Origin of the sequence: Streptomyces sp. NPDC047022, from assembly GCF_040644155.1 — a bacterium.
GTDB lineage: Bacteria > Actinomycetota > Actinomycetes > Streptomycetales > Streptomycetaceae > Streptomyces.
On the sequence record NZ_JBEYVV010000028.1, the window covers coordinates 1 to 57453 of the forward strand.

The window sequence follows — 57453 nt, forward strand, 5'->3', positions numbered from 1 at the left end:
GGCACCCCTGCCCGGTCGAACGGAAACGACAAAGGGAGCTTGCCCGACCCCAACTCCACCAACCAGAACAATCCTTAGCCGCGACGATCTACTAGACGATGACCACCGACGCGTACGTAGTGCCGGCCCGGTGAAAGTCGGTCCATGAACACTGTCCTGGATCGCGCGGAGATCGTTTTGTGGGTACGGCATACGGACGGCCGGTGGTCGGCCAGGACGGTCTGGGTGGTGCCGCTCGACGGGGAGGCGTATGTCCGCTCGGCTTTCGGACCGCGCAGTGCCTGGTACCGCCGGGTCCTGCGGCATGCGGACACGGCGGTGGTGGTGGACGGGGTCCGGCTGTCCGTCTCCCTCCAGCCGGTGGACGACCCCGGACTCGTCCAGCGCGTCTCCGGCGTCTACCGGGCCAAGTACGGGCTGAACTGTCCCGGTCCCGTGGAGTCGATGAACGGGCACGAGGCCGCGGCCACCACCATGCGGCTAACGGATGTCGGGCAGGTCCCGCAGTTGCCTGCGTGAGGTGAGCCCGAGCTTGCGGAAGATGTTGCGCAGGTGCGCGTCGACCGTCCGAGGGCTGAGGAACAGCTTCGCCGCCACCTCCTTGGAGGTGGCGCCGTCGGCGACCAGGCGCGCGATGTGCACCTCCTGCATGGTCAGCTGGTCCGATGCCTTGGACGTGCGGCTGCGGGCGTGCTCGCCCGTCGCACGCAACTCACCGGCGGCGCGCTCGGCGAACGCCTCCGCACCGAGGTCGGACAGCGCCTCGTGCGCCGGCCGCAGCGCGGACCGGGCGTCACGCCGTCGCCCTTGGCGGCGCAGCCACTCCCCGTACAGGAGCTGGGCGCGGGCGCGGTGGACGACCAGTGCGGGGCCCTCGAGCAGGCCGATCGCCTCCTGATAGGCGGACTCGTCCTCGGTCACCAGGGCCCGTGCACAGGCCTCGACGCCACGACCCCACGCCTGCCGGCCCGCCCGGGTGCGCTCCTGGAGGGATGCCAGGGCCGCGGCGGCGACCGCCGTCTCGCCGCACCGCACGGCTGCCTCGACCAGCTCGGGCAGGGCAAGGCCCGCCGTGCCGACGGCGCCGTACTCGACTGCCTGCTTCGCCGCCTTCAGCGCTGCCGGGTAGTCGGCCAGGCCGTTGCCGAGCACGGCCGTCGCCCACGGCACGCTGAGGCTCATCCTGTGATCCACCGACGCGAACAGTTCCACGGCGTCCTCGCGCCGCCCGCGCATCGCGGCCAGGTGAAGTCGCGGGTAGACCAGCGGTGCCGCGCCCGTGGCGTCGGCGATCGCCTCCTCCTCGGATATCAGCTCCATCGCGCCACCGAAGTCACCCGCGTGCACTGCCGCGGTGGCCTGCATCGCCAGCCCGATGGGCAGCGCGTGGAAGGAGCCCGATTCGCGGCCGGCCGCGACGGCACGGGTGGCGATCCCGCACATGGCGTCGAGGTTCCACAACTCGGTGGCCAGCATGAAGCCCAGAGACGGCCGCCGGGCCCACACCTCGTCGTCCGCGTCGCCGACGATCGGCCCGAGGATCTCGCCCGCCGCCCGATGCCCGTCGCCGACCAGGCTGATCAGGCCCGTCAGGACCGCGGCCGTGCCGGATACCGGCTCGCCCGGCGGCGGGGCGTTCCTGGCGGCTTCCACGACGTCGTCGAGGCCGCCGAGCAGAAGACCCATCTCGACGGCGTCCAGGTAGCACTCCCGAGACCGGGCGGGGTCGGTGGCGGCCAGCCGGGCGGCGGCGCGCAGGAGGTATGCGGTGGGGCGTTCGTCTCCCCGGCGCCGGACGAACGACAGCCTGCCGCGGAGCAGGTCGGCCATGGCGTCTTGGCCCGGATCGGCGGTCCGGACGGTGGTGAGCAGGTCGGCCGCCGTGTCGAAGTCGCCCACCGAGAGCTTGGCCTGGACCGCGGCGAGGACCCGCTCGGCGCGCTGGTCCGGGCTGATCGTGAGCGCGGCCGAGCGTTCGAGGAAGGCCGCCGCCGCCGCGACACCGCCGCGTTCCTGGGCGCGGTTGGCGGAGGCTTCGAGTTCGGCGGCGACCTGCTCGTCCGGGCCCGCACTGGCCTGGGCGCGATGCCAGGCCCGCCGGTCGGGGTCGGCGACCGGGTCGGTCACGGCGGCCAGCGCCTCGTGCGCCCTGCGCCGCTCCTCCGGCGCCGCCGCGCGGTAGGCGGCCGACCGGGCGAGGGGGTGGCTGAACCGGATCCGGGTGCCGAACTCGACCAGCGGGACGGACTGCGCCGCGGCAGCCGCGTCGATGCCCAGGAGTTCGGCCGCACGCCACAGCAGACCGGGGTCTCCGGTCGGGTCGGCCGCGGCGACGGTCACCAGCAGCCTGGCCGCCGGCGGCAGAGGCTCCAGCCGTGACCGGAAGCTCTGCTCGATCACGCCGGGCACGGAGTCGGGCTGGGCGAAGCCGCCGGCCATCCCGGCGAGTCCGGCGGTCCTGGGGAGCTCCAGCAGCGCGAGGGGGTTGCCGCGTGCCTCCGCCAGGATGCGGTCGCGCACCCGCTGGTCCAATGGGGCGCGGATCGCCGAGGACAGCAGTGCTCGGGCATCCGATTCGCCGAGACCCTGAAGCGAATGGCCGGGCAGCTCGTCCAGTTCGGGCAGGCGGCCCGGCGCGCGCGCCGCGAACACGAGGGCGATCGATTCCGCCGAGACCCGGCGGGCCAGGAAGGCCAGTGCCTTCGCCGACGCCTGGTCCAGCCACTGTGCGTCGTCGACGACGCACAGGAGCGGGCGTTCCCGCACGGTCTCCGCCAACAGGCCCAGCGACGCGACGCCGACCAGGAACGGATCGGGTGTGCCGGTGTCGAGACCGAAAGCGATCTCCAGCGCCTGGCGGTGCGGCGCGGGCAACGACTTCAGCCGGCCGGTGACGGGCGCGAGCAACTGGTGCAACGCGGCGAACGGCAACTCCATCTCGAACTCCGCGCCCGATGCCCGTACGACGAGGAAGCCGGCCGCGGCCTCGTCCAGGTGCCGAAGCAGCGCGCTCTTGCCGATGCCCGGCTCACCGCGCAGGACCAGTGCGCCGCCCCGGCCCTCCCGCGCGGCTCGGAGCAGCGCATCGAGCCGGCGTATCGCGTCCTCACGGCCGACCAGCGCGTTCACGTGTGTCTCGGGCATGTCCAAAACCTACGCGGTCGTACGCCGCTGGGGAATTCAGGGAAGCGCTGCTCATGCGTCCCTCCCACCGAGGAGCTCTACGGTGCGGAGCATCGCCGAGTGGTCGAGGTGGCCGTCGCCGCGTGCCACGGCGGAGGCGATGAGCTGCGCGGCGGCCGTGCCGAGAGGGATGGCGGAGCCCGTCTCGCGTGCGGCCCGGGTCGATCGTCGCGGTCACCATGCAGGCGTGCGCCGAGGCCGTGGTCTTCCTGGAGAAGTCCGGCGTCGACCTGGAGACCGCCCTCGAGGTGCTGAGCGGCGGCACGGCCGGCTCGACCGTGCCGACCTGTGTCCTCGGCGAACACGGCGTCCCGGGTGCCCTGCCGTCCGGTCGTGCCGAAGACGGCGACATTGATGCCCAGCAGCTTGAGCGTGGCGGAAGCGCCGATGTCCCCGAGCGGTTCCGCTTCCCTGCCGAGGAGTTGCCGGGCGACGCTGCAGGCCGTGCGGTGTCCGGGCGCGATCAGTCCGTAGCAGCGGCCGTCCAAGGCCGCGCACTCCGCGACGGCCCACAAGCGCGGCGTGCCGGTGCGGCACGGCCGGTCGCGGCAAGGCGACCCGGGCGAACCCCAGGGACCCCACGCACGGCTCCGGTCAGCCCCCCGTGCCGCGTCGCGTCCGCACGCTCCAGCGTCCGTCGCCGCGCTCCAGACGGACGGGATGCGCGAAGCAGTCACTGACGAGCTCGCCGGTCAGGACCGCGTCGGCCGGCCCTGCGGCGACGCAGCGTCCTGCCCGCAGGAGCGACGCGTGCGTGACGGTGGGCGGCAGCTCCTCCAGATGGTGGGTCACCAGCACGGTCGCCAGATCGGGGTACGAGTCCGGCAATGCCTCCAGGTGTTCGATCAGCTGCTCCCGGCCGGTCAGGTCCAGGCCGGTGGCGGGCTCGTCGAGCAGCAGCACGCGCGGCCGCGGCAGCAAGGCGCGGGCGATCAGAGCCCGGCCGCGCTCGCCCTGCGACAAGGTGGGCCAGCGCGCCGTGGCGCGATGCCCGAGCCCCAGCAGCTTGATCAGCTGCTCGGCCTCGTGTTCCTGCTCCGGGTCCGGGGCCCAGCGGGGCGGTGGTTCGACGCTCCCGGTGATCCCGGTGAGGACGACCTGCCGCACGGTGAGCGGCGATCGGAGGGGGTGGCGGGGGTTGACGTGGCCGACGAAGCGGTGCAGTTCGCGCAGGTCCACGCGGCCCAGGACGTGGCCGAGGACGTGCACCGTACCGTGGGTGGGATGCTGCCGCGCCCCGAGCAGCGACAACAGCGTGGACTTCCCCGCCCCGTTGGGGCCGAGCAGCGCCCAGTGCTGCCCGGCCTCGACGGTCAGCGAGACGTCGCTGAGGATCGGATCGCCGTCCCTGACGACGTGCACGTCCTCGGCGCGCAGGACGACGGTGTCAGTCACGGGCCGCACCCTGGGCGCGGTTGACGGCCGCCATCACCGCCTGCAGGATGGAGGTGTCCCAGCCGGCGCCCCACACCTCCCGGTCGCCCACGCGGCAGTGGGCGTAGGCGGCGGCGGGCGCGTCGGGTCCGGCCGCGGCGGCGTGCTCGCTGTAGGCGAGGATGTCCACGGCGACGCCGGCCTGTCCCAGCGCCGCGGTGAGTGCGGCGAGCGGGCCGTTGCCGGTACCGCGCACCCGCATGTCGCCGTCCGGTGTGGCGACGGTCGCGGTGAACTCGTGCCCGGCGTCGGCGCCGTTGGAGCGGGTGTCCCAGTCGTGCAGCAGGTACGGCCCGTCGTGGGCGGGGTCGATGTACGTGGCGTGGTACAGCTTCCACAGGTCCTCGGCCGGGAGTTCACGTCCGCTGTCGTCGGCGACCCGCTGCACCGTGCCGTAGAAGTCGGGGCGCATGGCGGACGGCAGGTCCAGCCCGTACCCGGTGTGCAGCAGGTGCGCGATGCCGCCCTTGCCGGACTGGGAGTTGACGCGGATGACCTCTTCATAGGTGCGGCCGATGTCGGCCGGGTCGATCGGCAGGTAGGGCACGCGCCACGGCGCCTCGGACGCGGGGACGCCCAAGCCGGCGGCCTGCTGCTCGTGGTGGGCGAGGCCCTTGGCGATGGCGTCCTGGTGGGTGCCGGAGAACGCGGTGTGCACCAGCGCCCCGGCGTAGGGGTGGCGGACGTGGACGGGCATCCGGATGCACTCCTCCACGACGGCCTTGACGGCGTCGATGTCGGACAGGTCGACCATCGGATCGACGCCCTGGGTGTAGAGGTTCAGGACCAGGGTCACCAGGTCCACGTTGCCGGTGCGCTCACCGTTGCCGAACAGACAGCCCTCCACGCGCTGTGCTCCCGCCAGCACGGCGAGCTCCGCGCAGGCCACGCCGGTACCGCGGTCGTTGTGCGGGTGGACGGAGAGGATGACCGAGTCGCGGCGCTCCAGGTTGCGGTGGGCGTACTCGATCTGGTCCGCGTACACGTTGGGCGTGGAGATCTCCACCGTCGCGGGGAGGTTGATCACCACCGGACGGCCGGGGGAGGCGTCCCACAGTGCCGTGACGCTGTTGCACACGTCCAGGGCGAAGTCGGGCTCGGTGAGGTTGAACACCTCCGGGGAGAACTCGAACCTGACGTCCGCCCCCGCCAGCTTCTCCTCGGCCCGGCGCATCAGATGCGCCGCACCGTCCGTCACCATCCGCTTCAGTTCCGTACGGTCGCGGCCCAGCACCACGTTCCGCCAGGTCGGAGCACAGGGGGTGTACATGTGGATCAGGACGCGGGGCAGCCCGGCCACGGCGTCGACCGTGCGGTCGATCAGCTCGGCGCGGGCCGGTGTGAACACCGAGACGGTCACGTCGTCCGGAACGGCGCCGCTGGTGGCCAGATGCCGTACGAAGTCGAAGTCCGTCTGGCTCGCCGAGGGATAGGCGACCTCGATCTCCTTGAACCCCATCGCGGTGAGCAGATCGAACATCCGCCGCTTGCGGGAGGTCTCCATCGGCTCGGGCAGCGCCTGGTTGCCGTCCCGCAGATCCACGGGCACCCACAGCGGCGCCTCGGTGATCCGCCGGCCCGGCCACTGGCGTTCGGCGTCGGTCAGGGGAACGCGGACCCGCTCGTGGGCCGGCTCATAGCGGTGGTGAGGCATGGCACTGGGCCGCTGGGGGTTCCACGCGGGAGCGCCGGCGGGAACGGGCCCGGACGGAGTGCGCACGGCAGGAAAGGCGGAGTGAGACAAGGGGATTCCCATTCTTCTCGCGGTCAGCACGGAGTCGACCGGCGCGCAGCACGGCACCCGCTGCGGGGTGCCGGTCGCATCAGGCCCCGCAGCGGCAGCCGAGAAGAAGGAAGCCACGCAGTGTCACGGCGAGTACACTACAGACATCTCTGCTTCTCAGACAACCTGATAGGTGAGCGGACTCCCATGACACTCGACCCTCTGCGCCCCAATTCGCTGGCCGACCAGGCCGCCCAGCGCCTCCGCGCGGAGATCGCCGACGGAACCTGGGCGGTAGGGGACAAGCTCCCGGGTGAGACCACCCTGGCGAAGACGCTCGGAGTGGGCCGCTCCACGGTGCGCGAAGCCGTCCGTGCGCTCGCCGCGGCGGGACTGGTACGGGCCCGGCAGGGCGCGGGCGTGTTCGTCACGGCCACCATGCCGCACGAGGACTGGCCCACCCGGCTGCGGCAGTCCGCCATCACCGAGATCTACGAGGTGCGCGCCATGCTGGAGGTCGAGGCCGCCCAACTGGCCGCGCAGCGCCGCACACCGGAGGACATCGCCGCCCTCGACGCGGCGCTGGAACTCAGACGCCGAGCCGCCGACGGCACCGACGCGGAATTCGTGGACGCCGACATCAGCCTGCACGTGGCGATAGTCGTCGCCGCGCACAACAGCCTGCTGACGGGACTGTTCGAGGAGTTCCTCCCGGCCCTGCGCCGCGGCCTGACCGACCTGCTCGAACTCACCGCTCTGCGCTCGGGCGACGCCAGTCACGGCGACGAGAGCCACGCGGCACTGGTCGACGCGGTGCGCCGTGGTGACGCGCGTTCGGCGGGCGCGGTTCTGCGGGCCGAGCTGGCGGAGACGCTGGCCAGATTGCAGGCCGTCTGAGGGCCCCCGCCGGGGTAGCGGATGATGCGTCGGGAAGTCTGGGCACACCTGATCGTGCACCACTGCCTGAACCGCATCATCGTGGAAGGTGCAGGACGGTGATGGTCAGTCCGCACTCGTCGCCGAGGCCGGCCAGGTCCTTCTCGAACAGGTGGGAATCGGAGAAGTTCGCTCCTCCGGAGGCGGCGGTGATCAGTATCCGGGGTGCGTCGGGGCGGTCCCCCCGACCCTGCCGGCCCACCAGCGGCGGATGGACCCCACAGTGAGGGCCGCTGTGTCGCGGCCGGTGCCCACGATCACCCAGCCGGTGTCCTGTCCCAGGTCGTAGACGCCGTAAGGGATCGCGACCAGGGTGCCGGGGTCCACGAGTCGTGGTCCTGGGCCCTGATCGGAGCCCCCTGGGGTCCGCCGCCTGGGTGGCGGACCCCGTCTTGAGGCCGAGGTTGTCCGCGCGCAGGCGGAGCGGCTCCTGCCGGGGGCCGACGGGAGTGAGCCCGAACGTGTGCCGTTCCGGGACGGGCAGACCGGCGACGTCGAAATCGTGGGAACCCGTGCCACGCGGCCCTGTGGTGTGCCAGGTGTCGAGCACTCGCGTGCGCGGCATCGAAGACGGCGATCCTGGAGACGCCTTCCCCAACTCCCTCGCATGACCCGCGAGAACGCTGACCACCCGGCCTTGGGGGGACCTCCCGACGGGCGACGAGTAAGCGGTCACCGAGTGGCCTACCCATTCGGGTACCCCCGTCGAGCAGCCGCACAGCCGCACGAACGACATGCACGAACACGCCTGTTCCAGGCCTTTCGCGACCAGAAGACTCCAGTCGTCAGATCGACAGCTGACTGCCGCGTTCGGCTCGGCAGGAAGGAGAGGGCGGCATGGTGACTGCGGGCGAGGCATGGTGGTCAAACGCGGGCGGCTATGTGCCCGGCGTACTGGAGACGCTGGCGAAGCACCCTGGCAAGGTGGTGCTGCGCTACCCGGGTACGGAGCTGACAGCGGCCGACTACCTGCGTGCCGTCACCGGCACCTATCGCGCCTTGCGCGCAAACGGCGTCAGGCGCGGCACCGTGGTCGCCGTACTCACCACACCCAACAGCCCGGACATGATCACCGTGCGGCATGCCGCTCACCTGGCCGGCGCCGCCGTCTGTTTTCTGCGCTCTACCAACCCCGGTACCAGCACGGCCATGTTGCCGCTCACCGACCAACTCGGCATCCTGCGTGACACGGGCGCGGCCGTCCTCTATGCCGACCGGACCAGCGCGGCGCGTGCCGCCGAACTGGCCGAGCATTCCGAGGCAGTCCTTGTCGGTCCCGGACAGGCCGGCTCCGCCGGGATCGTGCCCACCGGCGACCCCGGGGCGATCGCCCCGGAGCGCGGGGAGCCCGACGACCTGGCAGTGATCATGTTCACCAGCGGCAGCACCGGGCGCCCCAAGGGGATCCGCAAGTCACTGCGGGCCTGGGAGGGCACGGTGCGTATCGCGATCGAGTCACCCGCGGAGGCCCCCGAGATCACGGCCCTGTTCAGCACCCCCCTGAGCCACAGCGCCGGGCTTCTGGTCGACGGTGTCCTGGCGGTGGGCGGCAGCGTCGTGCTACTGCCGGAGTTCGATGCGGACCAGGTGGCGCGCACCATCACCGAGCACCGTGTCACCCGCACCTTCATGGCCACTACCCAGCTGTATCGGCTGCTCGACCATCTCGACGATCTGGGGCACCGTGACGCCGAGGCGGCCGGCCTGGCCGGCCTGCGGAGCCTGATCTACAGCGGGACTCCGGCGGCGCCCAGCCGTATCACCGCCGCGCTCGAGGTGTTCGGCCCGATCCTGCTGCAGCTCTACGGCACCACGGAGAGCGGCCGCATCACATTCCTCGACCCGGCTGGGCACGCTGACCCGGGCCTGGCCGCGACGGTCGGCCGGGTATTCCCTGAAGTCGAGGTGGAGGTGCGTGACCTGGGCACCGGGGCGCTGTTGACCGACGGGCAGGTCGGTGAGATCCGGATGCGTTCCCCGCAGCTCATGGATGGTTACCTCGACCCGGCCCTGGACGCCGATGTGCTGCGCGATGGCTGGTACCGCACCGGCGACATCGGCTACCGCGACGACCGCGGCCACATCCACCTGCTCGACCGTGTCTCCGACGTCGTCAAGGTCGACGGAGTCAAGGTCTACCCGACCGTGGTCGAGCGCGAGCTGCTGACTGTCCCCGGCGTCGCTCTCGCGGCCGTCTACGGAGTACGCGACACCGATGGCACCGAGCACCTCCACGCCGCCCTGACCTGCCGCCCCGGCACGCTCGTCGAATCCGACGCGGTACGCAAGCACATCAGCTCCTCCCTCTCTCCGGCACAGGCCCCCGAGCGGGTCCTGGTGCTCGACGAACTTCCCATGAACGCGGCGGGCAAGCCCGACAAGGCGAGGCTGCGTGAGCACAGTGCCGCTACAGCCTGAGACCCCGCGTCGACTCAACTCCCCGTCCACCTCAGCCACCTTCACCTCCTGCTGAACGAGAGGAATCTCATGTCCCGGCACCTCGACTACTTCACCGACCAGCTCACCGAAGAGCAGCGCCGCACCCGCACCTTCCTGGAGATCGGGCGCCGAGCCGGCAACTTCCCCAGCGCGATCGCCCGCACGGCCGACGAGGACAGCGAGGTCAGCGTCTGGTGCAGCAACGACTACCTCGGGATGGGACAGCACCCTGCCGTCCTGGCCGCTGTCCACGACGCCGTCGCCCGGTTCGGCGCCGGGTCCGGTGGCTCCCGCAACATCGGCGGCACCAACCACCGCCACGTGGAGCTGGAGCGCGAGCTCGCGGACTGGCACGGCAAGGACGCCGCGCTGCTCTTCACTTCCGGCTACACCGCCAACGACGGCGCACTCGCGGTGATCGCAGGTAACCCCGAGGGCACCGTGGTCTTCTCCGACGAGCTGAACCACGCGTCGATCATCGACGGTCTGCGGCGCAGTGGCGCCCAGAAGCGCATCTTCCGCCACAACGACGTCAAGCACCTGGCCGAATTCCTCGCGCAGGCCGACCCGGAAGCACCCAAGCTGATCGTGCTGGAGTCGGTGTACTCCATGTCCGGTGACGTGGCGCCGCTCGCCGAGATCGCCGAACTCGCACGGCAGTACGGCGCGACCACCTTCCTCGACGAGGTACACGCCATCGGAATGTACGGCCCCGAAGGCGCAGGCATAGCGGCGCGGGAGGGTATCGCCGAGCGATTCGACGTCATCATGGGCACCCTCGCCAAGGGCCTTGGCACCGCCGGCGGTTACATCGCCGGACCGCAGGACCTGATCGACGCTGTACGCACACTGTCGCGGGCATTCGTCTTCACCACGTCGCTGCCGCCCGCCACCGCCGCCGGCGCCCTGGCCGCCGTACGCCACCTGCGCACCTCCGATGCCGAGCGGCAGAGCCTGGCCAGGAACGCCCGGTTGCTGCACCGGCTGCTCGACCAGGCGGACGTGCCGTTCCTGTCATCCGACTCCCACATCGTCTCGGCGCTTGTCGGCGACGACGCCCTGTGCAAGCAGGCCTCAGCGCTTCTTCTGGACCGGCACAAGATCTATGTGCAGGCCATCAACGCCCCCAGCGTCCGTGCGGGCGAGGAACTTCTGCGCATCGCCCCTTCGGCGACGCACACGGAGGCCGACGTACAGAAGTTCGCCGAGGCCCTGGCGGGCATCTGGCAGGAGCTGGGAATCGCCACGGCGTCCGACCGCGCGGCCGGACGTACCGCCGCGGTGAAGGAGCTTGTGTGACCCGCTCTCTGGCCGCCGTGCTTGCCGATACGGCAGCACGGCGGCCGGACCATCCGGCTCTGGTCCGGGACGACGCCGTCGTCACCTACAAGCGGCTGTGGGACCGGGCCCGCCATTACGCCGGAGTTCTGCGCCGCCACGGCGTCGCTCCCGGCGATCGCGTGGTTCTGCTCGTGCCCAACTCACCCCGCTTCCCGGCCGTCTACTACGGGGTCCTCGCCCTGGGGGCGGTCGTGGTGCCGATGAACGCGCAGTCCCGAGCCGCCGAAGTGGAGTTCGTGCTCAGGGACTGCGATGCGCGTGCCCTCATCTGCGAGGGCAGGGCCCTTGAGCAAGGTGCTCCCGCAGCCTCGGCCGCCGGAGTCGAGTTGTTCACCGTGGCGGACGTCCACTCCAGCGGAATCGATCTCGACGCTCCCCACGCCGGGTGGCCCATCGCGGACTACGCGGAGGTCGCCCCGGACGACCTGGCAGCGATCCTCTACACCTCGGGCACCACGGGCCGCCCCAAGGGCGCCATGCTGACCCATGGCAACATCGTCACGAACATCGAGGTGACCGCCGTCTCCCCCTTCGGGATCCAGGACGACGACGTGCTCTACGGTTGCCTGCCGCTGTCGCACACCTTCGGGCAGGTCTGCGTCATGGGCACCTGCTTCCTGGCGGGTGCCACGCTGGTCCTCGCGCCCCGGTTCGCCGCCGAGCAGGCCCTCCAGGCGATGGAACGTCATGGCTGCACCGTCTTCATGGGCGTGCCGACCATGTATCACGCACTGCTCCAAGCCGTGGCCGCGGGCGCGCCCGCGGCCCGGCTGAGGCGCGCCTACAGCGGCGGATCCGCGCTGGCAGTACCGGTCCTGGCGCAGGTGCGGCGCGCCTTCGGCTGCGAGGTGTACGAGGGGTACGGGCTGACCGAGACCTCTCCCTGTGTCGCGTACAACCATCCAGGGACAGCACCACGTCCTGGCACCGTGGGACTGCCGGTCGAAGGCGTGGAGGTGGCCATCGCCCGTGCCGACCTGGAAGGCAGCGTGGAGTTGCTTCCCGTGGGCGAGGTGGGCGAGGTCGTCGTCCGAGGCCACAACGTGATGGCCGGGTACCTCGGTCTCCCGGAGGCCACCGCCGAGGTGCTCGTGGACGGGTGGTTCCGCTCCGGAGATCTCGGGCACTTGGGACCGGACGGCTACCTCACACTCGTGGACCGGAAGAAGGACGTGATCATCCAAGGCGGCTACAACGTCTACCCGCGTGAGGTCGAGGATGTGCTGCTGCGCCATCCGGCCGTCGAGCAGATCGCTGTGGTAGGCGTTCCGGATCCGGCACGCGGCGAGGAGGTCTGCGCGGTCGTGGTGCGCAGGGACAGCGCCGGCACGGATGCTGAACTCGCGGACGAGATCGCCGAGTTGGCGCGCCAGGAGTTGACCGGTTACAAGCGGCCGCGCCGCGTGGAGTTCGTCGAGCGACTGCCACTCGGCCCCAGCGGCAAGGTCCTCAAGCGTGAGTTGGCCAGACTGCTGCTCACTTCGCGAGCAGCCCGATCTCCAGCGCTCTGACCACCGCAAGGGTGCGGTTGGGGCTGTTGAGTTTGGCGAGGATGTTCCCCATCAGCCGCTTGACGCCGTTCTCGGAAATGCCCAGTGAGCGGGCGGCCTGCTTGTTGCTGAGGCCGCCCGCGACCAGTTCCAGGACCTGTGTTTCACGTGCCGTCAGTGCGACGGCAGGACTGGGGCCGGCCGGCACGAGCAAGCGCCGTGCCAGGCTCGCCGATACGTGGAAGCGCCCGGCGCACACGTCGGAGACCGCTTCACGCAGCAGGCTGAGGTGGAGGGCCGACCGGTCCACGAAGCCGTGCACGTGCGAGGCCCAGGCCGGAGCCATCCGCTCATCGGGGCCGATAAGGACCATCAGGCGCACATCGTGTTCACGCAGTTGCCGGGCCGACACCGGGTCCGTGGCCTCCGCCAGCTCGGCGGCAGATGTGAGCAGCAGGTCCGGTGACACCTCCGGGGCAGCTTCCGCGGCGTCGGCGATGGTCGGGTAGCTGAAGATGCTCGCGATCGACTCCAGGGAGCGCAGCATCCCTTCAAGTCCGTAACGGTGGATGTCCTTGCGGACCGCCAGGGCAACGGTGAGGCCCCGCGCCGACTGAGATGTCGGAAGGGACATGCTCTCCTTCTCTCTGTACGTGGGTGGGGCCCCGGGTTGTGCGAGGGCGGCCGCCCCGTTCGGGGTCGGCCACCTTGCTGTGTGTCCGGGGCTGTCGGTCAGGACCGGGAGACCGTCGGCTGAGGGGCAGCTGTCCGGACGGTCCCCGGGGCGTCGGCCGCAAGGGCCCGCTGCCGCACCAGCCACAGGGCAGTGAAGACTGCGCTGGCCAGAGTGACCACCCCGGCAGTGAGGAACGCGGTGTTCAGGCCGCTGCCGAAGGAAGCACCGTGCTCCTGACGCGTGCGCACGATGGCACCGAGCACCGCGACCCCGAAGACCGACCCGATCTGCCGAGTGGTGCTGCTGATCCCCGAGGCGAGGCCGCCTTCGCGGGGACCGACCGAGGAGATGGCCGCTCCGGTCAGCGGGGACATGGTGAGGCCGAAGCCGACACCGGTGATCGCCAGGCGCCACCACACGTTCAGGTACGGCGTGTTCGCATGCACGGAAGCCATCGTCACCAGGCCGGCCCCGGCAAGGACCAGGCCCACAGTGACAACGCTGCGGAAGCCGAACCTGGCGGCGATACGTGCGGCGTAAGGACTGCACACCACCATCGCGATGGAGCAGGGCAGCGTCTCCATCGCGGCGCGCATCACCGAATGGCCCTGGACGGTGACGAAGAATTGGGAGAAGAAGAAACCCGAACCCATCAGGCCGAAGCCGACGACGGTCATGGCCGCGTTCGAAACGGTGAACAGACGGTGCCTGAACAGACGCAGCGGCAGCATCGGAGCGGCCACGCGGGCCTCGATGGTGAGGAACAGCGCGAGCAGGACGATCGTCGCGCCGAAGCAGGAAAGGATCAGCGGCGACGTCCAGCCGAGATCGCCCGCTTCGGTGACTCCAAAGGTCAGCGTGCCCACAAGAAGGAGTGCCAGCACCTGACCGGGCAGGTCGAGCGGGGGCGCATCAGGGTTGCGACGGTCCGGCAGGATGCGCGTACCCACGACGAGCGTCACCAGGCCGATGGGGACGTTGATCAGGAAAATCGCACGCCAATCGAATGCCTCGACCAGGATGCCGCCGGCCGCCGGCCCGACCGCGAGGCCGATGCCGCTGAAGGTGGCCCACTGACCGATCGCCTTGACCCGTTCCTGAGGTACGGGGTAGGCGGAGGCGAGAAGCGCGAGGCTGGCCGGGCTGAGCGCGGCGGCCCCGATGCCCTGAAGGATGCGAGCGGCCAGAAGCCAGCCGACGGTGGCGGACAAGCTGCACAGGAGCGAGGCGAGCGTGAACACGGCCATGCCGCCCAGAAAGATGCGCTTGCCGCCGAAGCGATCCGCGAAGACGCCGCCGGCGAGCAGCAGCATCGCCACGGCGAGCACGTAGGCGTCCACGATCCACTGCAGCCCGGTCAACGTCGTGTCCAGACGCTGTTGCATGTCGGGCAGTGCCGCACTGGTGATGGTGTTGTTGAGGAGAACCATGAACTGGCCGATGCAGGTCAGGGTGAGTAAGGCGACCCTGTTGTGAGAACTGATGGGTGCTGTTCGGCGATGTCGGCCGGTTCGGCGACGGTGGGACACAGGGGTACCTCCCTTCGAGAGTCGGGGTATCAGGAGTCGGCGTACATCGACTCGATGGTGTCCGCGTGCAACTCGGCGATCGCCGTGCGGCGCAGGCTGAGCTTCGGGGTCAGCTCGCCGGTCTCCGGCGTCCACGGGCCGGGCAGCAGGCGGTACTTCTTGATCTGTTCGACGCGGGCGAGGACGGCGTTGGCATCGGCGACGGCCTGCGCCACGGCGTCCAGGACGGCCGGGTGGCGGGCCAGATCGTCCGGACCCGCCACATCGATCCCGTTGGCCCGTGCCCACGCGGGCACCGCCTCCTCGTCCAGTACGAGCAGCGCGGTGACGTAGCGTCGGCGGTCGCCGATGGCGGCGGCCTGGCCGATCAACGGGTGGGCGCGCAGCAGGGATTCCAGCCTGGTCGGGGCGATGTTCTTGCCACCGGCGGTGATGATCAACTCCTTCTTGCGGTCGGTGACGGCGACCAGGCCGCGGTCGTCCACGGCGCCGACGTCGCCCGTGGGCAGCCAGCCATCGGCGTCGGTGGCGGGTTCGATCTCCAGCCCGCCGCCGTCCGCGCGCAGGTAGCCGGCGCACACCACGGGGCCACGTACGAACAGCTCGCCGTCGGCGCCGGCCCGGACCTCGATACCGGGCCCCGGCCGGCCGACCGCGCCGAGCGCGAAGTCCTCCGGCGTGCTGACGGTCGCGGCGCCGGTGGTCTCGCTGAGCCCCCACACCTCGTACACGCACAGCCCGAGACCGGCCAGGAACTCGAGCACGGCGGTGGGGATCGGCGCCGCGCCGCTGAGGGCGCGGTGGCAGTCGTCGAGCCCGATGGCGGCCCGGATCGGCTGCAGCACGGCACCGTCCAGCTTCTCGCAGCGGGAGGCGAGTTCGGCGGGCACGGCCTTGCCGGCCGACCGCAGCCGGTACACCTCGAGGGCCGTCTCCTGCGCCTGCCTGACGACCGCGGCCTGCTCGGGCGGCAACGCCGCGAGCCGCGCGTGCGCCCCGGCCGCCAGCTTCTCCCACACTCGCGGCACGCCGAAGAACGCGTGCGGGCGCACCGCCTGAAGCGTCGGCAGCAGCTGCGCCGGGTCGTCGCAGATGGTGACGTGGCCGACGTTGGTGACCGGCATGTAGATGCCCAGCACCCGCTCGGCGATGTGCGCCAGCGGCAGGTAGGCGACGGTGCGTGGATGCCCGGGTACGGCGACCAAACGGTCCTGCATCATCGACTCGTAGATGACGTTGCGGTGCGAGAGCACCACACCCTTGGGATCGCCGGTGGTGCCCGAGGTGTAGACGATGGTCAGCGGCGTCTCGGGCGTCGAGGCGTCGGTGAGCGTTTCGAAGTCGCCCTCGTCGGGCAGCTCGCGGGTCAGCTCGGCGTAGGTGACATAGCGCCGGTCACCCGCCGGGACCGCGTCCGGGTCCACGACCACGACCGTGCGCAACCGGTCCATTTCCGCCAGCACCGGCCGCCAGCGGCGCAGTTGCTCCGCGCCCTCCAGGACGACGACCGTGGCCGCGCTGTGCCGGGCCACGAAGCGCAGCTGTTCGGTGCTCAGCGTGTCGTACGTAGTGCAGGCCAGTGCGCCGAGGTGGATCGCGGCCAGATCGGCGGCCCAGTGCTCGGGCCGTTTGGACATCGCCACCAGCATGCGCTCGCCGCGGGACAGACCGCGCCCGGCCAGGCCGTGGGCGAGCGCGGCAGTCTCGGCGCGCAGCCGCGACCAGGTCCAGGTGGTGGCGTCCGGACCGACGCCGCTGGTGAGCGCGGGGTGGTCGGCGAAGTCACGGGCGTTGCGGCGCAGCAGCCCGGTGATCGTCACATCCTCGGTGGCGACGGACAGGTGGAGCGGTGTTGCTGAGGCCACGGCGGGCTCCCTTCATCGCAAGGGTCGTTCCGGCTTTGCCTGGCGCCACTTCAGCCTCGCGGCGTCACCAGCAGGGGGAGGCTGCGCAGATGAGGCAGGGAGCTTGGTGCCACTCGGATACGGACGCCTGGCGCAAGGCGCAGCTGCCGGCGCCCGCCTGGCCGGGCTGGGTCGCCCGCACGTCGAGGAGTACGCAGTAGGGCGGGTGCCGGGTGTCGACGTCGATGAGAGGCCTCCTCTACAGGGCCGACACGAAGGTGTCGACGGCCAGGCCCGCCTGCACCGGATTGAGCCGGGGGTCGCAGAGGCTGGTGTAACGCGACGCCAGGGCCGCCTCGTCCGGCACATCTGCGCCCACGCACTCGGTGACGTCCTCGGCGGCGGTCTCCAGATGCAGGCCGCCAGGGCGGACCCCGACGCCGCGCAGGGCGGAGACAAAACCCCGGATCTCGTCGGAGACATCCGCAAGGCGCCGGGTCTTGAGTCCGTTCGCGGCTTTGTACGTGTTGCCGTGCATCGGGTCGCACAGCCAGACGACGGGGTGACCCGCGTTCTTCACGGCGTGCGCGAGAGCCGGCAGCAGCGTGCGCACGTCGTCCTTCCCGAACCGCGCGATCAGCGTCAGGCGTCCGGGCTCACGGCCGGGGTCGAGACGCTCGACCACGTCGAGCAGGTCCCGCTCCGCCGCCTTGCCGCTCACCTTGCAGGCAACCGGATTCATCACGTCCGCCAGCAACCTGACGTGCGCGCCTTCGCTGTGCCGCGTGCGCTCTCCTATCCACGGGAGGTGGGTGGAGCCCAGAAACCAGCCGCCCGTGGACTCGTCGAACCGCACCAGGGCTGTCTCGTAGTCCATCACCAGCGCTTCATGGCTGATCCAGGTGCGTTGTCCGGCCGCCGGATTCCGGCCGTTTCGCCCGTCGAGGGCATCGGCCACCGTCTTGGCAGCCCGGTAGGCGCGCAGCATGCGGTCAGGGTCGTGCCTGCGGGATGCCGGGTCCGGGACCTCGGAGTTGACGATGTGGCCGCGGAAGGCGGGCAGCAGGCGTCCGTCCACGTCCTCCGATGGAGCGGACCGTGGTTTGGCGAACTGGCCCGCCAGCCTGCCGATCCGGACGACCGGAAGTCCGGTCGGGGCCCCGAGGGCGCCGGCGAGACGCGCGATGGCGCTCTCCTTGCGGGCTGCGTGCTCGGGCGTGCACTCCGCGAAGCTCTCCGCGCAATCGCCGGCCTGCAGCACATGGCCGTCGCCGGCCGCGACGCCGCCGAGTTCTCGGCGCAACTGGAGCAGTTCGGGCAACCGGGTAAGGACGGGACGGCCGGAGAGGTCGGCGCAGACCTCGTCACGCCGGGCCGGATCCGCCCAGGAGGGCTGCTGGCCCGCTCGGTAGAAGCGCCAGCCGGTCTGGTCTCCGGCGTGGGAGTGCGGTATGCGGGCCGCTTCTCCGGCGGCCGCAAGGGCCTGGGACATGAGAGTTCCTTCGCTGAGTCGAACGGCGATCAGGCGGGTGGTGACTGGGGCCTGGTGCGGCACTAGTCACCCGCGAGCTGGACCATGTGCGGATTGAACTGCTCGTGCACATAGGCCCGTCCGCCGACGGCGTAGTGGATGACGTACTCCTTGAAGGCGGAGTCCACCCACCGCTCGGTGAGGCTGTCCCGCCAGCGCATGAGCCCGGTGGACAGCTGCTCACGGTGCTGGTGCACTTGCTTGTCACGGAGCTGGAGGCCGATGGGGGTAAGGGAGTCGGGCACCCCCATCCGGCTGCGGGCAACCTCGTCGAACACCACCCGGTTGATGCTGATCACCTCTTGCTCGGGGGTCACCAGGCAGGAGCGGCGCTCCAGAACGACGGCGGTGTCCGCGAGCCCGAGCGCGGAACGTATGCGGGGCGGGAGCCGGTCTGCCGGGGTATCGCCCTGGGCGTCGACCCGGATCGACAGATCGTGGCCGGTGAGGGCCTGTAGGAGCAGGGTGGTGGAGCCGTCACAGGCCAGCAGCATGCGGGTGCTGGCACTCAGTTCGAGCGTCGGCTGGAGCGTGGTCATCATTGGTCTCCTGGGCTGCCCGTAGTGTGCTGGAGAGGGAACATCCGGCGATCGCGCCCGTGCGGGGGGAGGGGTGGCCACGCCCGGGGGACGTGGCGCGGCCACCCCGGCCGAGATGGCGCGCGCGTCAGTGCGTCCGCACCGCTTCGGCCGGCTTGTTGTCGGACTCGGTGCTGCCGGTGTCGCCCGCGGAGTCGCGCGGCAGCGGCGGGCGGGTGCGCCCGTAGCGGTTCATCAGCGGCCGCTCCACGCCGGTGTAGAGCAGCCAGGAGAAGAAGACGCTGATGCCTGCCTCCAGGGCGAGCAGTCCGACCGCGGCCGGGGCGCTGTGCACCGGGCTGAGGCCGAAGCGGTCGACGAAGACGTGCACGGTGATGTCATGGACCAGGTAGAAGGCGAACGAGACTTCGCCCAGCCACACGAAGACCCGGTGCCGCAGGACCGAGCGCCGGCCCGCGATATCGGTCGTGGCCATCGCGGCGATCAGAAGCGCGACCGGGATCAGCGTCACGGCGCTCATCCCGAACAGCCACGGCACCCACAGCAGCTCGACCACGTAGGCGACGGCGACCAGGAGCAGCGCCGGGGTGACCCGGAAGTTGATCCAGCGGCCGGTCATGACGATGCGGGCCATCAGGATGCCCACGGCGAACTCGATCATCCGGAACGGCGGCAGCTGCCAGACGAACCAGTACTGCCACACGGAGGCCCGGAATCCCAGCGGCATGACGGGCGAGCCGGGCAGGGCCGCGTACGCGATGGCCGGGATGACGAACACGGCGGCGCCCAGGATGCCCACCCACAGCCACAGCCGCTCCGGCCGGATGCGCTGGATCGCCCGGTGCAGCCAGGGGAAGCACAGGTAGAAGATGACCTCGACGGAGAGCGACCAGCTGGGCGGGTTGACGCTCTGGAACGTCTTCGCGTCCGGGATCCACGTGTGCAGCAGCAGGAGGTTGGGCAGTTCCTGCTTCCAGGTGTTCTTGACCCAGGCGAACAGCAGCAGCGCGGCGACGAAGGTCACCACGTGGTTGGGGTAGATCTTGACGAGCCGGCGCCGCCAGAACTGCCGGGGTCTGTCGCCCGGGCGTGCCGACCAGGTCAGCACAAAGCCGCTGAGCACGAAGAAGAACCCGACACCCAGCCAGCCCGCCTTGCTGACTGCGTGCGTGACGGATTCGGCGCTGCCGCCGCTGAACGGCGTGTACGGCGGCAGCGTGGAGTGGAAGAGGAAGACCATGAACGCGGCGAAGAACCGCATGCCGGTCAGCGAGGGCAGCCGTGCAAAGCGCGCGGACGCCGGCACGGTCGTCCTGGTCGGGCTGGACATGGTGAGACTCCCGATGGTGTGGTGAGCGGTCGGCGGCCGAGTCATCCGGCCGGTGTGACGACGCCCTTGGCGTCCAGGAGGAACTCGGTGTAGTTGCCGTCGTGCGGCATGCCCGGTACCAGATCCCAGGGCAGGACGGCACCATCGGTGATCTTCCGGACGGTCGGGTCGAGCAGGGCCTGTCCGGTGATCGCGGCGTTGTCGGTCAGCAAGTTGAGCACCAGCGACGGCCGCAGCGGCGCGATGCCGTCGGCCGGGCTCCAGGGGGCGACCACGACGAACGGGAAGGCCAGCTCCGTGCCGACGGCCGGATGGTCCGCGCGGTCGGCGGCGAGGACCATGGGGCGCGGCAGGAAGGAGCCGTCGCCCAGGTCGACGAGGAAGTCGTCGCCGTACAGCGGGGTGCTGTGGTCCGTGAGTTCGGTGGCCAGCTTCGCCATCTGCCGGCGCAGCGCGTCGGCGCGCTCGCGCCCGACGACGAGGAGCTCGCTCTCCGGGTCCATGGCGGGCAGCACCGGGACGCGCGCCAGTCGTCCGGCGAGCCTGGCCGCGGTGTCGCGGACGTCGTTGCTGGTCAGGACGGCTGAGAGGTTGGTGCAACGAGTGCCGCCGTCGAAGGCGGCGCTCATGGTCAGGTGCTCCAGGAGCGCATCGGTCAGGGGCACGTCGAGCAGGGCACGGGAGCGCCCCGGGCCGCGGGTGGCCACTCGAGCGTGATCGGTCCAGGTGCTCACTGCCTGCTCGTTGCCGTAGATGATGCCGCGGTCGGCGGCGTTCAGCAGGAACGAACCGACGGCGTGCGGGCTCGGCAGGAAGGCCAGCTTGTCCGGTGGCAGCCCGGCGGACAGCAGGGCGGCGGCCAGCCGGCGAGGGGTGAACGGATCGCGGCTGCCGGGCCGGACGACGACGCTGTAGCCGTGGTAGAGCGGCTGCACCCACGTGGCGTGCGGCTGCGGGTGGTTGCTGGCCATCACGGCCGTGAAGACACGGCCCGACGGTGCACGGTGGACGCGGTGGGTCGGACGCAACTGCGCGGCGGGCAGGTCCGCCTCGGTGGTGGCGGGCAGTTCCTTGATCTCGGTGGCCATGTCCGCCAGGGCACGCCGGACGGTGGTGGACGCGAGACCGGTAGCGCGCACTGTGCGGCGCACATAGTCCTCGGCGCTCTCGCCGTTCAGCTCGGCCGTCGCGAACAGCTGCGCGGCCGTGCGGAACACCTCCGGCTCGGGTGGCCGGCCATCGGCGGAACGGCGCAGCCGGTCGACGGTGGCCTGGGCGGCCAGCCTGGGTGCGAGGCCGACGTCCGCGAGCGGTTCGCCGTGCACATCGGTCAGAACGCCGCGGTCGGCGCTCGGCCGGCTCTCACCGGCGACGAAGGGATCGATGACGAGCACTCAGTACACCCCCTCCACGACGTCGGCGTCCTCGTAGGTCGCCACGCTCGCCACCTCCGCGAGGCCATCGGGGCCACCGTCCGAGGCCGGCCGGACTCGCACGGCGCTGTCCCGTTCCAGCACGTTGGGCAGGAACATCTCCTCGCTGACCAGGTTCAGCCTGACCCGGCCGCGCTCGCCGTAGCCGACCCTTCTGCCGTCCTCGTCCACCAGGTCCAGGCGGGTGGTCTCGGAGAACGGCTCGAAGACGCAGGCATGGTCGTCCTCCGGCGTCCGTACGCGCTGCGGGGCCACACCCATGAGGCTGTTCCCGTAGATCCCGACCAGGCGGGCGGCGGGGAAGAAGTCCTCCTGGACCAGGCGCAGGCTCTCCGGGCTGAAGGAGGTGCCGGCCCAGATGATGGCCTCGATGCGGGACAAGACGAGTTCGTACAGGTCCGGCCGGGCGCAGATGGCCTCGATCAGCGGGGGTGTGGTGCTCAGGATGCGCACCGGCTGGCTCAGCAGGACCTCGCGAGCCTGGTCGAGGAGGTGGTCGATGTAGTCGTCGGCCTCCTGCTGCCGTCCGGAGCCGAGCAGGCGTTTGACCCAGCGCGGGTCGAGGTCGACGGTGTAGCACAGGCCGCCGGAGGGCTCGGCGTACCGAGAGGTGTCGAAGGCCACCACGTGCGGGCCGGTGGGCCCCAGGTGCAGCCAGTCGCCGGTCTCGGGTACACCGTGCTCGGTCAGCCGCTGCCGGGTCCAGGCGCCCATCCGGGAGCGGTAGGCACCGTCCACGATCCGCTTGGGGGCGCCGGTGGTGCCGCCGGACTCGTAGACGCGGAAGACCTGTCCCGGTGCGGCACCCCTGGGTATGAGGTCGGCCGCCGGGGTGGTGCGCAGTTCGCGGCTGACATCGGGAAAGCGGAGCAGGTCGGCCGCGCCGGTGACGTCGGTGCGCGGATCAAAGCCCAGGTGCGCGCGGCGGGCCAGCCAGAACGGTGAGCCCGTGCGGTCGTCGAAGTGCCAGGCCATCATGGCGCGAACATGGGCGTCGAAGTCGGCCTCCCCGGAAGGTGGCCGGTGCGGGTCGGGCAGGTGGGCAGGGGTGCTGATCACGCGTTCGTCCCTTCGGAGCGGTGCTGCGTCAGAACGGCTGGTTGAGCGCGTCGTCCACCTGGTGGGCCACCGCTTCCAGGCCGTTCTCGAGGAAGTCGGTCTGCCGGTCGAGGGATGCCTGGTCAGCGGTGTTCATCTCGGCCAGGAGGATGTTGCGGGAGGCGTCCTGGGCGATCTTGGCGCGGGCGAAGCGGCGTTCCTGGAACTCGGCCAGCAGGCCACGAAGCCCGCCGTCCCGGCCGAGCGTCTCGCCGAGTACGGCGGCGTCCTCGATGGCCATGGCGGCGCCCTGGGTACGGTGCGGCGCCATGGCGTGGGCGGCGTCTCCGAGCAGCAGCAGCCCTTCGTGGTACCAGGGCAGCGGGAGGAGCACCTCCTCGATCGGTGCGTACACGATGTCTTCGTCGGGCTTGATGCTGTCGCGCAGTTCGCCGATCAGACCTGTGTAGCCGGCCAGGCGCTCGGTGAGATGGCCGTAGAACTGCTCCCTCGGGTGGCGCGGATTGCCCGGCTCCGGCGTCACGTGCAGCAGATACATGAAGTCCTTATTGAGCGGGAAGAGGCCCGCCTTGGTGCCCATGCCCTGGAAGTACATGTTCCGGGTGACGTCGGCGTGCCGCTCGAGGGCCACCCGCCACACCGAGTAGCCGGTGAACCGGGGCTCGACGCCGAGGGCCGCCTTACGGAAGGAGGATCGGATTCCGTCGAACGCGACCACAAGGTCATAGCGTTCGGTGCTGCCGTCGGTGAGGGTGGCCGAGACCCCGCCGCTCACGGCGGTCTGCATCTCGTCCACGGAGGTGCTGTAGCGGATCTCGGTTCCTACGTCGACACAGGCCTTCTCCAGGATCCGGGCCAGATCCCTGCGCTGGATGGCGCAGTTGGCAGGTACTCCGCCGACCCCCAGCTTCGACCGCAGCGCGAGCAGCAGCCGGGAGGCGGAGTCGTGGAAATCGACACGGTCGAAGGTGTAGCCGTGGCCGAGAACGTCGTCGAGCAGGCCGAGCCGCTTCAGGGCCCGTAAGGCGTTGCCCGGGATGTTGATACCGACGCCGGCGACGAGGTTCTCCGGCTGGATCTCGACGACGGTGGTCTCGATGCCTTGCTGCCCGAGCGCGGCGCCGGCGGCGAGGCCGCCGATGCCCCCTCCGATGATCAGGATGCGGCGTTTCACTGTGACTCCTCACGTATGAAGTGGACGATTCCGGGTCACTGGTGCTGGTGCTGGTGCTGGGGCAGGCCCGCCACCCAGCGCGCGTGGTCGCGGACGAGCTGCCGGTCGGGTTCGACGAGGAGCAGCACGCGGTCCGAGGTGATGAACTCGTCGGCGAAGGGGCCACCCAGGTATTTGCGGGACAGCTCGTCGATGTGGTCGCGGGCCTCGGCGCCGAGGATCTCCTTGACCACCCGGCCGCGTACCTCGGCGAAGTTCAGGGGGTCGTCGTGCTGCCAGATGGTGATGGTGGCCCGCGGGTCGCGGCGCAGATTGCGCACCTTCTGCCGGGCCACCTCGCTGTTGAGGGCGAGGTAGTCACCCATGGTGGAGACCCACACGATCTGGGTCTGCGGGGTTCCGTCGCGCATCAGGGTGGTCAGAGCGGCGAAGTTCGGCCCGTCCGCGAGGGCGCGGACCTCCGGGGCGAGGCGGGGCCCCACCGCGACCTCCATCTCCTGGTGAGCGGGCATGCTGCGTCCTTCCTTCGGGATGGGATTCCTTCGTTGGCACCGGCCGCCGGCATTGCGGCGCGGGGATGGGGCCGGGGCGCGGTTCACCCCCGCAGCGCGGGACGGGACTCCTCGGCCTCCGTGGGCGCCGCCGCCGGCAGTGGGCGCTTGCGGCCGCGTCCGCGGAGTGCGCCCACGCTGACGACGAGGGCGAGGCCGGCGAGCGCCTCGAAGCCGGCGCCGGCCAGTGGGTTCCAGCGGAGCATGTCCCCGTTTGCCAGCAGCCCGCCGACCGCGGCGGCGGCCATCTGGCCCACGTAGACAGCGCTGTTGTTCAGCGCGAGGAGCATGTCGCCGCGGTCACCGCCGATGCCCAGGGCCCGGTGCAGCAGCAGCGGGAAGCTGGGCCAGTGCACCAGGCCCCACACTCCGACGGCGACCGCCGCGGCCAGCGGCCAGCGGATGGCCGGGGTGAGCACGACCAGCCAGATGCCCAGCGCGCTGATGGTGAGCGTGAGGCCGACGACCGAGCCGAACCGGTCGGCCAACCGGCCACCGACGAAGACGCCACCGAAGCTGCCGACGCCGAAGAGCAGGAGAACCCATGACTGCTGACCGGCGGACAGTCCCGTGATCTGCTCCAGGATGGAGCCGAGATAGGTGTAGACGGTGAACGTACCGGCGGTCCACAGGGCCGTCACCAGCAGGTGCGTGGGAGCCTGCGGGATCCGGATCGCGGCCATCCGCTCCCGTACCGTGGCACCGGGTCCGGTGGGCACGTCCGGCAGGAAGAACTGGATGCCGGCGACCGTCAAGGCCGCGAGGAAGGTGACCAGGCCGAACGCCCATCGCCAGGAGGAGAGTTCGCCGATCCAGTTGCCGATCGGCACACCGAAGGCGATGGCGCTGGTCATGCCCGCGTAGACGATGGCCAGTGCCCGGCCACGCACCTCGGGCGGGCTGATGCGGGCGGCGACCGCGGAGGCGTTGGCCGAGTACAGAGCGGCGCCTGCGCCGGTGATCACACGGCTGATCAGCAGCACGGTGAAGTTGGCCGAGACGGCCGAGAGGGCGTTGCCGAGGCCGAAGACCAGCATGACCGCGATGAGCAGCGGCTTGCGTCGGAACCTGGCGGTGAGTCCGGCCAGGATCGGCGCTCCCACCGCGTACGTTGCGGCGAACGCGGTGGAGGTCTGGCCCGCAAGCGCCGTCGAGAGATGCAGGTCCCGTCCCACTGCCGGCAGCAGTCCGGAGACGATGAACAGGTCGGTGCCGGTTGCGAATGTTCCCAGCGCGAGCAGCCAGACCCGCGGGTCCACCCGCCCGGCCGAACTCACCGAGCGCATCGGAGTCCTCCTTTCCGGAGACGGTTGATCAGATGGCGGTGTCCAGCGCGACCTCCCGCCAGGCGTCGAGCTCCTTGGCGACGACCTCGAGCTTGCTCTCGATGCGGGCGACGCAGTCCGCGCCGAGCGGCAGGCGCAGTGGGGGCGCGTCCGCCTCGGCCACGGCGGCGATCGCCCGGGCGGCCTTGACCGGGTCGCCGGGCTGCTGGTGGTTCGTCTCCACCGCCCACTCGCGGGTCTTGCCGACGGTCCCCGCGTAGTCGTCGATCGGAGTGGTGCGGCGCAGCGAGGAGTCGTCCAGGAAGTCGGTACGGAAGACTCCGGGTTCGACGATGGTGACGTGGATGCCGAGCGGGGCGAGATCGGCGCGCAGGGCCTCGCTGAGGCCTTCGACGGCGAACTTGGTGCTGTTGTAGACGCCCCAGCCCGAGCCGGCGGTGAATCCGCCGACAGAGCTGATGTTGAGGATCCGGCCGGCGCGCTGCCGGCGCAGGTGCGGCAGCACCGCCCGGGTGACGGCGAGCAGACCGAAGACATTGACGTCGAAGACCGCGCGCGCCTCGGCCTCTGAGGCCTCCTCCACGGCGCCGAGCAGCCCCCGGCCGGCGTTGTTCACCAGGACATCGATCCGGCCGAAGCGCTCGGCCGCCGCCTGCGCCACCTCCTGTGCCTGCCGCTCGTCGGTCACGTCGAGCGGCAGGGCCAGCACATCACCGCGGTCCTCGCCGAGCGCGGCGCGAACGGCCTCCGCGTTGCGCGCCGTCGCGACGACCTGATTCCCGCGGGCCAGCGCCTCTCGGGCGATGTGCAGGCCAAAGCCACGGGAGCTGCCGGTGATCAGCCAAACGGACATGAACTTCCTCCAACTTTCGGTGTGTTGCGTGGGCCGGGCGTCGGGATCTGCGGAGGCCGCTCTCAGGCGCCGGTGTGTTGGGTGAGGAACGAGACGAGCACCGCGGCGAACCCCTGAGGGTCTTCCGCCAGCGCGTTGTGGCCTGTGTCGATCTCGGCGTAGGACGCGCCGGGGATCCCTTCGCGCAGCAGCCGCTGCTGCGTCACTCCGCAGACGCGGTCGTGAGCGCTGGCGAAAACCAGCGCCGGCGCTGCGATGCGGCCGAGCAGCGGGCGCAGGTCGACGGTGAGGCCGACCTCGAACTGGCGTGCGGTGCCGGGTTGGGCGTTCTGCGCAATCTGCTGGACGAGCTTCTCGTGCGCCGCCTCGTCCGTCGCCGCCCAGTACCGGGGGCCGAGGGTGGCCAGGGGAAACATCTGCGGGACGAGCGAGGTACCCGACTCCGCGTCGGTGCGCAGCAGATCGAGCGAGTAGCGGAAGTCGGCCGTCATCCGCTCGTCGGTGTACGCCCAGCCGGCGTGCGAGACGACCGAGCGCACGCGCTCGGGATGCTCGGCCGCAAGGCGGAGCGCCACCACCGCGCCGAGGGAGTGGCCGGCGAGGTGGAAGGTGTCGAGGCCGGCGTGGTCGGCCACCGCCAGCACCTCGGCCACCAGGTCGCCCAGGGTCAGCGGCCCGCCATGGTCGACCGTGCCGCCCGAACCGGACAGGTCCGGGGTGACGACGGTGAACTTCCCCTTCAGCTCCTCGACTTGCTGGACCCAGGCCTCACCGCGAGTCCCGGTGCCGTGCACCAGCATCAGAGCAGGTCCGTTGCCGTTGATGGCGTACTCGACGTCGGCATGACCGCCGCTGATCAGTATCCCCGCACTCGGCATGTGGGTGCCTCCTTGAGATTGGTCAACTGCAGGACAAGATGGGACCACGAGTTGTGCTTAGACGCAAGTATCACTTTTAACTGAAAGCCAAGTAAGTGGGCGGCCTGGGTCTCACCCGGAGGTGCCGCTCGCGCGCCGCATGGCCGTGCCGCGCAGGTGAGGGCGTATTCGATGACCGACGATGCAAGTAGACGGCAAGAGTTCAAACTTGACCTTGCGTCAATCATTGGACGACTATCACTCCTGCAGCACCGATGCTTCGCTCGCACATGAAGGCAGGTACGCCACATGGATCAGCCCGCATTAGCGTCCGATCACTCGATCGCCGTCATCGGCCTGGGGTGCAGGTTCCCTGGTGCCTCGAACGTCGACGAGTTCTGGGAGCACCTGATCGGCAATGCCGACAGCGTCACGGCGATTCCGGGCGACCGGTACGACGCGGCCGCGTACCACGCTCCCGACCCGGCCACCCCGAGCAAGTCGGTATCGGCAAAAGGCGGGTTCATCGGCGATCCCTTCGCCTTCGACCCCGGCTTCTTCGGCATCTCGCCCGCTGAAGCCCGCGCCATCGACCCACAGCACCGCGTCCTGCTCCAGGTCGTGTGGGAGGCGCTGGAGGACGCAGGCATCCGCCCCTCCGCCCTGGCCGGCAGCCGGACCGGTGTCTTCGTCGGCCAGGCAACCGCCGAATACGGCGACGAGCACCGGCCGCTGACCGAGCAGGACATCCGGCGCACCATCGGCAGCCAGTTGCGGGCGATGGCCTCGGGACGCATCTCGTACGCGCTGGACCTGCGCGGCCCCAGCATCGTGCTGGACACCGCCTGCTCCTCGTCCCTGGTGGCGGTGCACATGGCCCGGCAGAGCCTGCTCACCGGGGAAAGCGACCTCGCCGTCGTCGGCGGCGTCAACGTGGTCCTCTCACCCCGGGACTCCATCGCCTACTCGCAGGCCGACATGCTCTCGCCGGAGGGGCGCTGCGCGTTCGCCGACGCCGATGCCGGCGGGTTCGTGCGCAGTGACGGGGTCGGGGTCGTGCTGCTCAAGCGCCTCGCGGACGCAAGGCGCGACGGCGACCCGGTACTGGCAGTGCTCGCCGGCAGCGCGGTGAACAACGACGGACGCAGCAGCGGGCTGCTGGTCAGGCCCTCCGTCTCGGGCCAGGCCGAGATGCTCCGCGAGGCCTGCCGCAACTCCGGGATATCCCCGGCCGACCTCAGCTACGTGGAGGCGCACGGCACCGGCACCTCCGTCGGGGACACGGTGGAACTGTCCGCGCTGGCAGCAGCGATGGGCTCGGAGCGCGACCCGGACCGGCCGCTTCGGACCGGGTCGGTGAAGAGCAACATCGGCCATGCCGAGGCGGCCGCCGGCATCGCAGGACTGATCAAGACCGTCCTGATCGCCCGCAACGGCGTGATCCCCGCCTCGCTCCATCTGAACAGTCCGCACCCGCTGCTCGACGACCCGGACTCCCCCATCCACGTGGTCACCGAGAACGAACCTCTCGAAGACTGCGACGAGACGTACCTCGGGGTCAGTTCCTTCGGCCTGTCGGGAACCAACGCCCATGTCGTCGTAGGCCGGGTCCCTTCCGGCCTCACTGCCGAGGCCGCACCCGCCGCCGCGGACGAGCGCCCCGAGCTGCTTGTGATCAGCGCTCGTTCGCAGCGATCCCTGGAGCGGCTTGCGGCAGCCTACGCCCGCCATCTGCGGCCCGGTGGCGCGGGCCATCAGGAGCCCCTGCGCGACATCTGCGCCGCGGCCGCACTGCGCCGCGACCACCACCCGTACCGGATGTGGGTGATCGGCGGCAGCCACGAGGAGGTCGCCGGCCGGCTGGAGGCGCTCGCAGCCGGCGAGGAGATCGCCGACGGCGGACGCGGCGAGGCCGGCTTCGGCGCGGAGCCGGCGACGGTGTTCGTCTTCCCGGGGCAGGGGGCGCAGTGGGCGGGCATGGGGCGGGGGCTGCTCGAGGCCTTCCCCGCCTTCCGTGACCGTATGGCCGAGTGCGACGCCGCGATCCAGGCGGAACTGGGCTGGTCCGTCATCGAATTACTGAAACGCGAGCAAGAGGACTTTCCCACCGAGATCGACGTGGTCCAGCCGGCTCTGTGGGCGATGGAGGTGTCGCTGGCCTGCCTCTGGCAGGATCTCGGTGTCAGCCCTTCCGCATGCATCGGGCACAGCATGGGCGAGACGGCCGCCGCCGTGATCGCCGGCGCTCTGCCGGTGCGCGACGCGGCCGCGGTCATCTGCCGCCGCAGCCGACTCATGAGCCGGCTCGGCGGCCGGGGGCGGATGCTGGCCACCGACCTGTCCCCGGACGAGGCCGAGCTGGTCGCCGCCCGGTATCCCGGCGCACTGTGCGTCGCCGCGGAGAATTCACCGCACTCCACCGTCCTCGCCGGAGATCCGGAAAGCCTTGGCAAGCTCGCCGAGGACATGGTGGAGCGCGGTCGGCTGGCCCGGTTCGTCAACGTCGGCGTGGCCTCCCACTCCCCTGACATGGACGCGCTGCGGTCCGAGCTGCTCGGCACCCTGACGGACCTCGAGCCGCGCGAGACGTCGCTGCCGTTCTACTCCACCGTGCGTGCCGAGTCCGTCCCCGGGACGGCCCTCGACGCCGCGTACTGGATGGACAACCTGCGGCGCCCCGTGCGGTTCGCCGGTGCCGTTTCGCAGCTGGCGAATCAGGAGGAGAGCGTCTTCCTGGAGATCAGTCCGCACCCGCTGCTGACCTCGGCCGTGGAGGAGACCCTGGACGCGATCGGTACCCCGTACCTCACCGTCGCTTCACTGCGCCGGAAGGAGAACGAAGGCGTTGAGCTCGCCCGCGCGGCCGGACGCCTCCATGCCGCGGGCGCCGCCATCGACTTCTCCCGGTGGTTCCGGGGCGCGGCCCGCCCCGTGCCACTGCCCCGATACCCCTGGGACAACGAGCACCTGCGGGAACCGGCGCCCCTCCCGGCGGCCACCGGGTTCACCTACGAACGGCCACTGGACATCGAGGCGTTGGGGGTGTCGTTCCGCGGCACTGCCGTTGTGCCACCGATGCTGTACGTCGACGCCGTGCTGAGCGCGGCGCGTTCCGAACTCGGCGGGCAACACCGCCTTGAGGACATCACACTGACCGGAGAACTGGTCGACCGGGGACAGGCACACGGGGCCTCCCTCCGGGTCAAGCTGCGTCCCGAGGGTGCCGACAGCCTCGCAACGGTCCAGGTCGTCTCCCCGGGGGCAACCGGCGAACCGGCCCGGACCTGCCTGACCGCCCGCGTCACTTCAGCCCCGCTCAAGGGCGGCGGCACGACCGAAAGCCTCGACGCGTTGCTCGCGCACTGCACCGAGTACCTGTCAGGACCGGACTTCTACGACGAGGCCCGGGGGTACGGATACGAGGTCCCCGGCGACCTCGCGGGCGTCTGCCGGCTCTGGCGAAAGGCGGGCCGTGCGGTGGCCCGGATGAGCCTGCCGGCACCCGGACACCCCGCGGCATGGGAGATCCCGCTGCAGCCGCTGCTCGCCGTGCTGCCCCGCAGCGGACCGGACGGCATGAGCTACACCTATCTGCCCGTCGGCATCGACTCCGTGACGGTGCACGGTGACTTGACCGACCTGACGAGGCCGGTGTGGAGCTCGGCCGTGCTCCGACCGGTGGCGGAGGACGGCACGGCTTCCTGGGACTCCGTTGTCCGCGCGGACGTCGTGATCCACGCGGACGACGGGGAACACTTACTGGCAGAGCTGCACGGCGTCCAGCTCTTGCAGTTGGCCGGCCCAACGGGCGCGGCGGACGCCCGGGACACCTCGCCACGGCGAGAGGCCGGGGCGGCCGAGCCGGCACCTGCGGTGGCGAAGGCCGTGAACGAATCTGCGCCCAAGCCGGCTGCCGACGGCGAGGCGGCCGTTCTGACGCACGCCGCGGCGCTCCTCGGAATGACGCCCGAACGCATCGACCGCCGACGCCCGTTGCGCGAGCTCGGCCTCGACTCCATCACGGCCGTCAGACTGCGGCAGCGCATACGGACCGCCATGGGCATCGATCTGCCCGTGGGGCGACTGCTCGGCCGGGAGAGCATCGGCCAGCTGGTGGCGGCAACCGGGGTTCAAACGAGCACTATGCATCAAAGTTAAATTCTGGTATAAATTTACACAGGGGGACTAGGCCCAGCCTTGCGGGCCGCGCAACACATGGTTACAAGGTCCACTCCCTCGTCGCTGGAGAACGTATGTTTGCTGAACCCACTGTTGCACCCGTTGCTACGGGCCGCCGCGAACGCAACAAACAGCGGATGAAGGCACGCATCTTCTCTGCTGCCCTGAGTCTGTTCGCCGAAAAGGGCTTCGAGCAAACGAAGGTCGACGACATCACGGAGCGCGCCGACGTCGCGCGCGGCACGTTCTTCAACCACTTCCAGCACAAGGAAGAGCTCGTCACCACCTGGAGCAGCCAACGCCAATTGCGATTCGAGGAAAAGTTGCGGCAGGGGACGCCTACGAACGACGACCTGCGCGTCGCCCTCGGGCGATGCATGGCGGCACTCGTCGAGATCAACGAGGAGGAGGAGCCGGGGCTCAACCGGGTCATGCTCACCTCGTGGGTGCGGGCAGGCCTGCCGATCACCGAACCGCCACGCACGGCCGAGGTCTTCGCCGACGTGATCCGGGCCGGGGTGGCGGAGGGCAGGATCAGGTCCGGTGTGGATCCTGTACAGGTAGGGCACTTGCTGCGGGACGCCTACTTGGGGGTGCTGTTCCGATGGTGTCGCGGCGATCTGAAGGGCGAAGGCCTTGCCACGGAACTGCAGCGCATCGTGGACTTCCTTCTGCCCAGCATCGTCAGCGACGGCTCCATCGCCGACGACACGAAGTAGCCGTCGCGGGGAGTGCCCGATCAACGGCCCTGTCGCGCTTCGGTGGTGACGGCGCGTTCCGTCAGCCGTCGAGCACCTCGTCGAAGAGATCAAGAAGCTCGCACCGGCTCCGATCCGGAGGATATGGGCCGGGTGCAGCGCACACCGTTCGCTTGTCGGGCCGCGACTTCGAAGCCGGTCTTTCGATGCTGGTGAGGAGGCCACGCTGAATGCCTGCGGCGCAGGCGTGGCGATGCTGCCGGGGTGGAGCCGGGCGGCTCGCTCGTCGACCGGAGGGGCCGGAGAGTGGTGAACGGGGGAGGCGTCGTCCTGGCCGTGCTCTGCCTCCGCGGCCTCAAGCCGACGCGCCCACCCCGTTCGGGGCCACGTCCCGGATGAGGCACGTCAGGCGGGAGGTGCAGACTCGGCGGTCCTGGTCGTCGGTGATGACGACCTCGTAGGTCGCCATGGTGCGGCCGAGGTGGACCGGGACTGCTGTGCCCGTGACCGTTCCCGAGCGCAGCCCCCTGTGGTGGGTGCAGTTCAGTTCCACACCGACCGCCACCTTCGTGGGGCCGGCGTACAGCGTTGCGCCGATCGAGCCCAGGTGTTCCGCCAGGACCGCTGAGGCGCCGCCGTGCAGGAGGCCGTAGGGCTGGGTGTTGCCCTCGACCGGCAGCGTGCCCACGACGCGGTCGGGGGTGGCTTCGACGAGCTCTACGCCCATGCGGTTGCCGAGGTGTCCGGCGGAGAACATCGACTCGAGGTCGACGCCGGCGACGGCGAAACGGCTGAGGACCTCAGGCGGGATCTTTAACCCTGTGCGCGGCGTGGTCTGCGTCTGGGTCTGGTCACCCATGGGTGCGGCTCCGATCGGCGGTGGGGTCGAGAAAGGATCGCTCGTGGGATTGTAGTTTGCACCAACTGTCCAGCGTGGCACTGTGATCGACATCTCTCCGTCGGGGAGTGCCGGCTGCGTCCGGCCGCAATGTCCCCGCGCTGGAGGTGGCGGTCGCCTTCGCGGAGGCGTGCGGCGGCGAACCGCGCCACGCGGAATACCCATGGAGATGGGCACGAGTCGACAGGTTTGAGTCGGGTGGCAGGCGCCGGCGCTCGCGTCGATTGAACGTCAACGTGATTCGTGACGTTGCCGGGCTTCACGCAGGCATGGTCGAGCTGTACCAGCTCGATGGATCGTGCTCGTATCGCGAACTGGCGAGCCGCGCCTTTGTAGTTGGCGTCTACCCGTGCGGCTGTCCCTGGCCGCGATTTCGTCCTCGCGCCCAACCGCCAACAGTGACGTTCCTCGTCGGGGACATCCCGGGGACTTCCCGCCGGGTGGGCAGGGAAGGCCCTGACGGCGCCGAAGAAGCGAACGCACAGGTCAGGGCCTGTCCCCTCAGCACTCGATGATGTTCACCGCGAGCCCGCCCCGAGCGGTCTCCTTGTACTTCACGCTCATGTCCGCCCCGGTCTCCTTCATCGTCTTGATGACCTTGTCGAGGGAGACCTTGTGGGTGCCGTCGCCGCGCATCGCCATGCGGGCCGCCGTGACGGCCTTGACCGCCGCCATGCCGTTGCGCTCGATGCACGGGATCTGGACCAGACCGCCGACGGGGTCGCAGGTCAGGCCGAGGTTGTGCTCCATGCCGATCTCGGCCGCGTTCTCGACCTGCTCCGGTGTCCCGCCCAGCACCTCCGCCAGGGCGCCCGCCGCCATCGAGCAGGCCGAGCCGACCTCGCCCTGGCAGCCGACCTCCGCGCCGGAGATGGACGCGTTCTCCTTGAACAGCATGCCGATGGCGCCAGCCGCGAGCAGGAAGCGCACGACTCCCTCCTCGTCGGCGCCCGGCACGAAGTCGATGTAGTAGTGCAGGACCGCCGGGATGATGCCCGCGGCGCCGTTCGTCGGGGCGGTGACGACGCGGCCACCCGCCGCGTTCTCCTCGTTCACGGCCATCGCGTAGAGCGTGATCCACTCCATGGCGTGGGCGAGCGGATCGCCCTCGGCGCGCAGCTGGCGGGCGGTGACGGCGGCGCGCCGACGCACCTTCAGACCGCCCGGCAGGATGCCCTCCCGCGACATGCCACGCGCGACACAGGCCCGCATGACTTCCCAGATTTCCAGGAGACCCTCGCGGATCTCCTCCTCGGTGCGCCAGGCCCGCTCGTTCTCCAGCATCAGCGAGGAGATCGAAAGACCCGTCTCCTTCGTCAGGCGCAGCAGCTCGTCGCCCGTGCGGAAGGGGTACTTCAGCACCGTGTCGTCCAGCTTGATGCGGTCCGCGCCCACCGCCTCCTCGTCGACGACGAAACCGCCGCCCACCGAGTAGTACGTCTTCGACAGCAGCTCGGCCCCGGAGGCGTCGTACGCCCACAGCGTCATGCCGTTCGCGTGGTAGGGGAGCGTCTCGCGGCGGTGCAGGACGAGGTCGTCGTCGAACGAGAACGGGATCTCGTGCTCGCCGAGCAGCCGGATCCTGCCGGAGGCCTTGATGTCCTCCACGCGCTGGTCGGCCGTCTCGACGTCGACCGTGCGCGGTGAGGCGCCCTCCAGGCCCAGCAGCACCGCCTTCGGGGTGCCGTGGCCGTGGCCGGTGGCGCCGAGCGAGCCGTACAGCTCGGCGCGTACGGAGGCGACCGGCTCCAGGAGGTCCTCGTTGCGCAGCCGGCGGGCGAACATGCGCGCCGCACGCATCGGACCGACCGTATGGGAGCTGGACGGGCCTATGCCGATCGAGAACAGGTCGAAGACCGAGATGGCCACGGTGACTCCTCAATGACAGGGTGGTGCGGGGTGGGCACCGCGCCCGGCTGGTGTGTGTCCTTCCAGTGTGCGCGGTGCCCGAGGGTGCTGCGGAAGTCCTCCGGAGACGTTCCGGAACTGCTCCGGAAACGTTTCGGAAGTGCTTACTTTCCGAGACCTGGATAGAGCGGGTGCTTGTCGGCCAGGGCCTTCACCCGGCCGCGCAGCGATTCGGCGTCGTACGACGGCTTCAGGGCCTCGGCGATCACGTCCGCGACCTCGGCGAAGTCCTCGGCCGTGAAGCCGCGGGTCGCCAGGGCGGGCGTGCCGATGCGCAGGCCCGAGGTGACCATCGGCGGACGCGGGTCGTTCGGGACGGCGTTGCGGTTGACCGTGATACCGACCTCGTGGAGCCGGTCCTCGGCCTGCTGCCCGTCAAGCTCGGAGTTGCGCAGGTCGACCAGGACCAGGTGCACGTCGGTGCCACCGGTCAGGACGTCCACGCCCACGGCCTTGGCATCGTCCTTCACCAGGCGCTCGGCGAGGATCCGCGCGCCCTCCAGCGTCCGCTGCTGCCGCTCGCGGAACTCCTCGGAGGCCGCGACCTTGAACGCCACGGCCTTGGCGGCGATCACATGCTCGAGCGGGCCGCCCTGCTGACCGGGGAAGACCGCGGAGTTGATCTTCTTGGCCAGCTCGGCGGTCGAAAGGATCACACCGCCGCGCGGGCCGCCCAGCGTCTTGTGGGTGGTGGTCGTGACCACATGGGCGTGCGGCACCGGGTTCGGGTGCAGGCCCGCGGCCACGAGGCCGGCGAAGTGCGCCATGTCGACCATCAGGTAGGCGCCGACCCCGTCCGCGACCCGGCGGAAGGCGGCGAAGTCCAGCTGACGGGGGTAGGCCGACCAGCCCGCGACGATCAGCTTGGGCTGGTGCTCCTTGGCGAGGCGCTCCACCTCGTCCATGTCGACCACACCGTCTTCGCCGACGTGGTAGGCGACCACGTTGTAGAGCTTGCCGGAGAAGTTGATCTTCATTCCATGGGTCAGGTGCCCGCCGTGCGCGAGGTTGAGACCCATGATCGTGTCGCCGGGCTTGAGCAGCGCGAACATCGCGGCGGCGTTGGCCTGCGCGCCCGAGTGCGGCTGGACGTTGGCGTGCTCGGCGCCGAAGAGCTCCTTGATGCGGTCGATGGCGATCTGCTCGACCACGTCGACGTGCTCACAGCCGCCGTAGTAGCGGCGGCCCGGGTAGCCCTCGGCGTACTTGTTGGTCAGGACCGAGCCCTGGGCCTCCATGACCGCGACCGGAGCGAAGTTCTCCGAGGCGATCATCTCGAGGGTGGACTGCTGGCGGTGCAGCTCGGCGTCGACGGCGGCGGCGACGTCCGGGTCGAGCTCATGCAGGGGCGTGTTCAGAAGCGACATGGGTGCTACGACTCCTCAGCCCGCGATGTGGGCGTCGTACTCGTCGGCGGAGAGCAGGTCGGAGGGCTCGTCCGTGACCCGCACCTTGAACAGCCAGCCGCCCTCGAAGGGGGCGGAGTTCACCAGCGACGGGTCGTCCACGACGTCCTGGTTGACCGCGGTGATCTCGCCGGTGACCGGGGAGTAGAGGTCGCTGACCGACTTGGTCGACTCCAGCTCGCCGCAGGTCTCGCCCGCGGTCACGGTGTCACCGACCTCCGGAAGCTGGACGAACACGACGTCGCCGAGCGCGTTGGCCGCGTGCTCGGTGATGCCGACCGTCGAGACGCCGCCCTCGGCGTCCGACAGCCACTCGTGCTCCTTGCTGTAGCGAAGCTGCTGGGGGTTGTTCATGGCCTGAATTCTCCTGTACGCGGTCAGTGCTGGTGATACGGGTGACTGAACGGGTGACTTCTCGAGGCGCCCGGAAGCCGTGAGGACATGCGCGGACACGCGCGGCGCCGCATCCGGCCCGGGCTCAGTGTCTACTTCTGGCGCTTGTAGAACGGCAGCGCCACGACCTCGTACGGCTCGTGGCTGCCCCGGATGTCCACGCCGACCCCGGACGTGCCGGGCGCGGCGTGCGCGGCGTCGACATAGGCCATCGCGATCGGCTTGCCCAGCGTGGGGGAAGGGGCGCCGGAGGTGACCTCGCCGATCACCTCGCCGCCGAAGACGACCGTGTACCCGGCGCGCGGGACGCGGCGGCCCTCGGCGACCAGGCCGACCAGGACGCGCGGCGGGTTCTTCTCGGCGCGCCCGGCGGCCTCGAGGAGCGCGGCGCGCCCCACGAAGTCGCCCTCCTTCTCGAACTTCACGACCCGGCCGAGACCGGCGTCGAAGGGAGTCAGGGACGTGGTCAGCTCATGCCCGTACAGCGGCATGCCCGCCTCCAGGCGCAGAGTGTCCCGGCAGGACAGGCCGCAGGGAGTGAGGCCGACGGGCTCGCCCGCCTCGGTCAGCGCCTGCCACAGCTTCTCGGCGTGCTCGGGCGCCACGAACAGCTCGAAGCCGTCCTCGCCCGTGTAGCCGGTGCGAGCGATGAGCGCCGGGACCCCGGCCACCGTGCCGGGCAGACCCGCGTAGTACTTCAGGCCGTCCAGATCGGCGTCGGTCAGGGACTTCAGGATGCCGGGGGACTCGGGGCCCTGGACGGCGATCAGCGCGTACGCGTCGCGGTCGTCGCGCACCTCGGCGTCGAAGCCGGCTGAGCGCTCCATGAGAGCGTCCAGCACCACCTGGGCGTTGGAGGCGTTGGCGACGACCATGTACTCCTGCTCGGCGAGCCGGTACACGATCAGGTCGTCCAGGATCCCGCCGTCCTCCTGGCAGATCATGGTGTAGCGGGCGCGGCCGGTGCCGATGGAGGAGATGTTGCCGACCAGGGCGTGGTCGAGGAGCCGGTTCGCCTCGGGACCGGTCACGGTGATCTCGCCCATGTGCGAGAGGTCGAAGAGACCGGCCTTCGTGCGGACGGCGACGTGCTCGTCGCGCTCCGAGCCGTAGCGCAGGGGCATGTCCCAGCCTGCGAAGTCGGTCATCGTGGCGCCCAGCGAACGATGCACGGCATCGAGCGCGGTGAGACGCAGGGGGCTGCTGCTCATCGGATGTGCTCCAAGGCATGGGGAAGGGCGAGGTCGTTCCTCCCCATCTGTCATCGGAACCTGAGAGGTTCGCCATGACTCCCGTGGTCCTGGGTCATGGCTTGCACCTTGGGTGGAGCCGCGAAAGGCGGCCCGCTTTCCAGATGTGCCTCGCCCGCGCGGTATCGGGGCCTGAGAGATTCAAGGGAGGGACTTGCTCCTTCGGCGCCCGGGCACGCAGACGTACCCGGAACTCTCCCGCGCGGATTCAAGCGGCCGGTATGCAGTTGGCGCGCACATCATTGCATGCCCCGCCCGAATGGCGGCAGGCCGGATCGGTTACCGGTCCCTGGCGGTACGGGGACGACATCGCGATACCTTTTCATTACCTTCTCTTTACACTCGGTGGGGAGGGACCTCCCGACCCACGGCCATGGGGAGGCAGGGGAGGCGATGACGGTGGACAGGAACATGGCATGCGCCGCGGCTTCAGGCCTCGCGGTGCCCGGACAAGCCGGAGCTGTGCCCCGGGAGGGCCGCGGCCCCCGGCGGCCGGCTCATGTCCGCGATCTGCGCGACCGCGCGGGCCTGAGCCCCAAGACGCTGACCTTCGGCGCCAGAGACCTCGTCGTGGTCTCGGGCCTGCCGGGCAGCGGCAAGTCCACGCTGATGCGGCGCGCCGTGCTGGGCGCCAGGGTCGACTCTCAGGACACCCGCGACCGCTGGGACGCGCGTCTGGCCCGGACCCTTCCGTTCCTTCCGTACGCCGTCTACCGCCCCTTCGTCCGCCTCGCGCACTACGCGGGTCTCGGACGCGCCCTGCGCACAGGGCAGGGAATCGTCGTGCACGACTGCGGTGCCCAGCGCTGGGTGCGCGGCTGGCTCGCGTGGGCGGCCCGGCGCCGCGGCGGCACCCTCCATCTCCTTCTGCTCGACGTCGGCGAGGGCACGGCCCTGAACGGCCAACGCCGCAGAGGCCGTGGCGTCTCGCGGTACGCGTTCCTGCGGCACCGCAGGGCCACCCACCGTCTGCTGCGCTCCATGGAACAGGGCCGGCTGCCCGGGGGCTGCGGCTCGGCGGTGCTCCTGGACCGGGACGCCGCCGACGTCCTGCGGCGCATCGACTTCGCGGGCAGGCGGGACATTCCCAGCATGCCCTAGCCTTTTCGGGCACAGCACAAGGCGACCAGCAGCAGTTCTGAGCAGGCGGTAGGCAGATGGACATCCCGGCGGACCTTCCCGCGGACTTCCCCGCACACGCACACCCGCATCCGCACGGCGGATGGCCCGGCAACGAGCTGGAGGAGGTGCTCTCCGCCGCGCTCGGAGTGCCCTCGGCCGCCGGCCGGATCATCGAGGTCCTCGGCCGCAGCTTCGTCTGGGTACCCCTGCCGCAGGGCGGCGGCCCGCACAGCGGCCCCCTCGACCTGCCCGCGGTGGAGATCGCGGGCCAGGCCTATGTGCCGGTGTTCAGCTCGGAGGAGCAGTTCCGCCAGGTCGTCGGCAACCACATGTCCTACACCATTGCGCCCGCCGCCGAGTTCGCGCGCGGGCTGCCCCCGCAGGTCGGCATCGCGGTCAACCCGGACGGCGTGGTGGGCGTGCCGCTGCCGCCCGAGGCCGTGGCCGAGCTGTGCCGCGCGGGGCGCACCGAGCTGGACGGGCCGGCGAGCGGGGGCCGGGTCCGGCTCTTCGAACCCGACTGGCAGGACGACCCCGTGGACTTCCTCGCCGCCGCGTCGGCCGAGTTGGCCGCGACCGGAGTGGTGCTCAGCGCGCGCCGCTGCCTGGCCGCGGTCGAGACCGCCGAGCCGGTGATGTTCATAGGAGTCGAGCTCTCCTCCTGGGAGGCCGACGCCCGCGCACTCTCCCTGGACGCGCTCGGCCGGGCCCTCGCCGAGGTGCCGGTGTCGACGCCCGTGAACATGGTGTTCCTGGACGTGGCCCAGGACCCGGTGTGCGACTGGCTGCGGGATACGGTGCGGCCCTTCTACCAGCACGGTTACTGACAGGGCCACGGAGACGGTCACCGGCACGGCCGAAGAACCGTCCGTGCGGTATCCGGCGGTGCCCGGACGCCGGAGGGTGGCGCGCGTCAAGTTGCTGTCAGGATGGCGCCTTAACCTGGTTTCATGGCCGGAGCGGGAGAAGCCCGCGCCGGGGTCGTCGGTGTCGTCAGGTACGTCGTGAAGGGGCGGTAGAGGGTGAGCGCGTCGGGCACGGCCTCGACCGGGCAGGTCGAGCACATGCTGCGCCAGGTGACGCCCGGGCGTTACGACGCCTACGAGGCACTCCTGCGCGCGCTCGCGACCCCGTCCTCCGGCCAGGTCTGGATGTTCCTGTGGCATGGCCAGGCAGGCTCGCCCGACGCCCAGTACGGCACCATGGAGGTGGGCGGCCACGGCTACGCGCCCTGCGTCACCTCCGCCCAGGAACTCTCGGCGAGCGGCTGGAACAGGTCGTACGAGGTGGCCGACGGCCTCGATGTGGCCCGCACCCTCTATCCGGACCACTACGGCCTCTGGCTCAACCCGCACGCCCCGGGCGGTGGCGTGGGCATCCCCTGGCTCGACCTGCGCCGCATCGCCGCGGGCCTGGACCGCCAGCCCGCGGGCCCGCTGCGGCTGTCCGAACCCGGCATCGAGATCCCGCAGTTCTACGCCCTGCTCACGCAGAACGCCCACCGCACTCCGGCGGTCCGTTCCCTGCGCCGGGCCTGGGTGCAACCGGCCCTCGGGGCGCCGTATCTGGCCATCGGCCTGGATGTGTACGACACCTCGCCGTCCGCGGTCGACTCGGTGCGGGCGATGATGCAGCAGTCCATCGGCGCCGTGCCGGACGGGCTCCCGGTGTCGACCGTGGCGATGGCCGACGAGTACGACCCGGTCGTGATGTGGATGAGGGCGGGCGCGCGTCCGTTCTACGACCGCGACGCCCATGGCGCCCCGCTCCAGCCCCAGTTGCAGGCCCAGCCCCTGGGCCCGGCCGCCGGATACGGCTATCCGCCGGTCTACGGCGGATAGTCACGCAGAGCAGCCTGCCGGTCGGCCTGGTTCCTCGTTCGTGGGAGATCTTCGCGCGTAGATGAGGGTGGATGGCGCACGTTTCGTGCGATGTGTCCGAATTCGCCTGTGTCCGGGCGGCGTTACATGGCGTCCGGATAACGGATCGCCCAGGTCCGCATCACGTTTACGCATCCATTCACCCGCAAGTCTGGTACCTGATCGCCGATGCGTTGAAGACTCCCGGTTCAAGGGGTTCGCCCCTGTGTACGACGGACTGATTCATGCCGCCACAGCGGCAAGTGCGGACCGGTCACCGCCGGTTGAGAGGGGTCCCTGCCAGATGACGGCACCATTGCACGAGCCGACCGCGGAAGCGGCCCCGAGTGCTGCCGAAGAAGCGGCCACAGCGAGCACGGACGCGAAGGCCGTTCAGGGACGCTCCCTGGGCCGGATCGCCTGGGAGCGCCTGAAGCGGGACAAGCTCGCGCTGACGGGCGGCGTCGTGGTGCTCCTCCTCGTCGTGGTCGCGCTCCTCGCGCCAGTGCTCTCCAACCTGATCGGGCAGGACCCGGACGCCTACCACGAGAACCTGATCGACCCGCTGTTCGGAACGCCCACGGGCACCCTCGGCGGCATCAGCGGCGACCATCTGCTCGGCGTCGAACCGGTCAACGGCCGCGACATCTTCGCCCGCATCCTCTACGGCGCGCAGATCTCGCTGCTGGTCGGCTTCCTGTCCGCGGTGGTGGCCATCGTCCTCGGTACGATCCTGGGCGTTCTGGCCGGTTTCTTCGGCGGCTGGGTCGACTCGGTCATCAGCCGGATCATGGACGGTCTGCTCGCCTTCCCGCAGCTGCTCTTCATCATCGCGCTCGTCGCGGTCATGCCGAACCAGATGCTGGGGCTGAGCGGCTCGGCCGTGCGCGTCTTCGTGATGATCCTGGTGATCGGCTTCTTCGGCTGGCCGTACATCGGTCGTGTGGTGCGCGGCCAGACGCTCTCTTTGCGTGAACGCGAGTACGTCGAGGCCGCCCGGTCGCTGGGCGCCGGACGGCTCTACATCCTCTTCAAGGAGCTGCTGCCCAACCTGGTGGCGCCCATCATCGTGTACACGACCATGATGATCCCGACCAACATCCTCACCGAGGCAGCGCTGAGCTTCCTGGGCGTGGGCGTCAAGCCGCCCACCTCGTCGTGGGGGCAGATGCTCTCGACCGCGATCGACTACTACGACTCGGACCCGATGTACATGGTGGTCCCGGGTGTGGCGATCTTCATCACTGTTCTGGCCTTCAACCTGTTCGGCGACGGCGTGCGTGACGCGCTCGACCCGAAGGGTTCCCGCTGAACTGCCGTACCCCAAACGTCCCGTGATATCGCCACGGGGTCTCTCATCAAATCCGGAGGATCCGAGATCGTGACTACCCAACGCACCCACGGGCGGCGCAAGCAGGCGATCGCCGCTGCCGCCGTGGTCGCCGCGCTGCTGTCCACGGCCGCGTGCGGCGGAGGCAAGGACAGCGGTTCGAGCGATGGCGCGGCCGGCTTCGACGCGGCGAACAACAAGGTCGCCCAGGCATCTGCGGTCAAGAAGGGCGGCGAGCTGAAGTTCGCCGGTACCCAGGACGCCGACTCGTGGGACACCACGCGTGGCTACTACGGCTTCATGTGGGACTTCTCCCGCTACTACAGCCGTCAGCTGGTCACCTACAAGACCGAGCCGGGTGCCACGGGCGCGGAGCTCACGCCCGACCTCGCCGCGGACATGCCCAAGGTCACCGACAGCGGCAAGACATACACGTTCACGCTGCGCGACGGGATCACCTGGGAGGATGGCAAGGCCATCACCTCCAAGGACATCAAGTACGGCATCGAGCGCTCCTGGGCGCAGGACGTCCTGTCCGGCGGTCCGATCTACCTTCAGCAGATGCTCGACCCCAAGAACGCCTACAAGGGCCCGTACAAGGACAAGTCCGCGGACCACCTGGGCCTGAGCGCGATCGCCACGCCGGACGACAAGACGATCGTCTTCCACCTGCCGACGGCCAACTCCGACTTCCTCCAGGTGCTGGCCATGGTCACGGCGTCGCCGGTCCGCCAGGACATGGACACCAAGTCCAAGTACGGCCTGCACCCGTTCTCCTCCGGCCCGTACAAGTTCGAGTCGTACACGCCGAACAAGTCGCTGGTCCTGGTCCGCAACACCAACTGGAAGGCGTCGTCGGACCCGATCCGCAAGGCCTACCCGGACAAGATCTCGCTGACGATCTCCACGAACCAGACCGACATGGACCAGCGCCTGATCAAGGGTGACTTCGACCTGGACATCGGCCAGACCGGCCTCGGCCCGCAGGGCCGCCAGATCGCTCTGAAGCAGCACAAGGGCAACCTGGACAACCCGATCTCCGGCTTCATCCGGTACGCGGTCTTCCCGCAGACGGTCAAGCCGTTCGACAACCTCCACTGCCGCAAGGCCGTGATCTACGCCGCCGACCACGTGTCGCTGCAGACCGCGCGCGGTGGCCCGATCGCCGGTGGCGACATCGGCACCAACATGCTGCCGCCCGCCATCGCCGGTGGCGAGGGCCAGAAGTACGACCCGTACAAGATCTCCGGTGAGAACAAGAACGGCAACGTCACCCTCGCCAAGCAGGAGCTCGCGGCCTGCGGCCAGCCGAACGGCTTCAAGACCACCATCGCGGTCCGCAACAACAAGCAGCAGGAAGTGGCCACCGCCGAGTCGCTCCAGGCCTCGCTGAAGAAGGTCGGCATCACCGCCGACATCTACCAGTACGACGGCTCGCAGAGTTCGGGCATCATCGGCAGCCCCTCGAACGTCCAGAAGAAGAATCTCGGCATCATCATCATGGGCTGGGGCGCCGACTTCCCGACCGTTCAGGGCTACGGTGCGCCGCTGTGGAACAGCAGCTACATCCTGCAGAGCGGTAACAACAACTTCGCCATGATCAAGGACAAGGCGATCGACGGTCTGTTCACGGACTACAACAACGCCCTGGACGAGTCGAAGAAGACCGAGCTCGCCACCGAGATCAACCACAAGGTCACCGAGGGCGCGTACTACCTGCCCTTCACCTTCGAGCGGCTGCTCAACATCCGCTCCTCGCGTCTGGCCAACGTGTACACGACGAACGCGTACAGCGGTTACTACGACTTCGTCAACCTCGGCCTGAAGTCCACGAAGTAGTCCCGGCACACCCGCCGTACGGCACGAAAGGCAGGTGAAGGCCGGCGCGGCGTGAGCGCGGGCCACCTGGGGACGACTCCCACGTCCACAAGACAGTGGGAAGAGACCTCCGGTGGCCCGCGGTCCGCAGCGGGCCGTTAGCTGTGCTCGCATACCTCATCAGGCGGCTGTTCGCCGCCGCAGTGATGCTCGCGGTCATCATCCTGGTGGTCTTCAGCATCTTCTTCCTCGTCCCCAAGTGGGCGGGCGTCGACATCGCCACGAGCTTCGTGGGCAAGCAGGCGGACCCGGCCTCCGTCAACGCGGTGCGCGAGAAGCTCGGCCTCGCCGACCCGATCTACATACAGGTCTGGCACTTCTTCAAGGGCATCTTCGTGGGCCGCACCTACTCGGGCGGCGGCGACGTCACCCACTGTGCCGCTCCGTGCTTCGGCTACTCCTTCCGCACCGAGCAGGCCGTCTGGCCCGTGCTCACCGACCGCTTCCCAGTGACCCTGGCCCTCGCGCTCGGTGCCGCCGTTCTGTGGCTCGTCTTCGGTGTCGCGGCGGGTGTGCTCTCCGCTCTCAAGCGGGGCAGCCTCTGGGACCGCGGTGCGATGGTCGTCGCCCTTGCCGGCGTGTCACTCCCGATCTACTTCACCGGCCTGCTCTCGCTGGCGATCTTCAGCTACGGGCTGGGCTGGATCGACGGCCAGTACGTCCCCTTCGCCGACAATCCCGGCGGCTGGTTCGGTGCCATGATCCTGCCCTGGGTCACCCTCGCCTTCCTCTACGCGGCGATGTACGCGCGGATCACCCGGGCGACCATGCTGGAGGTCCTCGGCGAGGACTACATCCGCACCGCCCGGGCCAAGGGCCTCAAGGAGCAGGTCGTCATCGGCAAGCACGCCATGCGCTCCACGATGACGCCCATCCTCACCATGCTCGGCATGGACCTCGGCGCCCTCATCGGCGGCGCGATCCTGACCGAGACCACGTTCAGCCTGCCGGGCCTCGGCCAGGCGGTGCTGAGCGCCATCAAGAACCAGGACCTGCCCATCATTCTGGGTGTCACTCTCATCACCTCCGTCGCGGTGCTCATAGCCAACCTGTTGGTGGACGTCTTGTACGCCGTGATCGACCCCCGAGTGAGGCTGTCATGACCGAACTCAGCAAGACCGGAGCCGTGAGCGAGCCCACGAGCGACTCGGCCCCCTCCGCCGCGTTCCTCGACGTGCGTGACCTCAAGGTGCACTTCCCCACCGACGACGGACTGGTCAAGTCCGTCGACGGGCTGAGCTTCCAGCTGGAGAAGGGCAAGACCCTCGGCATCGTGGGTGAGTCGGGCTCCGGCAAGTCGGTGACCTCGCTCGGCATCATGGGTCTGCACACCGCGGGCCAGTACGGCAAGCGCAGGGCACGGATCTCCGGCGAGATCTGGCTGAACGGCACCGAACTGCTGTCCGCCGACCCCGACCATGTGCGGAAACTGCGCGGCCGGGACATGGCGATGATCTTCCAGGATCCGCTGTCCGCGCTGCACCCGTACTACACGATCGGGCAGCAGATCGTGGAGGCGTACCGGATCCACCACGCCGTGGACAAGAAGACCGCCCGCAGGCGTGCGGTCGAGATGCTCGAACGGGTCGGCATTCCGCAGCCGGACAAGCGGGTCGACAGCTACCCGCACGAGTTCTCCGGCGGTATGCGCCAGCGCGCCATGATCGCGATGTCGCTGGTCAACAACCCCGAGCTGCTCATCGCGGACGAGCCCACGACTGCCCTGGACGTGACCGTCCAGGCGCAGATCTTGGACCTGATCCGCGATCTGCAGAAGGAGTTCGGCTCCGCGGTCATCGTCATCACCCACGACCTGGGCGTCGTCGCCGAGCTGGCCGACGACATCCTGGTCATGTATGGCGGACGCTGCGTCGAGCGCGGACCGGCGGAGAAGGTGTTCTACGAGCCCCGGCACCCCTACACCTGGGGTCTGCTCGGCTCGATGCCGCGCCTCGACCGCGACCAGCAGGAGCGCCTCATACCGGTCAAGGGCTCCCCGCCCTCCCTGATCAACGTCCCGTCCGGCTGCGCCTTCAACCCGCGTTGCCCGTACGCCGACCTCCCCAAGGACAATGTCACCCGCACGGTCCGTCCGGAGCTGACCGAGGTCGGCGGCCGGCACTGGGCCGCCTGCCACATGACGCAGGAGCAGCGGGAGCGTATCTGGACCGAAGAGATTGCGCCGAAGCTGTGAGCGACGAAAAGGCAGTGAACATCCCTGCGCAGAGCGGCGGAGCCGGCCTCGTCAAGGACGCCGCCCCCGGCGAGACCTTGCTGAAGGTGACCGGGCTCCAGAAGCACTTCCCCATCCGGAAGGGCCTGCTCCAGCGGCAGGTCGGGGCGGTGCGCGCGGTCGACGGCATCGACTTCGAGGTCAGAGCCGGTGAAACCCTCGGCGTCGTGGGCGAGTCGGGCTGTGGCAAGTCGACGATGGGCAGGCTGATCACGCGACTGCTCGAACCTACTGCCGGCACGGTCGAGTTCGAGGGGAAGGACATCACGCACCTCGGTGTGGGCGGGATGCGACCGCTGCGCCGCGATGTGCAGATGATCTTCCAGGACCCCTACTCATCGCTCAATCCCCGGCACACCATCGGTACCATCGTGGGCGCTCCCTTCCGTCTCCAGGGCGTGACGCCCGAGGGCGGCATCAAGAAGGAAGTCCAGCGGCTGCTGTCGGTCGTGGGCCTCAACCCCGAGCACTACAACCGCTACCCGCACGAGTTCTCCGGCGGGCAGCGTCAGCGCATCGGCATCGCCCGAGCGCTGGCCCTGAAGCCGAAGCTGGTCGTCGCGGACGAGCCGGTCTCCGCGCTGGACGTGTCGATCCAGGCCCAGGTAGTCAACCTGATGGACGACCTCCAGGAGGAGCTGGGCCTGACGTACGTGATCATCGCGCACGACCTGTCCGTCGTCCGGCACGTCTCGGACCGGATCGCGGTGATGTACCTCGGCAAGATCGTGGAGCTGGCCGACCGGGACTCGCTGTACAGGGCGCCGATGCACCCGTACACCAAGGCGCTCATGTCCGCGGTGCCGATCCCGGACCCGAAGCGGAAGAACGCGAAGAGCGAGCGCATCCTGCTCAAGGGCGATGTGCCGTCGCCCATCGCGCCGCCGAGCGGCTGCCGCTTCCACACACGGTGCTGGAAGGCCACGGAGATCTGCAGGACCACCGAGCCTCTGCTCCTCGAGCTGAAGCCGGGTCAGCGGGTTGCCTGCCACCACCCGGAGGACTTCGAGGACCAGGCGCCGCAGGACACGGTGCTGCTGTCCGACGCCAAGGCGGCGGCGGAGCTCGTACCGGATGCCGTGCTGGAGGAGTCGGCGGAGACCTCGGCGGCGGTGGCCGCGGAGGTGGCGGCCGGAGCCGTAGGCGCGTCCGCGGAGGAGCCGTCCGTCGAGGAGGAGGCCGTGTCCGAGAACGCCGTGTCCGAGGAGACCGTGTCCGAGGAGGCTGCGCCCGAGGAGACCGTGTCCGAGGAGACCGTGTCCGAGGAGAGCGCGGAAGCCACCTCTGAGGAGACCGCTTCGGAGGAGGCCTCCGAGGGCGCTCCTGCGGAAACCTCCACCGAAGAGGCCCCTGCGGAGGCCTCCGAGGAGGCGGAGACTGCCGAGGACGCGCAGGAGTCCGAAGGCGACGCCGGCAAGAAGTAGCGGGGACGCGGACACGCGCAGGCAGTTGTGTCCGCGTTCCCCGGCAAAGCCCCGCAAGCAGGAGCGATCCCGCTTGCGGGGCTTTGTCGCATCACATGACAAATTGGCAAAGTCATGTGCATGACCGTCCGGGGTGACGCAGAGTCTGGCGTGTCCGTCTTGACCGACAGCACGCTCGAAGGGACGACTCATGGCATTCTCCCGTTCGGCACGCTTAGGCATCCTCGTCACCGCGGCGGCCTCCCTCTTCTCCGTCGCCGCCTCCTCCGCCCCGGTCCCCGGTGCCCCCGGCATCGGGGACTCCTACTTCCCGCAGCTCGGCAACGGCGGCTTCGACGCCCGCCACTACGACCTCGACGTGGCGTACAACCCGGACACCGCCCGTCTCGACGGCCGTACGACGCTCACGGCCCGCGCCACGCAGAGCCTCACCTCCTTCGACCTCGACCTGCAGAAACTCACGGTCACAAGGGTCGAGGTCAATGGAAGGAAGGCCCGGTTCACGCGCTCGGGCGACGAGATCCGCATCACCCCGAGAGGCGTCCTGCGCAAGGGACGGGACTTCACGGTCACGGTCACCTACGGCGGTCTGCCCGAACCCCTGGGCGGCCCCATCGTCTTCGGCTCCAAGTACGGGTGGATGAAGACCAGCGACGGCGTCTTCGTCGCGTGCGAGCCCAACGCCGCCTCCACCTGGTTCCCCTCCAGCGACCATCCCTCCGACAAGGCCACCTACGACATCCGGATCAAGGCACCCAAGGGCCTGACCGGCGTCTCCAACGGGCGCCTGATATCGACGTACGACCGCGGCGGCCAGACCGTGACCCACTGGCGGGAGTCCCGGCCGATGGCGACATACCTGGCTACGGCGACCATCGGGAAGTTCGACGTGAAGACCGGCAGGACCCCGTCGGGGATCCCGATCTACGTCGCCATCGACCCCGTGCTCGCGAACAGCAACGGCGTCGACGTGTACGCGGTCACGGCCGAGGCCACCGACTACTGGTCGCGGCTGTTCGGCCCGTACCCCTTCGAGGAGACCGGCGCCATCGTCGACAACATGCCCGAGGCGGGGTTCTCGCTGGAGGTCCAGTCGAAGCCCGCCTACTCGGCCGTGCGCAACGAGACGACCATCGTGCACGAGCTCGCGCACCAGTGGTTCGGCGACTCGGTCTCGGTCGACCGCTGGAAGGACATCTGGCTCAACGAGGGCTTCGCGACCTACGCCCAGTGGCTGTGGGCCGAGCACAGGGGGACCGCCTCGGCGCACGACTCGTTCCTGGCGGCGTACAACGCGCGTCCCGCCGACAGCTCGTTCTGGGGGGTCGAGGTGGCCGACCCGGGGCGCGACACCATGTTCGCCTCCGCGGTCTACAACCGCGGCGCGATGACGCTCCAGGCGTTGCGTGAGCGCATCGGCGACGCCGCCTTCTTCAGGCTCCTGCCGACCTGGACCCGGATCCACCGGTACGGCAACGCGAACACCGCCGACTTCGTGCGGCTGGCCGAGCGGATCTCGGGGCAGAAGCTGGACGATCTGTTCCAGAAGTGGCTCTACACCACCGGAAAGCCCGCACTGTGACCGCGTAGCCTAGGATTTTCAAGGCGTTAGCCTTGCTTTCGCCTTGCTTTGCAAGGTGCACCCTCTTCGATGGGTGAGAATATTCGGGTGCTCCAGCAATTGTTCAGCCCCTCCGTCCAGCACACGCTGGATGTCGTCGGCATCTTCGTCTTCGCGATCTCCGGCGCGCTGCTCGCCGTCCGCAAGAACTTCGACGTCTTCGGCATCGCCGTGCTCGCCGAGGTCACCGCGCTGGGCGGAGGGGTCTTCCGCGACCTGGTCATCGGCGCCGTGCCGCCGGCCGCGTTCACGGACCTGGGGTACTTCCTGACCCCGCTGCTCGCCGCCCTGCTGGTCTTCTTCATGCACCCACATGTGGAGCGCATCCAGGGCGCGGTCGACGTGTTCGACGCGGCCGGCCTCGGCCTCTTCTGCGTCTCCGGGACGACCAAGGCCTACGACTACGGGCTCGGCCTGACCGCGTCCGTCGCCCTGGGCCTGGCCACGGCCGTGGGCGGCGGCGTCCTGCGCGACGTCCTCGCCAACGAGGTGCCCTCGCTGCTTCGCTGGGACCGCGATCTGTACGCGGTGCCGGCGATAGTCGGCGCCACGATGGTCGCGCTGTGCATCCACTACGACGCGCTGACTCCGCTCACCACGGGCCTCGCCGTGGTCACCGCTTTCGTACTACGGCTCCTGGCGATGAGGTTCCACTGGCGAGCTCCGCGCGCTTGGAACCGGCGCTCCACGGTTGCTGAGGAGTAGGAGCTGTGGCCGCCTTGCCCGTCATCTGCTGGGTCAGCCAGGTGAAGACGTAGGGGATCTGCGGACTCCACAGCTTCATGTTGTGACCGCCGGCGCTGCGCGGGATGTGCACGGCGCGCACGACCGTCGGAGCCTTCGCGATGGACTGCAGGCCCTGAGCCGACTCGTATCCGTCGCCGGTCTGCCCCGACAGGTAGAGGGAGACGCGGGGCGGGGTGCGGTAGCCCTTCAGGATGAAGTACGGGTTGTTCGCGCGCCGCAGCTCGACGGTCCGCGCGGCCAGCGAGTTCCGCTCTATTATCGGGTCGCTGTAGCCGGAGAGGCTGATCGCGGCGCGGTAGCGGTCGGGGTGGGCGACGGCGAGCTTGGCCGCGCAGTGACCGCCGGCGGAGTAGCCGGCGGTCGCCCAGCCGTCCGGCGCGGCCTCGGCGCGGAAGTTGTCCGTCACCATCTTGGGCACGTCGATACTGAGCCAGGTGTCCGCGTTCACGACGCCGGGGATGTTGGCGCAGCCCGTGTCGGTCTTGGCGATCACGTTGGTGCGCGGCGACACGAGGATGAACGGGGCCACCTGTCCGTCGCGCATCAGCGGCGCGAGCTGCTGGTGCACATGGAGCGTCCCGAACCAGGCCTTGGCCGAGCCCGGGTAGCCCGACAGCAGTTCCACGACGGGGAACTTCTTGTCCTTGTAGGCCGGGTCGTCGTACTCGGGCGGCAGCCAGACGTAGACCTCGGCGTTGATACCCGACACCCGGCCCTTGAGCTGGGTGACGCGCACACCGGGGGCCCCCGTGCCGCTCGCCGGCGTGAACGTCTGGTGCACCTTCGGCAGCGCCTTGACCTGGATGCCTCCGGTACCGTCCTTGCCCAGGTCGGCCGCCTGCTGCACATGGTCGCCGGTGCCGAGCAGATCGCCCCAGTTGTCGTACAGGTTGTTGGCGTTGTTCACCATGAGGAACACCAGGGTGATCGCGGTGACCTGGGCGAACAGCAGCATCAGGACCCGGGAGGCCTGGCGCAGCAGGAAGGGGCCCCGGAGCCGGGACCACAGGAACATCGGCAGGATGAGGGCGATCGCCGCTAGGACGATCGTCGTGAAGAGGAACGGTGTCCCGGTCAGGCTCATCGGCGTTTCCGGCTCTTCCTGTGAACGGACGGATCAGGCTGTACGTCTTCACAGAGGGGATGCGGGGCCGGTAGGTCACGGACGAGTGCGGACACTTACCAAGAAATTGCCGAAACCTCACGCGAGCCGCGCCCGCGTGGATCCGGTTTCACCGCGGGTGCGGGCGCACCGGAAGCGCGGATTCACGGGTTCAGGGGGAACGTCACCCAGCCGCAACAAACAAAGCTACCGCTTAGTAATCTCCCGTTGTACGGTTCAGTCATGCCAGAAGCAGCAGCCACCGCGCAAGCCGCGCGAGCCAAGATCGGCAACAGCGAGTTCGACCGCGACACCGCGGTCACCCTCCGGGAACCCGGCGTCTACGACATCGACCTCTCCGCCGGCTGGACGATCATCAGTGCCGTCAACGGCGGCTATCTGCTGGCGGTCCTGGGGCGGGCGCTGTCCGAGGCCCTGCCGCACGGCGATCCGTTCACGATCACCGCGCACTACCTCACCGCGTCCCAGCCGGGACCCGCGGTGATCCGCACGGACGTCGTACGCACGGGGCGCACCCTCTCCACCGGCCAGGCGTCGCTCTTCCAGTACGACGAGGAGGGCCGTGAGGTCGAACGGATCCGTGTCCTCGCCTCGTACGGCGATCTGGACTCCCTGCCCGACGACGTCCGCACGAGCGCGCAGCCGCCGGCCCTGGCGCCCATCGACCAGTGCTTCGGGCCCCAGGACGGCCCGGCGCCGATCCCCGGCAGCTCGGCCATCACCGACCGGCTGATGATCAAGCTGGACCCCTCCACGCTCGGCTGGGCGCTCGGTGCGCCGTCCGGGAAGGGTGAGATGCGGGCCTGGTTCGGGCTGGCCGACGGCCGGGACGCGGACCCGCTTTCCCTGCTGCTCGCGGTGGACGCGCTGCCGCCGACCGCTTTCGAGATCGGGATCGTGGGCTGGGTGCCCACCGTCGAGCTGACCGTCCATGTGCGCTGCCGTCCGGCGCCGGGACCGCTGCGGGTGTCGATCGTCACACGCAACCTCGCCGGCGGTTTCCTGGAGGAGGACGCCGAGGTCTGGGACAGCGCGGGCCGCCTGGTCGCCCAGTCGCGGCAGCTGGCCCGGCTCAGGCTGGCCTGAGCCGTCGGCGGTCCGCCGTGGCCGCGGTGCCCGAGGGGTGCCGCGGCCACGGCGGACCGCTCATGTCTTCCAGTGGTGCCGCCCGATGCTGATGAGGCGCAGCCGCTGCGTCGCGGTCCGGGCCACCCGTTCTTTCTCCTCGCCGGGGCGAGGGCCCTCCAGGGCCTCAAGGAACTGGGACGCGGTCATCAGCATCTGGTCGACGTACAGGCCGGCGAGCATCAGCAGATCCTCGTCGCTCCACCCGGCGGACTCCGGGTGCAGCGCCAGTGAGCCCTTCACCTCCTCGGTGAACAGGGCCAGTTGCCGACGGATCGCCTCCCGCACCGGCTGGACACCGCCGTGCCGCTCGCGCGCGATGAAGCGCACATGAGCCGGCCAGGCGTCGACATGGCGGGCGATCAGGTCGACGGCGCGCTCGATGCGTTCCTCCCAGTCGCCGACCACGGAGACCGTCGACTCGATCATCGGGTGCAGGCTGCCGAGAGCCTGCTCGACCAGTTCCGTGCCGAGGTCGGCGATCGAGCGGAAGTGCCGGTAGAACGCGGCCGGCGCGATGTCCACCGCCCGGGTGACCTCGCGCAGTCCCAGGCTGCTCAGAGACTGCTCCTCCAGCAGTTCCAGCGCCGCGTCCAGGAGCGCCTGCCGGGTCTTCTGCTTCTGGGCCTGCCGGATGCCGAGGGTGTGACTCATGCCATGCAGTTAACAACTGTTCTCTGGAATTTGAAAGCCGGGAAGCGCGCTAGACTATGGAGTCAGTGAACAACTGTTACAACAACTGTTCACCGAACCTTCACGCGAGAGGCATCTAGGAGGGGGATCTCATCCCATGCTGTTCCTCGTCGCCGCACTGCTGGTGCTCGGCACCGTGCTGGGCACCGTGGCCCACGCACCGCTCGGCTTCACCCTTGTCGCCGCGGCCGTGATCGCCGTATGGCTCACGGTCTTCGCGATCCGCGAACGGCACGGACGTCGCCGGCAGACGTCCGCCCACTGACCCGCGCACACCCAACAACCGTCGGGAGCTGACGCATCATGAATCTCACCGCCGAACGAACCGGAAAGACCACCGCAAGCGTCCGTCGCGAGGCCGGGCGCGAGGCGGACGGCATGGCCGTCGCGTCCTTCATTCTGGGACTCCTCGGCCTTCTCGTCCTCAACCTCTTCCTCGGTCCCATCGCCATCGTCCTGGCCTCCGTGGCCATGTGGCGCGGCACCAAGCGCCCGGGGCGCGCACTCCTGGGTCTCGGCCTGGGCGTCGCCGACCTGGTGGTCCTCGCGGCCTTCACGCAGGCCGACCACTCGGTGTCCTGGAGCTTCTAGCCGGGGCGCCGGTGGGCGCCTGTCACACCGGCCGCACGTCGGCCGTGAGACGGGCGGTCCTAGAATTGGCGCACCATGGCTTACCTCGATCACGCCGCGACCACCCCGATGCTGCCTGAGGCGGCTGAGGCGCTGAGCGCACAGCTCGGCATCACCGGCAACGCCTCTTCCCTGCACGCGTCCGGCCGCCGCGCGAGGCGAGCCGTCGAAGAGGCCCGCGAGACCCTCGCCGAGGCGCTGGGCGCCCGCCCCAGCGAGGTCGTGTTCACCGCGGGCGGCACCGAGGCCGACAACCTGGCGGTCAAGGGCCTGTACTGGTCGCGCCGTGAAGCCGACCCGGCCCGTACCCGCGTCCTCGCGAGCCCCGTCGAACACCACGCGGTGCTCGACGCCGTCGACTGGCTCGGCGAACACGAGGGCGCCACGGTCGAGTACCTGCCGGTCGACTCCTACGGCCGCGTCCACCCGGACGCCCTGCGCGAGGCCATCGCCCGCAACCCCGAGGACGTCGCCCTCGCGACGGTGATGTGGGCCAACAACGAGATCGGCACGATCATGCCGGTCCGGGAACTCGCCGATGTCGCGCAAGAATTCGACGTCCCGCTGCATGCCGACGCGGTCCAGGCCTTCGGCCAGGTACCGATCGACTTCGAGACCTCCGGGCTCGCGGCGATGACGGTCTCCGGACACAAGGTCGGCGGCCCGTACGGCATCGGGGCGCTGCTCCTCGGCCGCCAGCACAGCCCCGTCCCGGTGCTGCACGGCGGCGGCCAGGAGCGCCATGTCCGTTCCGGCACGCTCGACGTCCCGGCCATCGTCTCCTTCTCCGTCGCAGGACGGACCGCGGCCGGGCGCCGCGAGTGGTTCGCCCGCGAGATCGGCGCACTGCGCGACGACCTGATCACCGCGGTTCACGCGGCCGTCCCCGACGCGATCCTGGGCGGGGACCCGCTCGACCGGCTCCCGGCCAACGCCCACTTCGCCTTCCCCGGCTGCGAGGGCGACTCGCTGCTCCTGCTGCTGGACGCCCAGGGCATCGAGTGCTCCACCGGCTCCGCCTGCACGGCCGGCGTGGCCCAGCCGAGCCATGTCCTGCTCGCCGCGGGAGCCGATCCGGACATCGCCCGCGGCACCCTGCGCTTCTCCCTCGGCCATACGTCCACCGCGGCCGACGTGGAGGCGGTCGCCAAGGCGATCGGCCCCGCGGTGGAACGCGCCCGTACCGCGGGACTGAGCTGACGCGTAAGGAAACGGGCACGGCTCCGGGCGGCCCTCCGGGAGCCCCTTCGAGCCCCGTACTCTTGAAGAGCTATGACTGACACACCGCAGCGCCCCCTCCGCGTCCTCGCCGCCATGTCCGGCGGGGTCGACTCCGCCGTCGCCGCCGCCCGCGCCGCCGAAGCGGGCCATGACGTGACCGGCGTCCACCTCGCGCTGTCCGCGAACCCGCAGTCCTTCCGTACGGGCGCGCGCGGCTGCTGCACCATCGAGGACTCCCGTGACGCCCGCCGCGCCGCGGACGTCATCGGCATCCCCTTCTACGTCTGGGACCTCGCCGAACGCTTCCGCGAGGACGTGGTGGAGGACTTCGTCGCCGAGTACGAGGCCGGGCGCACCCCGAACCCCTGCCTGCGCTGCAACGAGAAGATCAAGTTCGCGGCGCTGCTGGACAAGGCCCTCGCCCTCGGCTTCGACGCGGTGTGCACGGGCCACTACGCCAAGGTCATCACCCTGGACGACGGCACCCGCGAGCTGCACCGCGCCTCCGACATGGCGAAGGACCAGTCGTATGTGCTCGGGGTCCTCGACGACAAGCAACTGGCCCACGCGATGTTCCCGCTCGGCGACACGGTCACCACCAAGGAGGAGATCCGTGCGGAGGCCGAGCGCCGGGACCTCGCGGTGGCCAAGAAGCCCGACTCGCACGACATCTGCTTCATCGCGGACGGCGACACACAGGGCTTCCTCGCCCAGCGGCTCGGCCGGGCGGAGGGCGACATCGTGGACGAGTCCGGCGCCAGGCTGGGCACGCACGACGGCGCGTACGGCTTCACGATCGGCCAGCGCAAGGGCCTGCGGATCGGCGTCCCGGCGCCCGACGGCAAGCCGCGCTATGTGCTCGACATCTCGCCGGTCGACAACACGGTGACGGTCGGCCCGGCCGCCTCCCTCGACGTCAGCGCCCTGACCGCCGTCAAGCCCCGCTGGTGCGGCGCGGCCCCCACGGGCCCCGGCACCTACACGGCCCAGCTGCGCGCCCACGGCGACGAGACACGGGTGACCGCCGAACTGGCCGACGGCACGCTGCGGGTCGCCTTCACCGAGCCCGTGCGCGGGGTGGCACCCGGCCAGGCGATCGTCCTGTACGAAGGCACACGCGTGGTGGGCTCGGCGACGATCGCCTCGACCACGCGCGCGACGACCGCGGTGGCCTAGGGCCTTTACGAAAGACCCCAGGGCCCTTACGAAAGGCCCTGGTTCGCCTGACGGGCGAAGAACTCCGCCAGCACCGGGGCGAGAACCTCCGGATCCACCATGTGGTTCTGGCCCTCGAGCACGTGGTACGTGCCCTCGGGCGCCGCCTCGGCCACCGCCTCGGTCGCCCGGCGCAGCCACTCGGGGCTCGCCCCGCCCGCGACGGCCAGGAGCGGGACGCCTGCCCGGGCCAGCCGGTCCCGGGGCACCAGGCCGTCGCCCATCACGGCGTTGTCGTACGCGAGGGTGGGGGCGATCGCCTCCATGCCGGCCCACATGGGGGAGCGGCGGGCGTTCGCGATCATCTCGGGCGCCAGGCCCGTGAGCCGGAGGAACAGCTCGACCGCGTCCCCCGGCCGGTCGTCACCGAGCGCCTCGGTGAGGTTCTTCGTGTACTCGGCGCGCTCTTCCGCCCCGCCGCCGTAGTCGGCGAACGGCGTCTCGTAGACGGCGGCCTGACGGACCGGCAGCCCGCTCGTCGCCGCCTCCAGCACCAGCGCGCCGCCCGACGAGACGCCGTACAGCGACGCCTCGCCCCCGGCGGCCTCGATGAGCGCCGCGAGGTCCTCCACCTCGCGGGCCACCGCGTAGGGCTGGGTGTCCCCGCTGCCGCCGCGGCCCCGGCGGTCGTAGACGATGACGGTGAAGCGGTCCGAGAGGCGCGCGGCCAGGGGCGCCACCGTGGCGCCCGTGGACATCGCACCGCTCACGAGGACGACCGCCGGGCCCTGTCCGGTGCGTTCGTAGGCGATGGAGGTGCCGTCGCGCGAGATGGTCTGGTTGTCCATGACTGTGAGACTGCCCCAGACGACGGCACTACGCGCTCACGACACCTCGACTTCGTAGAAGCAGAGGTGGTCCTTGATCTGCGCGACCTCCGGCTTGGGGTCGGGGTACGCCCAGACCAGGTCCGCCGCGCCGGGCAGGGACCAGTAGGACGCGGTGCCCTTGAAGGGGCAGACGGTGTGGGTGTCGGACGGGGTCAGCAGGTCCAGGCGGACGTCCTCCGCCGGGATGTAGTACCGCGGGGGACAGCCGGTCTCGTGCAGCACGAGTGCCCGGTCGCTCTCCGCCAGCACCTTTTCGCCGTGCACCACGCGCACGTGCTCGTTGCCTTGCTCGATGGTGATCGTGTGTCCTTCGGCCATACCTGTGACAGCACGCGCGGGCCCCCGGTTCTTCCCGCGTACGCTCGCCGCATGAACATATGCGTCTTCCTCTCCGCCGCCGACCTCGACGACCGCTACACCCGGCCGGCGCAGGAGTTCGCCAAGCTCCTGGGCAAGGGCGGC

50 protein-coding genes, 2 pseudogenes and 1 riboswitch (1 of these 53 only partly in view) are annotated in these 57453 nt (G+C 70.0%); of the genes and pseudogenes, 24 read left to right on the plus strand and 28 right to left on the minus strand.

The window, feature by feature from the left end; translation table 11 throughout:
- Positions 1-144: 144 nt before the first annotated feature.
- A complete protein-coding gene (locus ABZ845_RS24485) occupies positions 145-519 on the plus strand; it encodes a DUF2255 family protein (protein WP_360983117.1) in 375 nt (124 codons plus the stop codon).
- Here ABZ845_RS24485 and ABZ845_RS24490 read toward each other — a convergent pair.
- Together ABZ845_RS24490 and ABZ845_RS24495 are read right to left on the minus strand one after the other, a co-directional pair.
- On the minus strand, positions 481-3144 hold the full coding sequence (locus ABZ845_RS24490) for an AAA family ATPase (protein ID WP_360983119.1): 2664 nt from the start codon (positions 3142-3144) through the stop codon (positions 481-483). The genes ABZ845_RS24485 and ABZ845_RS24490 overlap by 39 nt on opposite strands.
- 51 nt (positions 3145-3195) lie before the next feature.
- Positions 3196-3345: pseudogene (locus ABZ845_RS24495) on the minus strand (2-hydroxy-3-oxopropionate reductase); the annotation flags it as partial.
- Here ABZ845_RS24495 and ABZ845_RS24500 point away from each other — a divergent pair.
- Positions 3335-3470: pseudogene (locus ABZ845_RS24500) on the plus strand (NAD-binding protein); the annotation flags it as partial. The pseudogenes ABZ845_RS24495 and ABZ845_RS24500 sit on opposite strands and share 11 nt — an antisense overlap.
- 307 nt (positions 3471-3777) lie before the next feature.
- On the opposite strand, the gene ABZ845_RS24505 reads toward ABZ845_RS24500, so the two are convergent.
- Together ABZ845_RS24505 and ABZ845_RS24510 are read right to left on the minus strand one after the other, a co-directional pair.
- The gene (locus tag ABZ845_RS24505; RefSeq protein ID WP_360983121.1) at positions 3778-4578 is read right to left on the minus strand and encodes an ATP-binding cassette domain-containing protein; all 801 of its coding nucleotides are present in this window, start codon (positions 4576-4578) and stop codon (positions 3778-3780) included.
- Entirely contained in the window at positions 4571-6373 is a 1803-nt protein-coding gene (locus ABZ845_RS24510) for a 2-isopropylmalate synthase (RefSeq protein WP_360983123.1), read from the minus strand. Before ABZ845_RS24510 ends, ABZ845_RS24505 begins: the two co-directional genes overlap by 8 nt.
- A 174-nt stretch (positions 6374-6547) precedes the next feature.
- Between ABZ845_RS24510 and ABZ845_RS24515 the strand changes: the two genes are divergently transcribed.
- Positions 6548-7237: a FadR/GntR family transcriptional regulator gene (locus ABZ845_RS24515; protein ID WP_360983125.1), complete on the plus strand. Its 690-nt coding sequence runs from the start codon at positions 6548-6550 to the stop codon at positions 7235-7237.
- 76 nt (positions 7238-7313) lie between these two features.
- On the opposite strand, the gene ABZ845_RS24520 is transcribed toward ABZ845_RS24515, so the two are convergent.
- Both ABZ845_RS24520 and ABZ845_RS24525 read right to left on the minus strand, forming a co-directional pair.
- A complete protein-coding gene (locus ABZ845_RS24520) occupies positions 7314-7478 on the minus strand; it encodes a hypothetical protein (RefSeq protein WP_360983127.1) in 165 nt (54 codons plus the stop codon).
- Positions 7430-7603, minus strand: coding sequence for a hypothetical protein (locus ABZ845_RS24525; RefSeq protein WP_360983129.1), 174 nt, complete (start codon positions 7601-7603; stop codon positions 7430-7432). The genes ABZ845_RS24520 and ABZ845_RS24525 overlap by 49 nt, the downstream gene beginning before the upstream one ends.
- 510 nt (positions 7604-8113) lie before the next feature.
- Between ABZ845_RS24525 and ABZ845_RS24530 the strand changes: the two genes are divergently transcribed.
- The 3 genes from ABZ845_RS24530 (at position 8114) to ABZ845_RS24540 (ending at position 12567) form a co-directional block, all read left to right on the plus strand.
- Complete coding sequence (locus ABZ845_RS24530; RefSeq protein ID WP_360983131.1) at positions 8114-9694, plus strand: AMP-binding protein; 1581 nt, start codon at positions 8114-8116, stop codon at positions 9692-9694.
- Between the two features lie 69 nt (positions 9695-9763).
- Positions 9764-11014 (plus strand): 5-aminolevulinate synthase, encoded by a 1251-nt coding sequence (hemA, locus tag ABZ845_RS24535; protein WP_360983133.1) that lies wholly within the window; start codon positions 9764-9766, stop codon positions 11012-11014.
- Positions 11011-12567: a long-chain fatty acid--CoA ligase gene (locus tag ABZ845_RS24540; RefSeq protein ID WP_360983135.1), complete on the plus strand. Its 1557-nt coding sequence runs from the start codon at positions 11011-11013 to the stop codon at positions 12565-12567. Before hemA ends, ABZ845_RS24540 begins: the two co-directional genes overlap by 4 nt.
- Here ABZ845_RS24540 and ABZ845_RS24545 read toward each other — a convergent pair.
- The 13 genes from ABZ845_RS24545 to ABZ845_RS24605 all read right to left on the minus strand — a co-directional run bounded on the left by ABZ845_RS24545 (position 12533) and on the right by ABZ845_RS24605 (position 27229).
- Positions 12533-13180 (minus strand): response regulator transcription factor, encoded by a 648-nt coding sequence (locus ABZ845_RS24545; RefSeq protein WP_360983137.1) that lies wholly within the window; start codon positions 13178-13180, stop codon positions 12533-12535. The two genes, ABZ845_RS24540 and ABZ845_RS24545, sit on opposite strands and share 35 nt — an antisense overlap.
- Before the next feature lie 98 nt (positions 13181-13278).
- Entirely contained in the window at positions 13279-14706 is a 1428-nt protein-coding gene (locus ABZ845_RS24550) for an MFS transporter (RefSeq protein WP_360983247.1), read from the minus strand.
- Positions 14707-14780: 74 nt separating this feature from the next.
- A complete protein-coding gene (locus tag ABZ845_RS24555) occupies positions 14781-16616 on the minus strand; it encodes an AMP-dependent synthetase/ligase (RefSeq protein WP_360983139.1) in 1836 nt (611 codons plus the stop codon).
- A 238-nt stretch (positions 16617-16854) separates the two neighbouring features.
- Positions 16855-18087, minus strand: a complete 1233-nt coding sequence (locus ABZ845_RS24560) for a 3-deoxy-7-phosphoheptulonate synthase (RefSeq protein WP_360983141.1) — start codon at positions 18085-18087, stop codon at positions 16855-16857.
- Positions 18088-18149: 62 nt separating this feature from the next.
- Positions 18150-18668 (minus strand): hypothetical protein, encoded by a 519-nt coding sequence (locus ABZ845_RS24565; protein WP_360983143.1) that lies wholly within the window; start codon positions 18666-18668, stop codon positions 18150-18152.
- Positions 18669-18792: 124 nt separating this feature from the next.
- The gene (locus tag ABZ845_RS24570) at positions 18793-19995 is read right to left on the minus strand and encodes an acyltransferase (RefSeq protein ID WP_360983145.1); all 1203 of its coding nucleotides are present in this window, start codon (positions 19993-19995) and stop codon (positions 18793-18795) included.
- Between the two features lie 41 nt (positions 19996-20036).
- The gene (locus ABZ845_RS24575) at positions 20037-21389 is read right to left on the minus strand and encodes an aldehyde dehydrogenase family protein (protein WP_360983147.1); all 1353 of its coding nucleotides are present in this window, start codon (positions 21387-21389) and stop codon (positions 20037-20039) included.
- A complete protein-coding gene (locus tag ABZ845_RS24580) occupies positions 21390-22487 on the minus strand; it encodes a phenazine biosynthesis protein (RefSeq protein WP_360983149.1) in 1098 nt (365 codons plus the stop codon). It lies immediately after the preceding gene.
- 28 nt (positions 22488-22515) lie between these two features.
- A complete protein-coding gene (locus ABZ845_RS24585) occupies positions 22516-23661 on the minus strand; it encodes an FAD-dependent monooxygenase (RefSeq protein ID WP_360983151.1) in 1146 nt (381 codons plus the stop codon).
- Between the two features lie 35 nt (positions 23662-23696).
- The gene (locus ABZ845_RS24590; RefSeq protein ID WP_360983153.1) at positions 23697-24173 is read right to left on the minus strand and encodes a PPOX class F420-dependent oxidoreductase; all 477 of its coding nucleotides are present in this window, start codon (positions 24171-24173) and stop codon (positions 23697-23699) included.
- Positions 24174-24256: 83 nt separating this feature from the next.
- Positions 24257-25498 (minus strand): MFS transporter, encoded by a 1242-nt coding sequence (locus ABZ845_RS24595; protein ID WP_360983155.1) that lies wholly within the window; start codon positions 25496-25498, stop codon positions 24257-24259.
- 28 nt (positions 25499-25526) lie between these two features.
- Complete coding sequence (locus tag ABZ845_RS24600; RefSeq protein ID WP_360983157.1) at positions 25527-26351, minus strand: oxidoreductase; 825 nt, start codon at positions 26349-26351, stop codon at positions 25527-25529.
- A gap of 62 nt (positions 26352-26413) precedes the next feature.
- Entirely contained in the window at positions 26414-27229 is an 816-nt protein-coding gene (locus ABZ845_RS24605; RefSeq protein ID WP_360983159.1) for an alpha/beta hydrolase, read from the minus strand.
- 288 nt (positions 27230-27517) lie between these two features.
- Between ABZ845_RS24605 and ABZ845_RS24610 the strand changes: the two genes are divergently transcribed.
- Positions 27518-31366, plus strand: a complete 3849-nt coding sequence (locus tag ABZ845_RS24610; protein ID WP_360983161.1) for a beta-ketoacyl synthase N-terminal-like domain-containing protein — start codon at positions 27518-27520, stop codon at positions 31364-31366.
- A 95-nt stretch (positions 31367-31461) separates the two neighbouring features.
- A complete protein-coding gene (locus tag ABZ845_RS24615; RefSeq protein WP_360983163.1) occupies positions 31462-32106 on the plus strand; it encodes a TetR/AcrR family transcriptional regulator in 645 nt (214 codons plus the stop codon).
- Positions 32107-32440: 334 nt separating this feature from the next.
- Here the strand turns inward: ABZ845_RS24615 and ABZ845_RS24620 are convergent, their stop codons facing one another.
- From ABZ845_RS24620 to gcvT, 5 genes are all read right to left on the minus strand, one after another.
- Positions 32441-32944 (minus strand): hotdog fold thioesterase, encoded by a 504-nt coding sequence (locus ABZ845_RS24620; protein WP_360983165.1) that lies wholly within the window; start codon positions 32942-32944, stop codon positions 32441-32443.
- 540 nt (positions 32945-33484) lie between these two features.
- The gene (locus tag ABZ845_RS24625) at positions 33485-34852 is read right to left on the minus strand and encodes an L-serine ammonia-lyase (protein WP_360983167.1); all 1368 of its coding nucleotides are present in this window, start codon (positions 34850-34852) and stop codon (positions 33485-33487) included.
- Positions 34853-34995: 143 nt separating this feature from the next.
- On the minus strand, positions 34996-36258 hold the full coding sequence (glyA, locus tag ABZ845_RS24630) for a serine hydroxymethyltransferase (RefSeq protein WP_360983169.1): 1263 nt from the start codon (positions 36256-36258) through the stop codon (positions 34996-34998).
- A 15-nt stretch (positions 36259-36273) separates the two neighbouring features.
- The gene (gene gcvH / locus ABZ845_RS24635) at positions 36274-36651 is read right to left on the minus strand and encodes a glycine cleavage system protein GcvH (RefSeq protein WP_360983171.1); all 378 of its coding nucleotides are present in this window, start codon (positions 36649-36651) and stop codon (positions 36274-36276) included.
- 131 nt (positions 36652-36782) lie between these two features.
- Positions 36783-37901, minus strand: a complete 1119-nt coding sequence (gene gcvT / locus ABZ845_RS24640; protein WP_360983173.1) for a glycine cleavage system aminomethyltransferase GcvT — start codon at positions 37899-37901, stop codon at positions 36783-36785.
- A gap of 149 nt (positions 37902-38050) precedes the next feature.
- Positions 38051-38151: riboswitch (glycine riboswitch) on the minus strand.
- A gap of 182 nt (positions 38152-38333) precedes the next feature.
- On the opposite strand from gcvT, the gene ABZ845_RS24645 reads away from it, so the two are divergent.
- The 10 genes from ABZ845_RS24645 (at position 38334) to ABZ845_RS24690 (ending at position 50112) form a co-directional block, all read left to right on the plus strand.
- Complete coding sequence (locus ABZ845_RS24645) at positions 38334-39041, plus strand: AAA family ATPase (protein WP_360983174.1); 708 nt, start codon at positions 38334-38336, stop codon at positions 39039-39041.
- A gap of 56 nt (positions 39042-39097) precedes the next feature.
- Positions 39098-39889, plus strand: coding sequence for an enhanced serine sensitivity protein SseB (locus ABZ845_RS24650; RefSeq protein WP_360983176.1), 792 nt, complete (start codon positions 39098-39100; stop codon positions 39887-39889).
- A gap of 195 nt (positions 39890-40084) precedes the next feature.
- Positions 40085-40903 (plus strand): enhanced serine sensitivity protein SseB C-terminal domain-containing protein, encoded by an 819-nt coding sequence (locus tag ABZ845_RS24655; RefSeq protein ID WP_360983178.1) that lies wholly within the window; start codon positions 40085-40087, stop codon positions 40901-40903.
- Between the two features lie 322 nt (positions 40904-41225).
- Positions 41226-42233, plus strand: coding sequence for an ABC transporter permease (locus ABZ845_RS24660; protein WP_360983180.1), 1008 nt, complete (start codon positions 41226-41228; stop codon positions 42231-42233).
- A 69-nt stretch (positions 42234-42302) separates the two neighbouring features.
- Complete coding sequence (locus ABZ845_RS24665; protein WP_360983182.1) at positions 42303-44090, plus strand: ABC transporter substrate-binding protein; 1788 nt, start codon at positions 42303-42305, stop codon at positions 44088-44090.
- Between the two features lie 143 nt (positions 44091-44233).
- Positions 44234-45232: an ABC transporter permease gene (locus tag ABZ845_RS24670; protein WP_360983184.1), complete on the plus strand. Its 999-nt coding sequence runs from the start codon at positions 44234-44236 to the stop codon at positions 45230-45232.
- Entirely contained in the window at positions 45229-46323 is a 1095-nt protein-coding gene (locus ABZ845_RS24675) for an ABC transporter ATP-binding protein (protein WP_360983186.1), read from the plus strand. Before ABZ845_RS24670 ends, ABZ845_RS24675 begins: the two co-directional genes overlap by 4 nt.
- A 14-nt stretch (positions 46324-46337) precedes the next feature.
- Entirely contained in the window at positions 46338-47786 is a 1449-nt protein-coding gene (locus ABZ845_RS24680) for a dipeptide ABC transporter ATP-binding protein (RefSeq protein WP_360983188.1), read from the plus strand.
- Between the two features lie 190 nt (positions 47787-47976).
- Positions 47977-49368 (plus strand): M1 family metallopeptidase, encoded by a 1392-nt coding sequence (locus tag ABZ845_RS24685; RefSeq protein WP_360983190.1) that lies wholly within the window; start codon positions 47977-47979, stop codon positions 49366-49368.
- Positions 49369-49455: 87 nt separating this feature from the next.
- Positions 49456-50112: a trimeric intracellular cation channel family protein gene (locus tag ABZ845_RS24690; RefSeq protein ID WP_360983249.1), complete on the plus strand. Its 657-nt coding sequence runs from the start codon at positions 49456-49458 to the stop codon at positions 50110-50112.
- On the opposite strand, the gene ABZ845_RS24695 is transcribed toward ABZ845_RS24690, so the two are convergent.
- A complete protein-coding gene (locus ABZ845_RS24695; RefSeq protein ID WP_360983192.1) occupies positions 50021-51238 on the minus strand; it encodes an alpha/beta hydrolase-fold protein in 1218 nt (405 codons plus the stop codon). The genes ABZ845_RS24690 and ABZ845_RS24695 overlap by 92 nt on opposite strands.
- 261 nt (positions 51239-51499) lie before the next feature.
- On the opposite strand from ABZ845_RS24695, the gene ABZ845_RS24700 reads away from it, so the two are divergent.
- The gene (locus tag ABZ845_RS24700) at positions 51500-52363 is read left to right on the plus strand and encodes a thioesterase family protein (protein ID WP_360983194.1); all 864 of its coding nucleotides are present in this window, start codon (positions 51500-51502) and stop codon (positions 52361-52363) included.
- Positions 52364-52423: 60 nt separating this feature from the next.
- Here ABZ845_RS24700 and ABZ845_RS24705 read toward each other — a convergent pair whose 3' ends face one another.
- On the minus strand, positions 52424-53056 hold the full coding sequence (locus ABZ845_RS24705) for a TetR family transcriptional regulator (protein WP_360983196.1): 633 nt from the start codon (positions 53054-53056) through the stop codon (positions 52424-52426).
- A 136-nt stretch (positions 53057-53192) separates the two neighbouring features.
- Between ABZ845_RS24705 and ABZ845_RS24710 the strand changes: the two genes are divergently transcribed.
- The 4 genes from ABZ845_RS24710 to mnmA all read left to right on the plus strand — a co-directional run bounded on the left by ABZ845_RS24710 (position 53193) and on the right by mnmA (position 56122).
- Positions 53193-53360 (plus strand): hypothetical protein, encoded by a 168-nt coding sequence (locus tag ABZ845_RS24710; RefSeq protein WP_360983198.1) that lies wholly within the window; start codon positions 53193-53195, stop codon positions 53358-53360.
- 38 nt (positions 53361-53398) lie between these two features.
- The gene (locus ABZ845_RS24715; protein ID WP_360983200.1) at positions 53399-53686 is read left to right on the plus strand and encodes a DUF4190 domain-containing protein; all 288 of its coding nucleotides are present in this window, start codon (positions 53399-53401) and stop codon (positions 53684-53686) included.
- A 75-nt stretch (positions 53687-53761) separates the two neighbouring features.
- Complete coding sequence (locus ABZ845_RS24720) at positions 53762-54925, plus strand: cysteine desulfurase family protein (protein WP_360983202.1); 1164 nt, start codon at positions 53762-53764, stop codon at positions 54923-54925.
- 72 nt (positions 54926-54997) lie between these two features.
- Positions 54998-56122 (plus strand): tRNA 2-thiouridine(34) synthase MnmA, encoded by a 1125-nt coding sequence (gene mnmA, locus ABZ845_RS24725; RefSeq protein ID WP_360983204.1) that lies wholly within the window; start codon positions 54998-55000, stop codon positions 56120-56122.
- Positions 56123-56148: 26 nt separating this feature from the next.
- On the opposite strand, the gene ABZ845_RS24730 is transcribed toward mnmA, so the two are convergent.
- Positions 56149-56949 (minus strand): alpha/beta hydrolase, encoded by an 801-nt coding sequence (locus tag ABZ845_RS24730; RefSeq protein ID WP_360983206.1) that lies wholly within the window; start codon positions 56947-56949, stop codon positions 56149-56151.
- Positions 56950-56985: 36 nt separating this feature from the next.
- The gene (locus ABZ845_RS24735) at positions 56986-57309 is read right to left on the minus strand and encodes a DUF427 domain-containing protein (protein ID WP_360983208.1); all 324 of its coding nucleotides are present in this window, start codon (positions 57307-57309) and stop codon (positions 56986-56988) included.
- A 51-nt stretch (positions 57310-57360) separates the two neighbouring features.
- Between ABZ845_RS24735 and ABZ845_RS24740 the strand changes: the two genes are divergently transcribed.
- Positions 57361-57453, plus strand: the 5' portion of a protein-coding gene (locus ABZ845_RS24740; protein ID WP_360983210.1) for a TIGR00730 family Rossman fold protein. It continues 447 nt past the right edge of the window; only the first 93 of its 540 coding nucleotides appear in the window; the start codon lies at positions 57361-57363; the stop codon falls past the right edge of the window.

Bases quoted from the DNA above. Each gene is read 5' to 3' on its own strand.
- ABZ845_RS24695 (WP_360983192.1), bottom strand. From the start codon at position 51,238: ATGAGCCTGACCGGGACACCGTTCCTCTTCACGACGATCGTCCTAGCG.
- ABZ845_RS24715 (WP_360983200.1), top strand. From the start codon at position 53,399: ATGAATCTCACCGCCGAACGAACCGGAAAGACCACCGCAAGCGTCCGT.
- ABZ845_RS24710 (WP_360983198.1), top strand. From the start codon at position 53,193: ATGCTGTTCCTCGTCGCCGCACTGCTGGTGCTCGGCACCGTGCTGGGC.
- ABZ845_RS24615 (WP_360983163.1), top strand. From the start codon at position 31,462: ATGTTTGCTGAACCCACTGTTGCACCCGTTGCTACGGGCCGCCGCGAA.
- ABZ845_RS24515 (WP_360983125.1), top strand. From the start codon at position 6,548: ATGACACTCGACCCTCTGCGCCCCAATTCGCTGGCCGACCAGGCCGCC.
- ABZ845_RS24570 (WP_360983145.1), bottom strand. From the start codon at position 19,995: ATGTCCAGCCCGACCAGGACGACCGTGCCGGCGTCCGCGCGCTTTGCA.
- ABZ845_RS24730 (WP_360983206.1), bottom strand. From the start codon at position 56,949: ATGGACAACCAGACCATCTCGCGCGACGGCACCTCCATCGCCTACGAA.
- ABZ845_RS24650 (WP_360983176.1), top strand. From the start codon at position 39,098: ATGGACATCCCGGCGGACCTTCCCGCGGACTTCCCCGCACACGCACAC.
- gcvH (WP_360983171.1), bottom strand. From the start codon at position 36,651: ATGAACAACCCCCAGCAGCTTCGCTACAGCAAGGAGCACGAGTGGCTG.
- ABZ845_RS24560 (WP_360983141.1), bottom strand. From the start codon at position 18,087: ATGTCCCAGGCCCTTGCGGCCGCCGGAGAAGCGGCCCGCATACCGCAC.
- hemA (WP_360983133.1), top strand. From the start codon at position 9,764: ATGTCCCGGCACCTCGACTACTTCACCGACCAGCTCACCGAAGAGCAG.
- ABZ845_RS24700 (WP_360983194.1), top strand. From the start codon at position 51,500: ATGCCAGAAGCAGCAGCCACCGCGCAAGCCGCGCGAGCCAAGATCGGC.
- glyA (WP_360983169.1), bottom strand. From the start codon at position 36,258: ATGTCGCTTCTGAACACGCCCCTGCATGAGCTCGACCCGGACGTCGCC.
- ABZ845_RS24595 (WP_360983155.1), bottom strand. From the start codon at position 25,498: ATGCGCTCGGTGAGTTCGGCCGGGCGGGTGGACCCGCGGGTCTGGCTG.
- ABZ845_RS24645 (WP_360983174.1), top strand. From the start codon at position 38,334: ATGACGGTGGACAGGAACATGGCATGCGCCGCGGCTTCAGGCCTCGCG.
- ABZ845_RS24685 (WP_360983190.1), top strand. From the start codon at position 47,977: ATGGCATTCTCCCGTTCGGCACGCTTAGGCATCCTCGTCACCGCGGCG.
- ABZ845_RS24485 (WP_360983117.1), top strand. From the start codon at position 145: ATGAACACTGTCCTGGATCGCGCGGAGATCGTTTTGTGGGTACGGCAT.
- ABZ845_RS24530 (WP_360983131.1), top strand. From the start codon at position 8,114: ATGGTGACTGCGGGCGAGGCATGGTGGTCAAACGCGGGCGGCTATGTG.
- ABZ845_RS24600 (WP_360983157.1), bottom strand. From the start codon at position 26,351: ATGTCCGTTTGGCTGATCACCGGCAGCTCCCGTGGCTTTGGCCTGCAC.
- ABZ845_RS24590 (WP_360983153.1), bottom strand. From the start codon at position 24,173: ATGCCCGCTCACCAGGAGATGGAGGTCGCGGTGGGGCCCCGCCTCGCC.
- ABZ845_RS24720 (WP_360983202.1), top strand. From the start codon at position 53,762: ATGGCTTACCTCGATCACGCCGCGACCACCCCGATGCTGCCTGAGGCG.
- ABZ845_RS24490 (WP_360983119.1), bottom strand. From the start codon at position 3,144: ATGCCCGAGACACACGTGAACGCGCTGGTCGGCCGTGAGGACGCGATA.
- ABZ845_RS24545 (WP_360983137.1), bottom strand. From the start codon at position 13,180: ATGTCCCTTCCGACATCTCAGTCGGCGCGGGGCCTCACCGTTGCCCTG.
- ABZ845_RS24610 (WP_360983161.1), top strand. From the start codon at position 27,518: ATGGATCAGCCCGCATTAGCGTCCGATCACTCGATCGCCGTCATCGGC.
- mnmA (WP_360983204.1), top strand. From the start codon at position 54,998: ATGACTGACACACCGCAGCGCCCCCTCCGCGTCCTCGCCGCCATGTCC.
- ABZ845_RS24705 (WP_360983196.1), bottom strand. From the start codon at position 53,056: ATGAGTCACACCCTCGGCATCCGGCAGGCCCAGAAGCAGAAGACCCGG.
- ABZ845_RS24735 (WP_360983208.1), bottom strand. From the start codon at position 57,309: ATGGCCGAAGGACACACGATCACCATCGAGCAAGGCAACGAGCACGTG.
- ABZ845_RS24675 (WP_360983186.1), top strand. From the start codon at position 45,229: ATGACCGAACTCAGCAAGACCGGAGCCGTGAGCGAGCCCACGAGCGAC.
- ABZ845_RS24620 (WP_360983165.1), bottom strand. From the start codon at position 32,944: ATGGGTGACCAGACCCAGACGCAGACCACGCCGCGCACAGGGTTAAAG.
- ABZ845_RS24565 (WP_360983143.1), bottom strand. From the start codon at position 18,668: ATGATGACCACGCTCCAGCCGACGCTCGAACTGAGTGCCAGCACCCGC.
- gcvT (WP_360983173.1), bottom strand. From the start codon at position 37,901: ATGAGCAGCAGCCCCCTGCGTCTCACCGCGCTCGATGCCGTGCATCGT.
- ABZ845_RS24605 (WP_360983159.1), bottom strand. From the start codon at position 27,229: ATGCCGAGTGCGGGGATACTGATCAGCGGCGGTCATGCCGACGTCGAG.
- ABZ845_RS24660 (WP_360983180.1), top strand. From the start codon at position 41,226: ATGACGGCACCATTGCACGAGCCGACCGCGGAAGCGGCCCCGAGTGCT.
- ABZ845_RS24510 (WP_360983123.1), bottom strand. From the start codon at position 6,373: ATGGGAATCCCCTTGTCTCACTCCGCCTTTCCTGCCGTGCGCACTCCG.